The organism is Colwellia sp. M166 (assembly GCF_024585285.1).
In the GTDB taxonomy this organism is placed as follows: Bacteria; Pseudomonadota; Gammaproteobacteria; order Enterobacterales; family Alteromonadaceae; genus Cognaticolwellia.
The window spans coordinates 4,729,058-4,786,728 of record NZ_CP040755.1 but is presented as its reverse complement, the minus strand read 5'-3'; the positions used below and the strand labels follow the sequence as shown (position 1 = coordinate 4,786,728).

48 protein-coding genes and 4 pseudogenes (1 of these 52 cut by a window edge) are annotated in these 57,671 nt (G+C 35.6%); 11 read left to right on the top strand and 41 right to left on the bottom strand.

Annotated elements, in window-relative coordinates; translation table 11 throughout:
• From FGD67_RS21485 to FGD67_RS21455, 7 genes are all read right to left on the bottom strand, one after another.
• Positions 1-2,179, bottom strand: the 5' portion of a protein-coding gene (locus tag FGD67_RS21485) for a hypothetical protein (protein ID WP_257173051.1). The gene continues 707 nt to the left of window position 1, outside the view; 2,179 of the gene's 2,886 nt are visible here — the first part of the coding sequence; its start codon is at positions 2,177-2,179; its stop codon lies off the left edge, out of view.
• Positions 2,172-2,969: a hypothetical protein gene (locus FGD67_RS21480; RefSeq protein WP_257173050.1), complete on the bottom strand. Its 798-nt coding sequence runs from the start codon at positions 2,967-2,969 to the stop codon at positions 2,172-2,174. The genes FGD67_RS21485 and FGD67_RS21480 overlap by 8 nt, the downstream gene beginning before the upstream one ends.
• 68 nt (positions 2,970-3,037) lie before the next feature.
• Positions 3,038-4,624 (bottom strand): SAVED domain-containing protein, encoded by a 1,587-nt coding sequence (locus FGD67_RS21475; RefSeq protein ID WP_257173049.1) that lies wholly within the window; start codon positions 4,622-4,624, stop codon positions 3,038-3,040.
• On the bottom strand, positions 4,617-5,096 hold the full coding sequence (locus FGD67_RS21470; RefSeq protein WP_257173048.1) for a Mov34/MPN/PAD-1 family protein: 480 nt from the start codon (positions 5,094-5,096) through the stop codon (positions 4,617-4,619). The genes FGD67_RS21475 and FGD67_RS21470 overlap by 8 nt, the downstream gene beginning before the upstream one ends.
• Positions 5,089-6,813, bottom strand: coding sequence for a ThiF family adenylyltransferase (locus tag FGD67_RS21465; RefSeq protein WP_257173047.1), 1,725 nt, complete (start codon positions 6,811-6,813; stop codon positions 5,089-5,091). Before FGD67_RS21465 ends, FGD67_RS21470 begins: the two co-directional genes overlap by 8 nt.
• Entirely contained in the window at positions 6,813-7,847 is a 1,035-nt protein-coding gene (locus FGD67_RS21460) for a nucleotidyltransferase (protein WP_257173046.1), read from the bottom strand. Before FGD67_RS21460 ends, FGD67_RS21465 begins: the two co-directional genes overlap by 1 nt.
• 32 nt (positions 7,848-7,879) lie before the next feature.
• Positions 7,880-8,245 carry a metal-dependent hydrolase gene (locus FGD67_RS21455; protein ID WP_257173045.1) on the bottom strand — a complete coding sequence of 122 codons (366 nt, stop codon included), beginning with the start codon at positions 8,243-8,245 and terminating at the stop codon, positions 7,880-7,882.
• Between the two features lie 145 nt (positions 8,246-8,390).
• Between FGD67_RS21455 and FGD67_RS21450 the strand changes: the two genes are divergently transcribed.
• Genes FGD67_RS21450 through FGD67_RS21440 form a run of 3 tightly spaced genes read left to right on the top strand, consistent with a single transcriptional unit; the run spans position 8,391 to position 10,157 of the window.
• Positions 8,391-8,960 (top strand): hypothetical protein, encoded by a 570-nt coding sequence (locus FGD67_RS21450; RefSeq protein WP_257173044.1) that lies wholly within the window; start codon positions 8,391-8,393, stop codon positions 8,958-8,960.
• Positions 8,957-9,367, top strand: a complete 411-nt coding sequence (locus FGD67_RS21445) for a hypothetical protein (RefSeq protein WP_257173043.1) — start codon at positions 8,957-8,959, stop codon at positions 9,365-9,367. The genes FGD67_RS21450 and FGD67_RS21445 overlap by 4 nt, the downstream gene beginning before the upstream one ends.
• A complete protein-coding gene (locus FGD67_RS21440) occupies positions 9,360-10,157 on the top strand; it encodes an ImmA/IrrE family metallo-endopeptidase (protein WP_257173042.1) in 798 nt (265 codons plus the stop codon). Before FGD67_RS21445 ends, FGD67_RS21440 begins: the two co-directional genes overlap by 8 nt.
• A 43-nt stretch (positions 10,158-10,200) precedes the next feature.
• Here the strand turns inward: FGD67_RS21440 and FGD67_RS21435 are convergent, their stop codons facing one another.
• On the bottom strand, positions 10,201-10,959 hold the full coding sequence (locus tag FGD67_RS21435; protein ID WP_257173041.1) for an endonuclease: 759 nt from the start codon (positions 10,957-10,959) through the stop codon (positions 10,201-10,203).
• Between the two features lie 70 nt (positions 10,960-11,029).
• On the opposite strand from FGD67_RS21435, the gene FGD67_RS21430 reads away from it, so the two are divergent.
• Complete coding sequence (locus FGD67_RS21430) at positions 11,030-11,212, top strand: hypothetical protein (protein WP_257173040.1); 183 nt, start codon at positions 11,030-11,032, stop codon at positions 11,210-11,212.
• 28 nt (positions 11,213-11,240) lie between these two features.
• Here the strand turns inward: FGD67_RS21430 and FGD67_RS21965 are convergent.
• From FGD67_RS21965 to FGD67_RS21360, 15 genes and pseudogenes are all read right to left on the bottom strand, one after another.
• Positions 11,241-11,318, bottom strand: a pseudogene (locus tag FGD67_RS21965) (DUF4113 domain-containing protein); the annotation flags it as partial.
• A 206-nt stretch (positions 11,319-11,524) separates the two neighbouring features.
• Positions 11,525-13,138: a PKD domain-containing protein gene (locus FGD67_RS21425; protein WP_257173039.1), complete on the bottom strand. Its 1,614-nt coding sequence runs from the start codon at positions 13,136-13,138 to the stop codon at positions 11,525-11,527.
• A gap of 120 nt (positions 13,139-13,258) precedes the next feature.
• Positions 13,259-13,801 (bottom strand): annotated as a pseudogene (ssb, locus tag FGD67_RS21420) (single-stranded DNA-binding protein).
• A gap of 16 nt (positions 13,802-13,817) precedes the next feature.
• Positions 13,818-14,576: a hypothetical protein gene (locus FGD67_RS21415; protein ID WP_257173038.1), complete on the bottom strand. Its 759-nt coding sequence runs from the start codon at positions 14,574-14,576 to the stop codon at positions 13,818-13,820.
• A gap of 344 nt (positions 14,577-14,920) precedes the next feature.
• Positions 14,921-19,237 (bottom strand): PEGA domain-containing protein, encoded by a 4,317-nt coding sequence (locus FGD67_RS21410; protein ID WP_257173037.1) that lies wholly within the window; start codon positions 19,235-19,237, stop codon positions 14,921-14,923.
• Positions 19,203-19,910 carry a hypothetical protein gene (locus FGD67_RS21405; RefSeq protein ID WP_257173036.1) on the bottom strand — a complete coding sequence of 236 codons (708 nt, stop codon included), beginning with the start codon at positions 19,908-19,910 and terminating at the stop codon, positions 19,203-19,205. Before FGD67_RS21405 ends, FGD67_RS21410 begins: the two co-directional genes overlap by 35 nt.
• A 149-nt stretch (positions 19,911-20,059) precedes the next feature.
• Positions 20,060-20,842 carry a tetratricopeptide repeat protein gene (locus tag FGD67_RS21400; RefSeq protein ID WP_257173035.1) on the bottom strand — a complete coding sequence of 261 codons (783 nt, stop codon included), beginning with the start codon at positions 20,840-20,842 and terminating at the stop codon, positions 20,060-20,062.
• Positions 20,843-20,952: 110 nt separating this feature from the next.
• A complete protein-coding gene (locus tag FGD67_RS21395; protein WP_257173034.1) occupies positions 20,953-21,186 on the bottom strand; it encodes a hypothetical protein in 234 nt (77 codons plus the stop codon).
• Positions 21,187-21,340: 154 nt separating this feature from the next.
• Positions 21,341-23,131: a hypothetical protein gene (locus FGD67_RS21390; protein WP_257173033.1), complete on the bottom strand. Its 1,791-nt coding sequence runs from the start codon at positions 23,129-23,131 to the stop codon at positions 21,341-21,343.
• Between the two features lie 7 nt (positions 23,132-23,138).
• Positions 23,139-24,254 carry a 3'-5' exonuclease gene (locus FGD67_RS21385; protein WP_257173032.1) on the bottom strand — a complete coding sequence of 372 codons (1,116 nt, stop codon included), beginning with the start codon at positions 24,252-24,254 and terminating at the stop codon, positions 23,139-23,141.
• A gap of 2 nt (positions 24,255-24,256) precedes the next feature.
• A complete protein-coding gene (locus tag FGD67_RS21380) occupies positions 24,257-26,629 on the bottom strand; it encodes an Hsp70 family protein (protein WP_257173031.1) in 2,373 nt (790 codons plus the stop codon).
• An 833-nt stretch (positions 26,630-27,462) separates the two neighbouring features.
• Positions 27,463-28,038, bottom strand: coding sequence for a hypothetical protein (locus tag FGD67_RS21375; protein WP_257173030.1), 576 nt, complete (start codon positions 28,036-28,038; stop codon positions 27,463-27,465).
• The gene (locus FGD67_RS21370) at positions 28,035-28,721 is read right to left on the bottom strand and encodes a hypothetical protein (RefSeq protein WP_257173029.1); all 687 of its coding nucleotides are present in this window, start codon (positions 28,719-28,721) and stop codon (positions 28,035-28,037) included. The genes FGD67_RS21375 and FGD67_RS21370 overlap by 4 nt, the downstream gene beginning before the upstream one ends.
• A 58-nt stretch (positions 28,722-28,779) precedes the next feature.
• The gene (locus FGD67_RS21365; protein WP_257173027.1) at positions 28,780-29,010 is read right to left on the bottom strand and encodes a hypothetical protein; all 231 of its coding nucleotides are present in this window, start codon (positions 29,008-29,010) and stop codon (positions 28,780-28,782) included.
• A gap of 156 nt (positions 29,011-29,166) precedes the next feature.
• Positions 29,167-29,391: an ArdC family protein gene (locus tag FGD67_RS21360; RefSeq protein WP_257173026.1), complete on the bottom strand. Its 225-nt coding sequence runs from the start codon at positions 29,389-29,391 to the stop codon at positions 29,167-29,169.
• 282 nt (positions 29,392-29,673) lie between these two features.
• On the opposite strand from FGD67_RS21360, the pseudogene istA reads away from it, so the two are divergent.
• The 4 genes and pseudogenes from istA to FGD67_RS21340 all read left to right on the top strand — a co-directional run bounded on the left by istA (position 29,674) and on the right by FGD67_RS21340 (position 33,422).
• Positions 29,674-31,225, top strand: a pseudogene (gene istA, locus FGD67_RS21355) (IS21 family transposase).
• Between the two features lie 11 nt (positions 31,226-31,236).
• On the top strand, positions 31,237-31,992 hold the full coding sequence (gene istB / locus FGD67_RS21350; protein WP_257172654.1) for an IS21-like element helper ATPase IstB: 756 nt from the start codon (positions 31,237-31,239) through the stop codon (positions 31,990-31,992).
• 173 nt (positions 31,993-32,165) lie between these two features.
• On the top strand, positions 32,166-32,765 hold the full coding sequence (locus FGD67_RS21345; RefSeq protein WP_257173025.1) for a hypothetical protein: 600 nt from the start codon (positions 32,166-32,168) through the stop codon (positions 32,763-32,765).
• A gap of 315 nt (positions 32,766-33,080) precedes the next feature.
• A complete protein-coding gene (locus FGD67_RS21340) occupies positions 33,081-33,422 on the top strand; it encodes a hypothetical protein (protein ID WP_257173024.1) in 342 nt (113 codons plus the stop codon).
• A 210-nt stretch (positions 33,423-33,632) separates the two neighbouring features.
• Here the strand turns inward: FGD67_RS21340 and FGD67_RS21335 are convergent, their stop codons facing one another.
• From FGD67_RS21335 to FGD67_RS21300, 8 genes are all read right to left on the bottom strand, one after another.
• Positions 33,633-33,857 carry a hypothetical protein gene (locus tag FGD67_RS21335; protein ID WP_257173023.1) on the bottom strand — a complete coding sequence of 75 codons (225 nt, stop codon included), beginning with the start codon at positions 33,855-33,857 and terminating at the stop codon, positions 33,633-33,635.
• Between the two features lie 38 nt (positions 33,858-33,895).
• Positions 33,896-34,201 carry a hypothetical protein gene (locus FGD67_RS21330; RefSeq protein ID WP_257173022.1) on the bottom strand — a complete coding sequence of 102 codons (306 nt, stop codon included), beginning with the start codon at positions 34,199-34,201 and terminating at the stop codon, positions 33,896-33,898.
• A gap of 410 nt (positions 34,202-34,611) precedes the next feature.
• The gene (locus FGD67_RS21325; protein ID WP_257173021.1) at positions 34,612-34,953 is read right to left on the bottom strand and encodes a hypothetical protein; all 342 of its coding nucleotides are present in this window, start codon (positions 34,951-34,953) and stop codon (positions 34,612-34,614) included.
• On the bottom strand, positions 34,950-35,972 hold the full coding sequence (locus FGD67_RS21320; RefSeq protein ID WP_257173020.1) for a DUF1648 domain-containing protein: 1,023 nt from the start codon (positions 35,970-35,972) through the stop codon (positions 34,950-34,952). Before FGD67_RS21320 ends, FGD67_RS21325 begins: the two co-directional genes overlap by 4 nt.
• A 223-nt stretch (positions 35,973-36,195) precedes the next feature.
• Positions 36,196-36,594 carry a hypothetical protein gene (locus FGD67_RS21315; protein WP_257173019.1) on the bottom strand — a complete coding sequence of 133 codons (399 nt, stop codon included), beginning with the start codon at positions 36,592-36,594 and terminating at the stop codon, positions 36,196-36,198.
• 203 nt (positions 36,595-36,797) lie between these two features.
• Positions 36,798-37,748 carry a DUF808 domain-containing protein gene (locus tag FGD67_RS21310; protein WP_257173018.1) on the bottom strand — a complete coding sequence of 317 codons (951 nt, stop codon included), beginning with the start codon at positions 37,746-37,748 and terminating at the stop codon, positions 36,798-36,800.
• A gap of 14 nt (positions 37,749-37,762) precedes the next feature.
• Positions 37,763-38,623, bottom strand: coding sequence for a DUF808 domain-containing protein (locus tag FGD67_RS21305; RefSeq protein WP_257173017.1), 861 nt, complete (start codon positions 38,621-38,623; stop codon positions 37,763-37,765).
• 33 nt (positions 38,624-38,656) lie between these two features.
• Complete coding sequence (locus FGD67_RS21300; RefSeq protein WP_257173015.1) at positions 38,657-39,001, bottom strand: YajD family HNH nuclease; 345 nt, start codon at positions 38,999-39,001, stop codon at positions 38,657-38,659.
• 205 nt (positions 39,002-39,206) lie between these two features.
• Here FGD67_RS21300 and FGD67_RS21295 point away from each other — a divergent pair, with 205 nt between their 5' ends.
• Together FGD67_RS21295 and FGD67_RS21290 are read left to right on the top strand one after the other, a co-directional pair.
• Entirely contained in the window at positions 39,207-39,737 is a 531-nt protein-coding gene (locus FGD67_RS21295) for a DUF962 domain-containing protein (RefSeq protein ID WP_257173014.1), read from the top strand.
• A gap of 178 nt (positions 39,738-39,915) precedes the next feature.
• The gene (locus FGD67_RS21290) at positions 39,916-40,800 is read left to right on the top strand and encodes an IS982 family transposase (protein ID WP_257173000.1); all 885 of its coding nucleotides are present in this window, start codon (positions 39,916-39,918) and stop codon (positions 40,798-40,800) included.
• Between the two features lie 57 nt (positions 40,801-40,857).
• Here the strand turns inward: FGD67_RS21290 and FGD67_RS21285 are convergent, their stop codons facing one another.
• From FGD67_RS21285 to FGD67_RS21240, 10 genes and pseudogenes are all read right to left on the bottom strand, one after another.
• Positions 40,858-43,062 (bottom strand): GGDEF domain-containing protein, encoded by a 2,205-nt coding sequence (locus tag FGD67_RS21285; RefSeq protein WP_257173013.1) that lies wholly within the window; start codon positions 43,060-43,062, stop codon positions 40,858-40,860.
• A gap of 2 nt (positions 43,063-43,064) precedes the next feature.
• Positions 43,065-45,044, bottom strand: a complete 1,980-nt coding sequence (locus tag FGD67_RS21280; RefSeq protein WP_257173012.1) for a methyl-accepting chemotaxis protein — start codon at positions 45,042-45,044, stop codon at positions 43,065-43,067.
• A gap of 643 nt (positions 45,045-45,687) precedes the next feature.
• On the bottom strand, positions 45,688-47,127 hold the full coding sequence (locus FGD67_RS21275) for a sodium:alanine symporter family protein (protein ID WP_257175184.1): 1,440 nt from the start codon (positions 47,125-47,127) through the stop codon (positions 45,688-45,690).
• Between the two features lie 95 nt (positions 47,128-47,222).
• Positions 47,223-48,119, bottom strand: coding sequence for a cation diffusion facilitator family transporter (locus FGD67_RS21270; protein WP_257173011.1), 897 nt, complete (start codon positions 48,117-48,119; stop codon positions 47,223-47,225).
• 111 nt (positions 48,120-48,230) lie between these two features.
• Positions 48,231-51,473 (bottom strand): efflux RND transporter permease subunit, encoded by a 3,243-nt coding sequence (locus FGD67_RS21265; protein WP_257173010.1) that lies wholly within the window; start codon positions 51,471-51,473, stop codon positions 48,231-48,233.
• 38 nt (positions 51,474-51,511) lie between these two features.
• On the bottom strand, positions 51,512-52,924 hold the full coding sequence (locus FGD67_RS21260; protein ID WP_257173009.1) for an efflux RND transporter periplasmic adaptor subunit: 1,413 nt from the start codon (positions 52,922-52,924) through the stop codon (positions 51,512-51,514).
• Between the two features lie 2 nt (positions 52,925-52,926).
• Positions 52,927-54,219: a TolC family protein gene (locus FGD67_RS21255; RefSeq protein ID WP_257173008.1), complete on the bottom strand. Its 1,293-nt coding sequence runs from the start codon at positions 54,217-54,219 to the stop codon at positions 52,927-52,929.
• Between the two features lie 119 nt (positions 54,220-54,338).
• A pseudogene (locus tag FGD67_RS21250) lies at positions 54,339-55,224 on the bottom strand (IS982 family transposase).
• Positions 55,225-55,435: 211 nt separating this feature from the next.
• A complete protein-coding gene (locus FGD67_RS21245; protein ID WP_257173007.1) occupies positions 55,436-55,813 on the bottom strand; it encodes a hypothetical protein in 378 nt (125 codons plus the stop codon).
• Between the two features lie 238 nt (positions 55,814-56,051).
• Positions 56,052-56,495 (bottom strand): hypothetical protein, encoded by a 444-nt coding sequence (locus FGD67_RS21240; RefSeq protein ID WP_257173006.1) that lies wholly within the window; start codon positions 56,493-56,495, stop codon positions 56,052-56,054.
• A 276-nt stretch (positions 56,496-56,771) separates the two neighbouring features.
• Here FGD67_RS21240 and FGD67_RS21235 point away from each other — a divergent pair, with 276 nt between their 5' ends.
• Positions 56,772-57,605, top strand: coding sequence for a YkgB family protein (locus tag FGD67_RS21235; protein WP_257173005.1), 834 nt, complete (start codon positions 56,772-56,774; stop codon positions 57,603-57,605).
• Positions 57,606-57,671: the final 66 nt, after the last annotated feature.

The following is a 57,671-nucleotide window of genomic DNA, read 5'->3' as shown; positions in this document are numbered from 1 at the left end:
GTTGTTTTTGAGGGTATTCAAGAAATAACAAATCAAGTTTTGAGATGACTTCTAAATAATCATTTAACGACAAATAATCACCAAATGGATCAATGCCTTCAAGTTTAATATTCACCATTAACTTACGGGCTTTAGTTTTAAATGGTTCATACTTATTTGAGTAATTAAAATAACGATCATTAATATTATTTAAACACTCTTGGCTAATATCTAAATCATCAATCGGTCCATCATAACCATCATTAATATTAAGTGTCTTAGTTAGTGATTGAATGCTTCTATTCCATTGAACGTATTTGTCTTTCTCTTCATTTAATTTAGTTAAGACACTTTCTGCATCCCCCTTTTGAGAAAAGGTTAACTTCCATTTGTCTTGAAGGTTATCGAAATATGTATTTTGGACATCTAATTCTTTTTCTCTAGCCTCAATCTCTGATTTCGTTTTTTCATAATCGATTTTAGTTTTGTTAAATGATTCAAGTAACAAAATATCTCTTTCGAAAGTAGCGATTTCAGTTTCTAACATTTTGACATTTTCTTTGAAACTCTCAGTATTTCTTAAACTAGTCTGAATTTTTGAAACTTCAGTCCGGCTATCGCTAATCAGAGGTTCCATGCGTTCTATAGCCTTTTTCAAATGCTCTAACTGAAGCTGAGATGAATAGGGTTTTACCCCATCAATATCGAATTTTGATTGACCAAATATTAGCTCCTTATTTGGTGATATCGTAAACAAGTCACCAAAGTCATTTATTGTACCTAATGCTGACTCATCATGTTCGAATGGGAACTCAGAAAACTTAGGGTTTAAGGCATTTAAGATCGATGCTGAGTGTGGTTCTAATTTATGAAGCAAGGTATGTTCGAGTGTTTTTTTATTAGTAATTAATTGTTTATGTTGGTTGATATGTTCATTTGATTTTTTAACTGCATCTTCAAGAGCTTTTTCTAAAGTCTCTCGGTTAGTATGCTTAGCTAAAAGAGCTTCTTTTTCTTCCTTTATAGTGGTGAAATCTGCTGCTATTTCTAATGCTGACTTAAGCCCTAAGTACTCATCATTAATTATCTTTAAAGCTTTTTTATGATCTTCAGCAAGTATCTTAAATTGCTTCTTTTGTTCACTAATAGCACCTTTTTCTAGCTGGTTTGCTTCTTTAACAACCTTTGCTGCTGCTTTAGCTTCTTCTTCAGCCTTTTGAGATTTTGATTGATTTTCAGATGCGATCTCAAATTTTTGTTCAAATGAATTTTGTTTTTTCTCCAAACTAGTTTTCAAAGAATAAATGGTTGTGATTATTTCGGCTTGCTCAATTTCTAATCCTTTGTAGTCTTTATCGATTTCTAACCAGAGATCCTGATGGTTAGCTACATTTTGTAAGTAATCTCGTTCTTGAGCCAGTTGATAATAGCTTTCCACTTGATCTGTTACTGTCATATCAAGAGATTCTTGCTTCCTACTACGATTCATTTCAATCAAAGTGGCAATAGCTTTAGGAATTTTATCCCCCTCAGTTTTTCCAATATCAAATGCTAATTGGTAAAGATTCTTAAAAGCGGAAATTGACTTTTTATTAGCGCCATTTTTTAAAGGTATCGCACAGAATTTATTTTGGTCAGCATGGCCTCGATGACCGCCATACAACATGTTTGCGATCTCTTCTTCATCATTAGTCTGGACAGCATTCATCTTTCTTAACTGCTCACCAATTGATTTTAAGGATAAATCCGTAAACATTGGGTTATCATAAAGATCCTTTTCCCAAAATAAATGTCTGATATTGTCATAAGATTCAGGGACAAAAAAACGGCTGTACTCCCAACTTTTACCTTTGTAGAGAACCATTGTATAAACACCTGACATATTTTGGATCTCAGCAATAATGAATGATTTAGCTGACGGAAAATAAAATGGGTATGATTCCTCTTTAGAATACGGCCCATCTTTACCAAGGAAGTGAAATTTTTCTTCACAACTATTAAAATTTGATTCAGGAAATAAAACTAATTTAATACCAGCAAGTGTGGCGGTTTTGCCAACATTATTAACACCGAACAATGCCAAACTTTCATTTACTGGTAACTCAGTGTATGCATGCTTAGCTGAGTTTATATAAACTATTTTTAAAAGTTTATATGGCATAGAGTCCAGCAATGACTCGTTTAATAAATTATCATTCATAAATAAAACTCTGTTGTTCAATGCTTTTATTAGTTTCAAGCATAACGCTGCAAATATCTGCTAAAAAAGGAGTATTATTACCAGTGGCAAAAACGTACTCTCGTTGATTTTCATTTAACCCTACTTCTACTTTTCTTAATTTGTCTTCAATATCCAAAGGGACAATAAATCTAACTGAAGATTCACAAATTGAGGCTATTGTTTTGGCTATTTTCAAACCACCTACATCAACATCAAGAAATAAGTCTACTTGGTGAAATGACTTTAAAAAGGATTTATGTAACTCATTATTTATCTGGTTACCTGCACCAAAGACAATGCAGGTATTAATATCAGGTGAATAATCACAGTTTGATTGTAAAAATTTAATCGATTTTTCAATATTCATAAAACAAGATAAGTTTTCAATAACTAACAGTCTTGAACAAATATCATTTTCAGGAGAATTATATTGTTCATCTTCGTTAAATGTTATTACGTAGGGGTAGTCATTTAGTCTACGTGCTAAGAGAAAAGAACAATCAACACTGTAAGAGTGGCTATTATTTTGTCTCGCTGCACTGATATGTGTTTCTGTTTTATTCAATGCAACTTTATGAAGTTGCTCACAAATAGCAGGATCTTTAAAAGTAACATAATAAAAATCACCTTTAGATCGCTCTAACAATAATGAATTCTTTATTTCTGTTGTATTTAAGCCAGTAGATTCAATTGTATTAAGAAAAGTTTGTAATTTAATAGCTCTCCCATTATTAATTTTATCTAGAATACTTGATAATTTTTTTGACATTACATCCCTATATTTGAATTAATATTAATCCAATAAACTAATTGTTTTATATCATATTATTTTCTTGTTTAAGTTGATATGTGACAAACATGGTTATCACTTCTTAAACGTAATCTTGGCACCATCGTATTGTCACTAAAGTCATAAATAATAACCTCTGGGTGATGGGTATCATATGCTTGCCCAATAAAAACTGATGCTGCATTTGAAGCACAAGCAAATAAATGGATTGTTTTGGCACCAAAATTGGATTGTAATTTGTGTAAAATAGCTTGAAGGTCAGCAGTTAATGCTATTCCATCATCAGGGTGTGGTATTGCTCCATTGCCCATAACTTCTTTATTTGCTCTTATTGTTATTATTTGAGCATTATTTTCAGTGCAAACAGCTTCAGATGCTTTTAATAAATTTTCAGGTTCCGCAGTAAACAGAATATTAATAACAAAATCAGAGCCTTTACCTAGGGTTTCAAGCCCTTCAACTTCATAGAACTTTCCACTAGCGGTATTATTGGGCCATGACCATTGCCCACCTTCTCTATGTCTCAGCATCGGAATTATAGAGCTTTTATTTCCCAACTTAGCACCTAAGCCAATAAGGGCTGACATTGGTCCAAACCCGAAAAGGGCTGCTTTATAACCATGATTTTTAATCTGCTGTAATATTCTATCAGCGGAACTATTAATAATGGCAGGCATCATATTCCACAAGACATCAGGAGTTGAACGTAAAAAGTCTTCATTATCACTTAATGTGTTCAACTGCTCGTGCATTCTAAATTTCATTTTAGATAAGCTATTCGCTATTTGAAGATAAGTCGGTGGAGAAACAGTTTGAGAGTTCACAGGCCAAAGCACCGCATAAACTGGAATTGGTTCATACTTCAAACCATCTAATAAGCTATTGGCAACAATACAAAACTCTTTTCTCATAGCTGATAATGTTGGCGCGGTATAATCACTAGCAGCAACTTTATCAATTAAACGGTGATGCTTATCGCATAGTAATAAGACATTTTCAGGAACATCAGATAATTTTTCAGATAGTAATGTGATACCACGAGGACCTTGTTCTGATGATGCTACGTTATGCGCTAGATATGAATAATTTCCTGTAGTACCAGTAAGATCTTCACAATCAAGATTTTCGCCACAACCAGTAAACATACATCGGCCATGACTATCTCTAAGTACAGTATTTTTTGTTGCAGTTTTAAACCCATCTCCTCGTCCAGCTTTTTTCCTATCGGATTCAAAACATTCGAATAAATTTGTCACTTCATCAAGGTTTAAATAGGCGCTTTGATCTACAACTTTTATCCAAAGACTATTTATAGAGTCAAGTGAAGATAAATCGTTTGCAGTAATTTTATATCCTTGAATATTCCGATAAATGATTATGTTAGCACTTCCCTGCAAATGGGAAATTGCTGTTGTTGCAACAGGGCTAGTTAAGCAAAATCGTAGACTTGCCACTATCAAGTCATCTTGAATGAACAAAATAACCATATTTTTATTGCCATCATCAGTAAAAACACCAACAGTGTCCCACATAACTAATTTGGAAAGATTAGCCTGAAATTCATCTACTTTATCTAATGAATCGAGTGGAAAGTTAGCTGCTTGATTACAAAATTTATCCGTTGCATTAGCCATTATTATCTCTTGATATTATTTCTAAATTATTATTTAAATTGATGTAAATATTTGTCTGCTTTTGTCCAACAATAACAAACAATAGTAATCGATGAGGGTTGCGTTCCATACAAAGAAGCCAGTCATTTATATCTATATTTGAGGGTATGGGGTGGCTTTGCGGATGAGTGTGCCACGTCCCCAAGTATCCCATTTCTCCAGATGATTTTTTAAATGCTTTATCTATTGCCCTTTGATGAAAAGGATCTTGCATCAAAAAACTAGCTCGTTTACTTTTATCTTTAGGTTTAGGAGTTGTACACAAGTCAACCCAAAATGTTTTATCATCTGGTAATCTTGAGCCAATCAACACACCAAACTGCTCTGTATCAGAATTATTAATTTGTCGGTGTTGTAACCAACATTTGTATACTTCTGGGTTAATGTTGATGGTAATTAATTCGTTTTTAAATATGACATTATCTTCAGCCACAAGCATCACAATCCTTATCATGTAGAGACTTAATCTGAAGTGACTCAGAAAATTGATAATATCGGTGAGTTAATTGAATATTATTACCTTTAGCATCATGGTCACTGCCTTTCCAGCTCACTTTTGAGGATGTGGTCAGCTTTTCTTCTAAAAACTTAATCGCTAAATCACTTGCCATTAATGCTGTCTGAGCAGAGCATATCGCTCCATATGAAATAAATTGCTCTCCACAACCAGCAAGGTTTATAGTCACATTTTGATTAGCTTCAATAAAATTAAGGTTTGAATTAAGACCTCTAGCTAAGGTTTCTTGGCAAAGATATGAGCATAACAAACAACCTTTAGCATCAGGAATATCAAGTGTTGCATGACCTCCGACACCAAAGCCTTCTAACCAGGTATTAATGACAGGTACATCAACTTCATTTTCTATTAAGTATTCTTTAAACAATCTTTCATGAGTAGGGCTACCAATAGCAATGATAATTAGATCGTAAGACAGTAACTCCTGCCTTTTACGTAAATCTAGTAGTTTTCTACGCGACCCTTTTGCTTGTGACCAAAGAAATTGACGCTGTAATTGCCAACCTAAACCATGAGCCTTAGTTAATCCTAAAAACTCTTCAGGTAAAATATGTCGGTAAAGGTTATCAATTGAATAAAAATCAGAATCAAATATATCTAAGTGTTGAATACCAGCAGATGAAAGTTTATGGGCTATTTCACCGCCAACAGAACCTGCACCTATTAACGCTACTCGTCTATATGCTAAATCAAGATTAGCACCGCCTCTAGGTAGTACATTTTCTTTATTAAATAGCCTCAGAGGTATAGCTTTAACTTTCCAGTGTTCTAATTGTTTAGCCGTCAATGGTAATTGATGCTTTTGTTTAGCTTGAAAGTGCAGACAAAACCAGGTTTTCCCTGAAGGTACTTCGACATTAAAAATAATCCAATATTCTCTGCTACTCCAGCGTCCATACTGTTCATTAAGAATCTTTTTATCATCATTTTTTACATTTAATAATGCGCTAAGATACCAACATTTAAGATCTTCTTTTTTTAAGGGTGCTGGCTCAACATCAATCAAAGGCAATATAATAGCTTTACCTGCAATTGGTCTATCTGCTTTATTAGTATTCCAATGGAGACGAGCGATGACAGATAAGTCACTATCTTTAGTTTGTGCTAAATGGTATGAGTTAACCCCATAATCACAATTCGCTAATGAACGTAAAACATCAACTTCTTCAAGTTTTCCACTCGCGCTTGTTAACAATATTTGTTTACTTTTAATATCACAAACGCCTAACCAATTTGAAGAAAACTCACGTAACAGTTCTTGGCGATTCCACTCAGGGTCAGTGATAGATTTAGTTAGGATAGCAATATGCCTATTTAACGATTCTTCAATAGCTAACAAAGGCATTGAAAAATTTACCGAAACAGAATCTCGATCATTTACGCAGATTGATCCGAACTCATACCCCATAAATTTATTAATAGATACATGCGCCAACTGACCATATTCAGTGGGCGAGGATAAACTAAAAATAGGTAAGCCAGTTATCTCATCAGTTAAAAAATGAATAAGCTCAACAGGTTTAGAGGATATTGTTAACTTAACCGATATAATTTTAAAAAGATCAATTGGTGACTTTTGACAATTAAAGCCTTTCTCAAGCAAATACTGAACAATACTATCTATATCAGCCATTAAGCCCCCTGAGATGTTCCAGCAGCTCCTGCTGTTACATAGGTTGCTTTAGCAATAGTACTTGCTTTTGATGAACTGCTTGGAATTTCAAAATCATCACCAAATATTGCATTCAAAAGCCTACACTGCTTGATTAAATCTTCTTCCTCTATAACTTTATCAAGCTTACTTTTTAAAGCAGTTAATTTTTTATAAAATTGAGTACCAGTATTAACGCTACTCCCATCAAATATGTCTCTCCAAGGGGATGTTGGAAGATTTACTAATACCTTGTATTGGTCGCTACCTTGATAACCAAAGTAGAAACCATTTAGCATTGCACCAACCGTATCCCTGAATGCTATAAGATCACTTGCTTTACCGTTTTCATCAAAATTAGGCTTGAACTGTTCTTTTGCCATCACAGTCAGAGCAATAGAAAATACCTTTTTCGCAACATCGTTGCTAAATTTTACATCTCTCCACCTTTTAAGATATCTAACTATCCTTTTATACTGTTTTAATTTATCAATAGCAGAACCGATATAATCATCTTTATTATTTATCCAGTCCCTCAGCCCCTTAGGGTCTGAGCTTGACCATATCTTATTTTCATCTTTCGAGTTCTTTTTACCAACAGCTAACTCATACTCACCATTTTGTTCACGATATAGTGGTATATCGATATGTAGACTTAGACTGGCATAATCAGCAGTAACGCAAGGTTTCTTTATCTTAGCGTTTTTAAATCCACGATCTTCTAATACTTTTATTATGATTTTTTTTACTTTAACAGGATCATCAGGTGCATCATCAAAAGCGATAACAACCGATCTATCAATATCAAAGTCATCAACCGGATGTTTAACTGCTGTGGCTGTTGATTGCGATCCTTGTAAAAAGTCTTCAATAACTGGGTAACCTTCTTCTTTTAGTGCTTTTTTAACATCCTTAAGAATACTGTCGTCTTTTTCTCTCGCGTTTTTATACTCAGTATCTTCACGGCCAAGTTTTATTTTGTCATGAAATTTTATAAATTTAGCTTGAATACTCACTGTATCCTCCTGAATTATTATTTTATTAAATATTACAACTTACCAATTAATGGTAAGCCCTTTGGTGTAGTAGAATCACAAACAAGATGGCTTAAATATGAGCAGCCTGCTATCAACATGACACTTCTCAATATTTTTTCAAATCCAGTTTCTGCTTCCCATTGATAAGCTTTGTACACACCAAAACCTATTGCAGAAAATGTCAGTGAGCTATGGAAAAACTGTCGATGGTTAGGATGATATGCAGGCTCGATAATATCAGGTAGCTTTCCAAAGAAGCCTCCTAAAGCAGTTGCAACAACTGGGTTATGTATAAGTTTATGCTTCTTATTATCTACCATTGCAATTGCTAGTCCCGTTGTAGCTCCAACAGCTAAATGTGTTTTTCCACTCGACAAACTTGTTTCTCCTCAAAGATGTTTATGATTTAATATTGTAATGTTAACCAAAGTGATTTGGTCTCTAATATATAAAGGCAGGGAAATTTAATTTTCTGGACATGTCCAGAAAATTAAATATTTGGAGCCTTAAAAGGATAGAAGTATGAAAAAGGAATATTCTTATTATACGGTTGATGAATTTATCATCGCTTTATCAACTTTAAATAAAACTGATAAAAAGAAACTACTATTGTTTGGCATAAAGTATTGTCGTGATTACTCACTTGAATGTGAAGGTATTGATTTATATCAAGAAGCGATAACTAGACTATTATCTGGCTCGCGAAGAGCAGCTAAAGGAGTAGACATAGTGACTTCACTTTTCACTGCAATGAAAAGCGTAGGAAATTCAGTACTTAAGTCCAAAAGTCAACGGTTAAGAGATCTATCTACGAGTATTGAGGATAATGAACACGTTGTTAATAACCAGGTAAACAACGTAGAAATTGACGATGAGGATGATTACTTAATTAAACTTAAGTACCAATTAATTTCTGAACATTTTGGTGATGATAAAGAAATTATTTCTATGATTGAACTTATTGGTGATGGTTTAAAAGCAAAAGAAATTACCAATATAATGTTCAATGGAGATAGAAAAAAATATGACACGACATACAAACGTTTTATGAGAAAGCGAAAGTTAATTCACAAGGAGGCTGAAGGCGTATGAACTATAAAAACGCAATAATCAACATTGAAAAATCTTCATATGATTCCATTTTTTCAATGGAAGAAAGCGAATTAGATAGTGAACTTTCATCATTGAATATCGATGTAAATAAACAATTAAAAGCATTAGATGCTATCACCACCGATGCTGTTCTATTATCAAAGAAGAACAAACTGAAAAATGCTCGCCTTCAACTTGATAAGCAAAATGAGCACCAATCAAAAAAATCACACATTGTAGACTTTCTATCTAAAAAACAACTTGATGCAAAAGACTTCCTTATTAGTCTACTTATACAGGGAAAAACAACGTTGGCATTTAGAGATGGGCAAGAACTGTCTAATGATGAAGCTATTGGCATTATTGATAACTTAATTGAATTAGGTGAAATAAATATCGATGAGTAAAGCCGTTTTGAAAGAAGTTAGCAGCTTATATATCGATGAACTTGGTATTACTTCCCCTTCTGAGATTGATATTGAAGCAATAGCATTTTATAAAGATGCTATTGTAAAAAGTGAACCTTTAACTGGGTGCGAAGCCAGAATTATTGGCGCTGGTGATAGAGCTATCATTACTGTTAATAGTCAATCAGATATGGAAAGACGTAGGTTTTCTATCGGTCATGAACTTGGTCACTGGTTCAAAGACAAAGGGAAAATTGGCAACTTATGCTCACATGATGATATGAACTCAAGATGCAAAGGTTTAGCCCCTAAAGAAAAAATTGCAAATAGTTTTGCATCAGAGCTTTTGATGCCAAATTACCTAGTTAAAGACATCATAAAAGACAGCCCTTTAACTCTTGATACTATCGGCCTAATAAAAGATTCTTTTAAAACAAGTTTCATGGCCTCGCTGAGAAAGACAATTTCTACCAATTATCATATGGGATTTTTTGCTTGTTATGACTCAGAAGGTAAACGTAAGTATTTTTCAAAAAATTCAGACTTACATTACTACTTTTCACCACCACAAACGGCACCTATTGACTCATGTGTTTTCGATTTAATTTTTAATAACACAAAAGAGCAATCTGCAAAGATTTTAGATGGTAGTGTTTGGTGTAGAAATGATAGTGCTTCTCACGTTGTTGTTCATGAACACGCTTTTCATTATCATAATGGCGACTTTATCACGATAGTTTGGTGGGAAGATGAAGAACCTATTTGGAAAGCTATTGAAGCAGAAAATTAGGATCTTTCAAGTACAAAACTTCCTATTAATTAAACAAAAAGTATTACTTACATTCATTGATTAAATTATTACCTGAACCTTGTGCTTTGCATATTCGCTTGTTGCGCTCTACCTCCCAATCGCTGATGGGGTCTTGATCATTCCACTGCTCAAGCATTAGTTTCTTATCGTCACTGAACTTAAAACCAAGTACTTCACCATATTTATCTTCTAAATAAAGCTGAATACGAGCGATATCACCTCTAACTTCTTCTGAAGGCTCAACCACCTTATTTACGGAGTCATATTCAAAATCACATTTCCCATAAGAACGCTTTTCACCAATAATTTCGGTATAAGGTAAATTGCTTCTATCTGCATTAACCTCACCGATAGCTGGTGTTAAATTCACCAAGTCATTATGAGCATTACGAAAATCACTATTAACTTTTTGACAACAATCTCTACCTGATTTGAGTTTTCCATTGGATTTAACGCATTTTGGAAATTGACTTCTTTCACTCCCCCAGCAAGCTAAATGACTTCCCATTTTACTTGCAGGTAATACATGCTCCCACTCAATCCTATTATCACGAATATTCTCTTTGCCTGAGCTAGTTATTGGTGTTTTAGGCTCATAACCACAGCTAGCCTGATCAACTTGTTTCTTATTGTTAAATGCACAACCACAATAGAATGACTTATGGTTATCTCTATAAACTTTAGTTAATGCTAGCTTCTTTGCTTTACTGAATGAGCTTGGTATATCTGCTGAATTACTAACAATAGTTATAAGCAATAAAAGGAATAGGAAAAATTTCATATGGTATTAGCTTGTTAATTAATCTTCGTCTAATGTTATAGAGGAATTTAATGAATTCAAGGATGACATAATGAATCAGCAACTACCACCATGGACCTTAGTAAAAACTTGGCTAGAGATTATTCAACAAGAAGATATTACAGAGCATGTAAAAGGTAAGCGTCATAAGATGTTAACCTATTATTTTGGTTCAATTGAACTTGCAGGTATGTATGTTGAACAGAACCAGCATCATTTTAAAAAAGCATCATAGATAGTTGCTTAGGATAATCAATTCAATATCAACAAATAATTTTAGGGATATCTATCCAGCTATTTATATATCCAGGCGAAAGAAAATTTCGCCTCATTTCCCATCTTTGTGTTCTCCCAACTTATTCTATTTCGATTACTCCATTGCCATATCGGTTATTTATGTGAACATAACACTGCATTAAAGAAAACAGCACTAACTGATTAGTGCTGAATTCAAATTCGCTTTTGTATCAGTACATTTGGCAAGTAGAAAATAACAGTTGGATAGCCAACTGTTATTTTTCCATTCAAACAACTTGTAGACTTTATTTTAATTACTAGTAAATGTATAACTAGAAGAAAATGTATCACCTGTTTCTTGAATTTCAAAACTAAAATTAAGCGTTACTGTCGCCCCTCTAGTTAAAGGTGAAATTAATTCAAATTCAACTTCCGTACCATCAACTAACTCATAATCATCAGATATAACTGTAAAATATGGAGTAACTTGTGTCGTATAATCTGTCACAGCAACATTAATAACCGTAAAGTTTTGCCCTTCAGCTAGCAATTTAAAAGTGCCCAATGAGTACGTTGTCGGGGTTGGAAAGCCTGATACACTGGCAGTTACCGTGCCATTTGATGAATATGGTAATGAAACTTCATTAAAGGTTCCTCCAAAAAAGCTTCCACTATCTTTATATAATCTAACTTTAGGTTGTATTGCTTCAATTGTAACATTATCAGATAAACTATCTTCCAAACCATCATTAACAGTTAAACTAAAAACATAACTTCCATCCAAATCAGGTGTGAAACTTGGAAGTTCGACTTGTTCATTATCAAGTACAGAACTACTTCCTGTTGGTTTTGATACAAAAGACCAAGTATATGATAAAAGATCGCCATCAGCATCTGAACTTCCAGTTGCATCAAGTGACACTATATTCCCAGCGAGTACGTTCTGATCTATGCCTGCATTAGCTACAGGAACAGAATTTTCTGTTGCTGCAATAATAGTTACTGTGTCAGCTACACTATCTTCGGTGCCGTCATTAACAATTAGTTGCGCAACATATGTGCCATCAAGATCAACCGTAAATGTTGCTATAGCACTAGATGAATCACTTAATGATGCACTGCTATTTTCAGGTAAAGTTGTTAATGACCATGTATACATTAATGTATCACCATCAGAATCTGAACTTGCACTAGCATCAAGTGTAACCACTGATGTTGTAACAACATTCTGATCTATGCCTGCATTAGCTACGGGAACAGAGTTTGCTGTTTCTGCGATAATTATTACAGTATCAGCGACACTATCTTCAGTGCCATCATTAACGATAAGTTGCGCGACATATGTACCATCAAGATCAACCGTAAATGTTGGTACAGCACTAAATGAATCACTTAATGATGCACTGCTATTTTCAGGTAATGATGTTAATGACCATGAGTAAGACAGTGTGTCTCCATCAGAGTCAGAACTTGCACTAGCATCTAGTGTCACTATAGTAGTGGTTACAACATTTTGATCTGTACCTGCCTCTGCAACAGGAACAGAGTTTGGGGTTGTTGCAACAATAGTCACAGTGTCAGCAACACTATTTTCTGTACCATCATTAACAATAAGTTGAGCAACATATGCCCCCTCAATATCAATCGTAAAAGTAGGTGAAGCTCCCGTTGAATTAGTTAATGATGCACCACTATTTTCAGGTAATGATGTTAATGACCATGAATAAGATAGGGTGTCTCCATCAAAGTCAGAACTCGCACTAGCATCAAGTGTAACTAATGATGTTGTGACAACATTCTGATCTATGCCTGCATTAGCTACAGGGGCTTGATTTTGTGATGAGTCAGAAACTGAATCAGTCCCTGAACCACCGCAAGCAGTAAGAGTTGACAGTAGCAAAACAGTTACAAATATATTTTTCATTTTTAATACTCTACGTCCTGTGATTATTAAGAGCTAGGCTGGACGATAAAAAGCCTAGATCTATTAAGAAGCTAAAATGTTTAATAAACAAAAAAGCAAACTGGTTTAAATTGTCCAAATTTAGAAAGGTGGTTCATCCCAATCAACATCATCTATCTGAGGAATGCTCTGTGGCTGAACATTTTTTTGCCTCGACATCCCTGAACTATGTGTTGGCAAATGTGAAGGTATGTTCGTTGGATTATTAACAGGTGTTGCATAATTATTGTTGTTATTTTGACTAACATTTGGGTTATTAGCAGCGCCTCTATTTTCAATATTCTTTAAACTCTCAAGCATTTGCATCGTACTTGCATGCACTTCAGTTACATAACGTTCATTACCTGTTTGGTCTTGCCATTTACGCGTTTTTAAGCTGCCTTCAATGTACACTTTGCTACCTTTTTTAAGATACTGCCCTGCTATTTCTGCCAATTTTTTAAACATAGAAACTCTATGCCACTCAGTTTTCTCACGTTGCTCTCCGGTATTTTTATCTTTCTAGGTCTCAGATGTTGCTACGGTGATATTGGCAACCGAATCGCCATTTTGAAATACTCATATTTCAGTTTCTTGACCTAAGTTCCCGACTAAAATCACTTTGTTAATGCCTTTACTAGCCATGATTTTTCCTAATTTATTAATGAAGTGTTTCAAGTGAATTGTTATTAGCACTGTTATCAAATAATGATGCTAAGTTTTGAAAAGGGTTATTGCTTATATGGTCTGTTTCGTCATTCAAAACAGATAGAGGATTTTTATATTCTTCATGAAGTTTTTTCATTTCGGCAACATCAGACTGTGTTAACAATCCCATTTCTATTGCCAGGCTTGATATTTCAATTGAGCTTAACCACAAAGTCCGTTTCTCTAATAGTGGAGATGTTAATGATTTTTCAAGGTCAGCTATTTGACAATAATCATCTTCATTCGCTTCAGTATCTAATCCATACATATGTGACATATCCACGCAAATTGAAAGACCACTAAGCGTGTTAAAATTCTCTTCGGCTATAGATATTGATTTATTAAGTTGTGCCCAACCTGATGCTTTTTTTCCTATTTCAGCATTAAATTTTTCTTTTAATTTTAATTCACAAAATATAAGTTCATTAGCTGTAGGCTCAGCTATAAAATCAATTTCTCTAAACCTTACATTTGATTTTTTATCGGTAAATTTGAGGATTCTATTTTTATTTTCATTTGATATTGAAGAGAGGATACTTTGAACAACGAACTCCCATTTCAATAGGGCTTTGTTATAGCTAGCTGCATAGTGATCAACAGACTTATATTGACGAACCTTGTCAGTTATTCTTTTATATTTTCTGTTATTTCTTTTGTAAGCTGGTGAGGTAGTGCTAATTAATTCAACATTAAAATATTCAGAGTTCGTCATAATTGTTCCGCTTTTATTGGGTTCAATTATATAAACGTACTGAAATAGTAAGAATTAACAAAAGTTTGAAATTAAATATTTAAATGACTCAAAAAGTCAGGGGATTCTAAATTAACTAAAATGAACACCCCTCCGAAATCAGCGATGTGTCCGGGTATTCATAAAATATTGCTAGTTGTGACAATATCAATTCTGATATTTTAGTGGGTAAATAGAAATCAAAGTAAAAATTTGATGTTCAATAGCTTTTCTATGAGTAAGAGAAAACTTTTAAGAGAGGGGAACTCAGGGTTAAGCCTTCCCCTGTGTTCTGATTCAAAGTGTAAATGCTAGCCGAGCTGAGATTATAGTTCAGCGTGTCGAGTCAACCACTCAGTAGCGCGGTTCATTCCCTTGTTATGGGCAATTTTAAATAATTCAACGGCTTTTATGTAATTGACTTCTACACCGTGTCCTTTGAGGTACATATCAGCTAATTCATAACAAGCTCCCTCATTACCTTCTTCAATAGCTATATTAAAAAATGAAACCGCTTTATCAAAGCTATTAGAAGCTTCAGGGCTGTCATACTTATAAATAGTACCTAACGAATATGCTGCACCTGACATTTCATCCTTATCTTCAGATTGTAAGGCTTTCATGTACCAAAAAATGCTTTTTTTGATATCCAGATTAACACCTTCTCCTCTTTCGTAGGCAAGAGCTAGAGGCCTATATGAATTAGTATCCCCCAACTCTGCTCCTAACATATAAAAAGAAAAGGCTTTATCTGGATTAAATACGCCATACTGTTTATCACTATAAATATAACCTAAAAACCAGAAAGCCTTTGCATAACCTCCATTCCCAGCCATTAAGAAGTATTTAATTGCCTTTTTAAGGTCTTTCTCTTGTCCCACGCCATAATGGTATATTTGCCCCAATTTAAAGGAAGCCTTTGCATAACCTCCATTAGCCGCCATTAAGTAATATTTAATAGCCTTTTTGAGGTCTTTCTCTTGTCCCAAGCCATAATGGTATATTTGCCCCAATGCATATTGTGAATATAAATGATTTTGTTTTGCTGCCATTAAGTGATATTTCAAAGCTTGGTCATTGTCGCGTTCAATGTACCATCCAATTGAATACATATTCCCTAAATGTTCTTGAGCAGCGATAAAGCCTAGATTTGCTGACTGTTTTAACCAATAGATACCATCCTGTATTTTTGATTTATCCTTTAAATACAAACGTCCTAACGCAAACATCGCTCCAGCATGCTTATTAGCAGCAGCTTTTCTCAACCAATCAACTTCAACAGAAAGATCAGCCGTCTTTTTATTTAAAGATGAATGATGCCAAGCTAGTTGAAATTGAGATTCTGCATCTCCTGCGGTGGCTTTCTCTTTTAAAGCTTTAACATCAATGACTTCAGGTTTGGCAATAATAGATAAGCTGATGTTTGATGAATGAACTTCACCTTGAGTGATATTGATTGTACTCGTTAATGCTTGATAGCCAGCTTTAACAATTTTTAGCTTATGCTTACCTAAAGGCACATATTTATGAAAAGGTGTGATTCCAGCAAAATTATTATCAATAAAAACTTTAGCGCCTTCAGGTGTTGAGAAAATTTTTGTATTTTTTATTGGAATAACATTCTGCGCCGTTGTTATACTTAAAGGGTTATTATTAAGCTTTCCATTTACATCATAATGATTAATTGATGATATATAATCCCCTTTGTTTGAATATGTGGTTATTAGTTTTTGAAAATCAAAAGCTTTCCAATTGGCTGGTTTATCAAACTCATCAAAAAACGCCACTTCAATATTTCTACCCAAGTTATCATATTTGTACTTAGCCTTTGCAACCCCATTAATTTGGGTACGTTTTTCATCTCCCCAAAAATATGATTCCTCAATTATTTTCCCCCAAGCATTATAACTAACTCCCCTTTTAAGGGGAATATGTTTGTTTGAGTGAGCTAAATCACCATCAGTCCCAAAATACTTTTCTTCAAGTAAATGACCTTTGGAGTCACGCTTATAAGCTACTTTTGCAAAGCCTAACTTACCTAAAACGGGTTTACCATCAACACCATAATATGATAAGGAGTTACGATAACCAAAGGCATCGTATGTTATTTTTACCAATGCAGCTTGCATATCACTCATTGCTGCTAGGTTGTTATTCTGTTCTAAACAGAGGAACTCTTCAATGTCGCTATATTCATTCCACTTTTTGCTTGTAATGGCACAACCTAAATAATTTAAACTCAAATTTCCTCTTGAGTTATAGCAGGTATCTCTAATGCCATTGCCATTATCATCATATTGATGTGAGATTTTTTCGCACTTTTCATCTCCATATATTGGTTGCTCTTTTACATCAAAAAAATCTTCTTCCGCTATACGACCTTTTTCATCATAGGTGAATTTTTTTATTGCTACTCCTTGGTCTAAATAACTTCCAGTTAAATCATCAACATATTCTTTAAGAACATTGCCATCAATATCAACTTCGAAATGTGTTTTTTTATCGCCTATAGAGTCACTCTTGTCTTTGGTTTTTACATTCCCCCATTTATCATAACTCCATATCGTATTACTTACCTTTCCATTTCTATTTGTTTTTTCTTTAACAATTTGACCAAATGAATTATACCGATATTCACTTTGTGAATCGCCAAATTCACCTCCACTCTTGTCTAATAAAAACGAAGATTTGTCTAATCCATTTTCATTAGGGGCATATGAAACTCCATAGTGTTTATTATCCATCGGGGTTGGCGTGCCATAAGGATTTTGGTATTCACGTTTTAACAAATACCCATCTGACGAGTATGTTAACAAGTCCTGGGATATATCATCGGGTGATGAGCTTGAACCTATAGCTTTAGCAAGACTGAGATAGAGTTTGTTTTTTATATTAGCTGTTGCTTGATAAAAGCCTGCTATACCAGGATATTTATTAAACACTGCCACTGCCTGATTGTTCTCACTAAATTGAAAGTTTATTGTTTTAATTTTTTTCGTGGTTTCACTTTTAACTAATACTGATTGAATTCTTCCTTGCTCTGTATATTGATACTCCCATAGCGCATTATTTTCTCTACTCTCATCTTTTGTTAATGTGCCTACACTATTAACATGACTTAAACGCTTTAATACTCCGTCTTGATACTCCATTTTATAACTAAAAGTTCGATGGCTCACTTGCTCATCTGTTAATTCATTGATACCAAAAGGAACACTCCATCTTTCACCTACAGCCGAATAGTAATAGGTTTTAATGCGGTGTTTATCCCATTGATAAAGACCAATGAGGAGCAGTGGAAGAATAATAAAAACAAATAACACGCTAAGTTGTTTTTTACTTTTTTGTTTCAATGAGGTACATAGGTATTCATTCAGTTTTGAGTCACGAATAAGGTTTAACTTAAGGTAGCCTTTACCTTCTTTGAGTAGTTGCTTATCTTTTAATAAATAGTCTTTCTTGTTTGTTGTTGCTTGTTGCCAGCGTGTATATTGACCGTCAATACTATAGCGCCAAAGAAGATATTCTTTAGAATCTACAATCCATTTTTTTAAAGCATCCCAATGTGTGAACAAACTGTCATGAGCTAGTTTAACGGCTGAGCTATCCGCTTCTCCTGCTACGCTTACAATTAAGTTCGCATCGATAAAACCTTTTACAAGGTTATCAAGTGGTTTATTAGAAGCAATATCCTCTAACTCAACACATCTTGCAAAAGGTAGTCCTTCAGGATTCACCCCAACAAAGTAATCAAAGAAGGTTGATGTTGTTTTTTCTGATGCCTCACTTTCTTGTAAAACCGATGATGCGCGATAAGCAATAGCCCCCGTTAATCCACACAGTGCTTGATAATGCTTATGTTGTAATACCGTTGTGTTTTTATCTTCCTCTGTAGCTTTACTATAAAGCTGCTCAAGTAAAAAACTCACCATTGGCAATGCATACGGAGTGTTGATGGCTTCTTCGATGATAATGGTATCTAGTGCGTCATTATTATCACCTTTTTGCTCAAAGGTAATGCCTGAAAACAGTGCTTGCTCATGAACAATGGCTTCCCACTCTTGTGAGGTTAATTGTGAAGCAACATTAGAAATAATGGGTGAGCGAAGTGCTTGGTTATCGAGTAAGCGACCTAAGTATTCATTTCGTATGGCTAAGACGATATTTAATGGGGAGAGCGCTTTGGCTAGGCCATCAATTATGCTTAACTCACTGCCAATACTTTCAATATCTTGCTCGCTTTGACTAAACACTTCCTCGTATTGGTCTAAATACAATAAGCATTGTTTAGTCTCAGGTGTTACTAAAGAAGATAAAGATGTTATTCCTTCTTCAATGGAGTGATTAAGTGTTGAGACTAGCTCATCAATACTATGGTTTTTTATATCCCAGGCAATAAATAGTTGTTTGAGAATAAACCGTAAAATACCTTGTTCTTCTTTTAGAGAATTAGGTGTGCAATACGCCCAATGTAACTCATCATATTCTTGCTCTAGCTTGGGAATTAACCCTGCTTTGATTAAAGAAGATTTACCCGTGCCACTGGCACCTGAAACAATTAATAAGCCACTGTTTTGTTTTATATCACTGTATAAGCGTTCAACATCTTTATCTCGACCAAAAAAAACGTACGCTGTCTTCATAGTCAAAGCTTTTTAACCCTTTAAAAGGCTGCCAGCGACCTAGCGGGTCACCATTGTAGGCATCGCCTAATAATTGACCTAATGTGTGTTGTAATCGCTCAGAAGGAATGAGTATTCCGCCAAGACTCTCTACACGTTTTCGAAGCGGTTCTGGGATGTCTTTGTCGTTATCTTGAGGGTAACAAAGGTAGAATGATGAAATAGTGTCTTTGTTTTGCTCTACATATTTACACGTCGATTCAAGCTTCTCAACGATATGACCTATCGCTTTTATATGACCTGACGTTAAGACTTCACCTGTAGCAAATACAGGATGAGCAAAAGAGCTGTCTTTTTGTAAATTGATTCGCCACCAGGCATCAAAGCAGGCTAACGCATAGCCTAAACCACTACTTGAACTGCCCTGGGTGAAATTATAAGTTTCGTTATTACACGCTAGTAAGTTAACACTGGCGCGAAAACGGTGGCGCTGGTCGAGTTTATTAAAAGACACATAAGCAGCTGTAACTGAAGCAGTTACATAGGCTTGTTGTTCTTTAAAGGATTGAGTCGTTAATGCTTGTTTAAGTTTAAGGTTTAAAACACCTTCTACATTTGAGTCACCAACTCGACTTTCTTGCACTCTAACATCGACGTTAAGAATGGTTTCTGTACTAGTTAGAATGTAGAGCATTGTTAACTTCCGTGTGGTGACATTAAATTTGATTTCAATATAGGTAACATTACCAATAACGAAAGATCTTCTAAACAATTAAAACAGATAAAAAGCGTAAATTCATCCTACTTTTGAATAAAACCAACTGCCCATCAACATAGTTACAATCAAGTATCACCCGAAACTTTGTTTGATTGCCACATTACTTCCAGCACTTTCGCTTCTGCAACTTGTTCTGCTGATATTTTTTCTTCAAGCATATCTCTATAGCGAACTCCCTCACTACATCCTTGTTTAGCTGCTGCATTAAACAAGGAATACGCGAGAGGATAATTCTGTTTAACCCCCAATCCACCTTCATATAATTCACCGAGAGACCATTGAGCTTGATTACACCCTTGTTTTGCAGCTTTCTCATACCACTCAACTGCCTTAGAAAAGTCTTTTTTAAGAGTGCCCCCCCAAGAGTACTCTTCAGCAAGATTTCGCTGTGCGGGCAAATAGCCTTGCTCGGCTGCTTTTTTGCACCATTTTACCGCTTGCTTATGATCTTCGTGAACTCCACGACCATAATAGTAAATAAAGGAAAGTTTATATTGGGCTTTCACATGCCCTTGTTCAGCTGCTTTTTTTATCCACTTAAAACATATTTTTTTGTAATCTTCAATTACATAACAGTGATTATCGTAAAGCTCTCCAAGTAAATATTGTGCTTCAGCTACTTCCAAGTCAGCGGCTTTTGTATACCAATTTATCGCTTTGTGTATATCTCTCAAAACACCTAAGCCATTTTCATACAATAAAGCCATGATCATTTGTACTTCAGGTTGTCTTTCACAATTTCCGTTAGTTGCAATAGATTCAACCTGTATAAAAAATTCTATCCATTCTGCATCTGAATCACCTTCTGGTATTCTGTCAAAAAGTTCTGTGATTATCGATTTAGTCATTTTTCACTCTTTGTCAAAGTTTTTTAATCTGAATTAAGCTAACTTTCTGACCCACTCAATTATACTTTTGAAGCCAAATAAGTAGATTTTTCGATATCCTTAACAAATGTCTAGTGCCAAATAACCTGTCCTCTTTGCCAAATCACATCTCCATTTTTTTTGAAGCCTAACACTTTATACCCGGTAGATTTTTTATCATTATTTAACCAAACAACTTGTCCCTTACTTGGGTTTGGGCAAGCAGCTTCCATCCTTTCAACCCAACTATTTAAATCACCTTTTCTTCCTAATGGTTTAGCAATCCAACCGTCTTTCTTTGAAATTTCATTTTGATAGTTATACATAATAGGCTCTCTTTATATTGTTAACTTAAGTCTTATTACCTAAGTTTGTGACTTCATAAAGAGAAACGATCTATTAAGAGTAAAATTAACAATTTATTTTAAATTTATTGTTATGCTTTTATAAAAACACTTTAATCCCTTGAAAATAAATAAGTTAACTACCAAGTGATAATACCGAATAATCCATCGCATCATCTACTAGCGTATGATCATAGGTAGATTCAACCAACCAATGAGCCTGCTCTATGCCAAAATCAGTATCAATCACTTCAATTTCTTTTAATTTATATTCACCAACGATATGCTTAATAACGCGAATGATCTCTGAGTCATTATGATTATTGACATTCTTAGTGAAAATTTTTACTTTCTGATTAAATAAAACGTCAAGCCTCATGTTTAAAACATTCTTTTCTTGTTCAAAAGCTGCACTGTGTAATTCAGACTTTTCTTTATCTACTAACCAAATAAATAAAATCTCACTAATATCATGGTTAACTGAGTTTTCTAATATGTAAGCATACATATCTATTAGAGCATTAAAGTTTTCACCTGTTATCACTCCAAACAGAACGCGCTTATCAGGATTAATAATTGAATGAATTGGTTTCTTTTTAACTTTTATGGGTAAAGAAGTAACCTGATTTTCATAATACACAACTTGCTCTACTTGATTACTCTGATGAAGAGTGAATGAGTCATCATTTATTTGAATGTAATTAGCTAAAAATGTTTTTAATGTTGGTTGATTAAAAATGAACCCTACATTTTTTCTATTATCACCAAACAGTACCGACTTATTAAATACCTCATGTATTTGCTCCATACTTGCGATATTAACTTCATTGTCATCAATCCCATCTTTTAATGCATGATATGACTTAACAAAAGTGTCTAAAGAATTTTCAGGTAAAGATATAGGATGTAAACCTACTCGTTCGTCTAAATCATTTTTTCCAAAAATAACTTTATAAGCATTCATTTCCATTTTATAAAATTCGTACTGAATGTTTTGTATTGGATATACATAATCAATTTGATCTACAAAAAACGATTGGAAAAAATGCTTCCAAAAGAATATTTCCTCGTTATATTCTGCATTTAATTTCTTTAACTTGCTCTTTGTTGAGTCATGATTATCTTCTGTTAAATCAAGGTTGTTATTTATCGCTAAGTAATAGCCCAAAATAATTGGAAAATCTTGCTCAAATTTAAATGGAACATTTAAGACGACAGAATCAATACCTTTAAAACTGTCTGGGTCAAAATGCTTTAACCAGCTTTTATGCTCCGCTAATTGCATTTCGTTTAGCCCTTCGTTCAATAAGTTATCAACGAGAAACTTCCCCCACCAAACCCACTGGTAAAAAGATGTTGATGAAAAGCTTTTATCCTTTATTGATACAATTTCTTCAGGAAGTTTTTTATGGTTTAAAACTGCAAAGATTAATTTATATTGAAATTTAGATAAATTTTCAAAAGCGTTTAAATAAGTTATATACTTTGTTGCCAAGCATGACTCGCTAATCTGACTATTTATAGCAACATGGAACAACTTAATAAAAGCTCGCCTAATGGCAGCATAACGATTGATTTTATCGCTTAACTCTATGTTATTTATATGGGTTGTACTTTGTGGTCCTAATGAGTTTTCAGCTAAATCTCTAACCTTTCTTTTTTTAAGTAAAAGTAAGCCCAAAGGTAAATGGTAGTGATTTAAAAATAAATTTTTATCTGCTTCAGCAATTTCAAATTTATGAACACTAGACATGAATACTATTACAGTATCATTGTTACAATGAAGGTCTTGTTCATCTGCCATCAAAGCAACACTATATAAACCCTGCGCTCTTTTAATGCCTAGTCTTTGAGTTGATATCCACAACATTTTTTTAAAAATTAACTGCTCTACCTCATCGTGAGATAAATAAATTTTTGTCATCATCAACTCCTTAAAATATATCATCTATAGTAAAATCATTATCACTTGTCTCAACATCTATCTTTTGTAATTCATTAATAGTTTCTGAGTTGCGAATAATATATAAATTAGTATTCGTTCTCGTTAACGAAACATAAATAATATCTTCTAAGACCCCCTGTTTTCTGAGCGCTTTTATGTTTATGTCTTCTTCATTAAAGCCAAACAAAATAACATGTTCAAACTCCAAACCCTTAGCACTGTGACTGGTAACTAACAAAGGTAACTCAGAGCTAAAATCATGTTTTCTTAATGATTTGTTATCTCTAAAATATGCAGATTCAATATTTAAACTTTGAAGCTCGGTTTGTAAGCCCCTGAGATGTTCATGGTTATGGGATATAACACCTATTCGCCCATGTTGATGCTTTAAAGACCTAATAATATCTGCAATTGTTTTAACTTCATCTTTACTATCTACATCGAGTAATTGAACGTCATTTTGCTCAATTCTACTCACCTTATCTTCAAGTGTTTCTTTACTTTTTGAGAATAACTGAGCCGTTTTTGCAATATTTTTATGGAATCTAAAAATATCTGTTAACTCTTCAGTCACCCCACCTTCTACAACGTCAGGTTTAGTTAGATCTGTTTTATAAATACCTTGATTAAAGTCCCCTAAAGACGTAATTCTCTTACTTATTTTTTTAACGAGTTCCCACTCATCTTTTCTCAAATCTTGTACTTCATCTACGACTGTAATATCAAAACTTCCGTTGAAGTCTATAGCTAATAAGGATTTCAAAAGACTTGTATATTTTTCTTCATAATTATTACCAGTAGGAACAATATTTTTGACTTTTGCTAGTTGCCAGAAATACATGTCTTTAGTTGCAATAATAATATTATCGGTTAAATCCATTTCTTCTAATGCGCTACTAAGGTATCCGTATAAACTATGGTTATATATTAGTAACAACGGCTTGATCGCTTGGCTTCTCACCATATCTTTTAGGGTATATAAACTGATCAGCGTTTTTCCTGAACCTGGTGGTCCTTCAACGAACAAGTTTTTATCTTCACGGGATACTTTACGAATGATCAATTTTTGATCGTCTGATAATTTGTTATAAGGTACTAAGAACATAATTATTCCTCCATCTCTTCGGCTTTAAAATGCAAATAACTATTTTCATCTTCTATATGTTTAGTAGAGCTTGGTGTGACATAAGAAAATGCCTCTCCTGCAATTTTAAATACTTTGGGTAATAGGCATTGTTTATCAAATGATGAAAATATATATGGCGTGGATTTATATTCTCCTACTATATTTTTTGCTTCCGTTTTGCTGTGCTCTATCAAGGTGCTTGAAACTTTATTTACATCATATTTAAGTAAAAATATTTTTAACATTACCGTTGTATCACTTTTAACATCTTCAACTTGTTTATCTAAAAACTCTAAAGCTTTGATGCTTGATTCTCGCTCTAGTATTAATGAATAGTTATAAATATATGAGGGTTCATCAGGTGATATTTCTATTGCTTTCTTTAAGCCATTTCTAGCCATAGTATCTCTGCCTAACCCTGAGTTCCCACAGTAGATCATGTTCCAAACAGAAGAATCTTGGTCATCAAAACGCCTTATATATTCTTCAGCGGTTTCCACCATGCCAATATAGTTATCTACAACTGAATGTTTCCATATCAACTGTCTAAGTGACTGCCTTTCTTTGTTTTTATCTCCTTCCTGTTTGGATTTATTGATTTTTAATTTTAATTCGCATATATCTAGTTGGTCTTTTCCGACCATTCCGATGCTATATGGATTATCAATTTGAGCTGAATCTATAAACTCATCATCAATATAAATTGCTATATCAAATAGTTTATCCTGACTAATAGATGCTTTTATTTGTACTTCCGCATTTTTAGGGAAACTCTTTTTAAGCTCACAACGAATTTCTCCGATAGGAAAATCAATTCCATTTATACAAACGGGTACAACTATGCTTTTTTGTGTTTCTGATTGGATTTCAAAATTAGGAAGCTGAACATCAATTGGTAGAGGTTGGCTTTTTTCTATAATTGGATGAAACTCGTCTCCTTTAATACGAATACCTATAGAATCACTTGTAATTGGATTAATTAAAGAAACGCCACGAGCATGATAAAAATATGAATAGATTGCAGCACCTTCTGCAACCAATTTGTCTGGTTCATTTGTTAATAACGCTTCTGCATTTATTAGTTTTTCACTAACATATGACTTCAATAATGGGTTAAAGCTACTACCTCCCACGTAAAGTACATAGCGGATATCATCAAGAGCTAGATCAGATTTTTCAATAACATCAGTTATCGATTGACTAATTGGTGTTAAACTTTTGTCGCAAAGATCAAAGCTATATTTTTTACCCGTGAATATATGACTAAAAATACGATCAAACTCATCACCGTCAATTTCAACATTATCTAAACAATATGTCGCATCATCATAACTCACAACACAGTTAGATAATTGGTACTTGATACTATTTAGCTCAAGAGTTCTAACATCTTCATCAACGGCTTTTAAACTTAACTTTTCACAAATACCTTTTTTGATTTTTTCAGCTACAACCGTTAGTTGAGGAAGTATTTTTGTCTGGATGTTATGTAGAGTAATATTTTTAAATATATCATTTGATTCTTGTAGTTTTGGAAACAAAAATTGTTCCGCGATGAGCAGGTCTAAATCATTGCCACCTAAGTCGTTGTAGCGAGAAATGGCTTTATTGCCAATACAAATCCCTGTTTCCTTATTAAAACTCACATTAAGTATGGATAGATCTAATGTTCCACCACCAAAATCTAAAACAAGGATGTTTTTGTTAGTTACATCTTTTGCCCACGACTGTTTCGAGGTTTCGCTTAATCGATTAAAATAGCCAAGAAACGCTGCGTTTGGCTCATCAATTAACATTCTGTTAGATAACTCTATTCCAGCATCTTTAGCCGCTTTAATCGTATCTCTACGTTGATTAACCTGAAATGATGCGGGGACAGTAATTACTGTGTTTTTTAAGGTTTCATCTTTTGATTTTAAGTGCATAGCCTGCATATATTTCATAATTAGGCTTGCTACTTTGTAGGGCATATTTAATCGTTGATCAATAGCATCTGGGTACATAGGAGTTACGTCTACTCCCATTTCTACTTTCCACTGATAAAATATGTTTTCTTTATAATTAAAGTCGGGATGGCCTTTTAGGTGATATAAGTTATTGCCTACATAGATTTTGTTATCAACCATTGAAACAATTGATGCGACCTTTTCATCTTCTATAGAAGTGTCATATGGGTAAGGAGATTCTTGTTTGATTTTTACAAAATTAACGGGGATTTTATTGCATGATTCAAAATCAACATCTTTAAAGTCTACTTTAGCTAAAAGACTGTATGTCGTACCTAAATCAATACCATAGCAATAATCATTATCTGATATGGCTTCTTCACTTTTTGATATTGGATATATTTTCATTTTTCATCTCGTTTATTTACTGGTTAAGTAAACAAACGAGCTGAAGACTACAGAATTAACAAAAATATTAATATTTTTAAACTTGAAGGTGTAACCTGAATCAGAAAAAGTAAAATGGGCTATTTTATTTTTATTAATCTATAAATGAGTAGTTTATATCCTTTAGTGAACTTTGCTCTAATCTTTAAAAGGCTCCCATCGACTATTTGGATTACCGTCATAATCATCTCCAATTAACTCTTCTAAAATAGTTTGAATGCATTTAGCACTAATTAACCGCCCCCCAATATTTTGAATACGCTCTTTAGTAGAAGATTGAATATCTCTATCATTTGCAAGGGGATAACAGACATAAAAGGGACTGACAACACTGTTTTTTTCTACATAATCACATAATGATTGAAGTTTTTCTTCGATAAACCCTATCTCAAAAACCTCTCCTGTATTACTGACTTCACCAGTAGCAAATATTGGGCAATTATTTACAACGTTCTTTTTTAGAATGTCCTGCCACCAACTAATAAAAAGAGCTAAAGAGTACCCTAAACCACTGCTACTGCTACCGCCAGTAAAGTTGAAAGTATCACTATTTATAGCTTGTAAGTTAATATTACTTTTATACTTACGTTTCTGGTCAATAGGGTTTAATGCTGTGAATGAAGCTATTGCAGCAGAGTCTAAATATGTAGACTGCTCACCAAAAGACTCTGTTGTTAGTGTTTTTTTAGTTTAAGACCAAGACTTGCATGAACAGCCTGCTCTGCTTCTCGTGTTACTTGTGCACGCACTATAATTTTTATAATAGTTTGTGTGCTCGTTAAGATATGCACCATCTATTCTATTACTTCAATATCTATAGATATTTTACCTTGCACAGGCGTACCATCAAGATCAATTAATTGTCCACTTCCTTCAGCCTCTTGACCTGTATCATCAATATATAACTCAGCAGTTAATAAAGGCTTATCGTTATTTGTGATAGTTAATTTTAGAGATTTTCCTTTATAAACATCAAAAGACGCACTCATTCTTTCTGAATCTGTAGGTGAAAGGTACAAATCTATTTCGTCTTTTGTACCGAATACACGACGTATATCAAGAATAAAGCCAACACCAGCAAAATTAATAGGTTGAGAAAACCAATCCGCCAATGATTTACCTGAAGCGGCGAGTAACTCTGTTTCAGCAAAACTAATGATTGATGGTGTACTTTTAGGCTTAAAGGAAAGAACATTACTAGGAGTCACGTCACCTTCATTACTTAGCTTTTGCATACATGCATCTAATGTGGCTTGTATGTCGCTAGGTATAGTGTCTTTTAATTCATTTTTTACTTCTTCTAGCATGTTGTTCATCACTTCGTCTTCATGCATTGCTAAAATTTGTTTAGTAATATCTATTGGTTTCATGAACCGCCCTCAGCATTCTCTATTTGTTCGCGTAAAAATTCTATTTGCTCATTCGCATTATTCAAAGTAACACCATGTGGCTGTGTACACATTGATACCTTTTCGACAAATCGCTTTATTTCTTGGGTTGGGTTACTTGACGAATACCCCAAATGCCCAGCTAATGCTTTTACAGGCATGTTGTAATAACTAAGTTGCCAAAAGGCTGCTTCAAAAAATGTTTTTCTATTCGCGTCATTTACATTAGAAACTAACGAGTTATAACATTGCTTAATCCAATGGTAAGCTTCGGTTACAAAAGTAACTTGCTCAGGTGTTTGAACAGGAGCCAAAGTTATTTCGCTTTCACAAACATCTTCTATCACGCTATTCTGAATATTTTCATACTTGTTACCTGATGATTGCTTTTCTGCTTTTGTTAGCTTTCTATTGATACCCAGTAAGCCTAACTGATCCATATAACAGGTATTAACGGTCAGGTTTATATAGGAGTAAATCTGCTTTTTACTCTCTTCAGAATCAAATGTATTCTTTTCAAAAAAATTTTGTTTATGTAACTTTAAAAACACTTCTTGAATGACATCCTCTATAAAGTTTTCACGGTTAGCATCTTGTATTCTTCTATATGCTGACTTTTTTATTAATAGTGCATAATGTGCAAGTTCTTTGTTGCTTGTGCCCATGTGGTGCCTGTTGTTTTGATACAAATAGATGATTGTATTAATTTACAGGCTATTTACTCTAATGCCAAATAATTTGACCTCTTTGCCAAATGGTAGAGCCATTTTTTTTGAAGCCCAAAACTTTATAACCAATTGAATTTTTATCATTTTCTAACCATACCACTTGCCCCTTTTTTGGGTTTGGGCAAGCTTGCTCCATTCGTTCAATCCAGCTATTTAAATCGCCTTTTCTACCTAATGGTTTTGGCATCCAGTTACTTTTATTGGAATTTGTATTTTGATAATGCATAGTTGTCTCTCTTTTATAAATAACTTAAGTTTAATTACCTAAGTTTGTCTGTTCATAAAGAGAAACATTGTGTTGATAGCAAAGTTAACAATTGATTTAAAATTATTTTTTAATTATGTTTATAATCACAACCACAAGAGTGACAATTAGAACAAATTAACCAATTACATTCATCGCATTGAGCTTCAGATAAGCTATCAACGGCCATTGACAATTGAAACAGTGGTTATGATATTCACTCTCTTCATCATCCTCGTCTACATTTACAACTTGATCACGAGTAAATATGTTATTTCCGTAAAATCGATAAGCCGCTTTCTGACCTTTTTTAACTTGATAGCCTAATTCTTGCCATTTTTCATATGTATGTCCTTTTGCCATTTTGTTGAGCCTCAATAAGTTTTAATATCAGAAGTTCAAACATAATGGGTATCGTAAAATTAACTGCATATTCTCTCCAGCTTTGATCACCCAATGGCATTAACTTTGATCGCTTATTCTCATTAAGCTTTGATCACTAAAATCACTTGTAAATGATCACTTTTGTGCTCTTAATGATTTTGCCGATCAAAGCTTAATACCACTCGTCACTGAGTTCATGTTTTATCAATTTTTGTAGGTATGTTAAACCGTTATCTAAATCGTTTGGTGAGGATAACAATAATGGCAACAAAACCTATATCTATGAGTAAATTACATTCTATTTTACGGCTGAAGTACTCAGCAAAGTTATCTCATCGAGAGATCGCAAGAAGCTTAAATATTTCGCCTGGCACCGTCGCAAATTATGTTAAAAAGGCGAATGAATTAGGCTTTAATCAATGGCCAATTCCAGAGGAGCAGCAACAAAATTCGTTTCTCAATACCAAACTAAGGCGCTTCTCAACACGTAAGAAAAGATACCCAACGCCTGATTGGTTAAGTATCAATAAGGATTTAAAACAACATAAACTCTTAACATTGCAGCTCGTGTTTGATGAGTTACTTGAAAAAGTGGGCGAGCCTTATTACAGCTACAGTCACTTCTGCCGTGCTTATAAGCAGTGGTTAGGTACGCAGCGGCTATCCATGCGTCAGCAGCATAAAGGCGGTGAAAAACTGTTTGTCGATTATTGTGGTCCCACAATTGCCATCACTTGCCCTACGACACAGGAAAAACGTACCGCTCAGGTATTTGTTGCTGTACTAGGCGCATCAAATTATACCTATGCTGAGGCAACCTATAGTCAACAACTTGAAGATTGGGTGATGAGTCATGCCCGTTGCTTTGAGTTTTTAGGTGGTGTTCCTGACGTTGTTATTCCCGACAACCTCAGAAGTGCGGTGAGTAAAACTTGTCGCTACGAGCCTGACCTAAACCCGACATACCACCAGCTAGCAGAGTACTTTAATGTCGCTGTCATACCCGCTAGACCTTATAAACCCAAAGATAAATCCAAAGCTGAGGTCGGTGTACAAATTGTAGAGCGTTGGATCATGGCGCGTTTGCGTCACCAAACCTTTTATAGTTTAGCGCAATTAAATCATGAAATAGCAAAGTTACTTGACGTGATGAACAATAAGGTGATGAAGCAATACCAACAATCACGCAAGCAGCTATTTGATTTAGTCGATAAAAATGCATTAAAACCATTGCCTGAGAACCCTTATCAATACACACAAATCAAAACGGTGCGTGTACACATTGATTATCATGTTGACATAGAAAAACACTACTACAGCGTGCCACATCAATGGGTTAAGAAACAATTGCGTGCACACATCACCAATCAACTCGTACAGCTTTATCATCACGATACCTTGATTGCGCAACATCCAAGGTCGAACCGTTTAGGCGGACATACAACACAGGCACATCATATGCCAAAGGCGCATCAAAAACAGCATGAGCAGTCACCAATAAACTTACGCTCATGGGCATTGAGTATCGGTGATTATACCCATCAGGTTGTTGAATTACTGCTTAATAGAAAACGCCATCCTGAGCAAGCTTACCGCAGCTGTTTAGGCGTGTTGAGTTTAGCTAAAACCTACTCAAAACCACGCCTCGAACAAGCATGTTATCGGGCAATCAGTATGAATACGACCACGCTTAGATCAATTAAACAGATATTAAAAAAAAGGGTTAGATCAGCAACCCTTACCCACACAGCAAACAGAGCCAGAAAAATCAGTCAAACATAGCAACATACGTGGCACAGATTACTACCATTAAGGAATACCAACATGATAGACACCATTAATCAGCAACTTCAACTGCTCAAGTTATCGGGTATAAAGCAAGCACTCAAGCAACAGCTTGAACAGCCAAACCTATATCAAGAGCAAAGCTTTATAGAGCGCATCAGTTTATTGCTCACACATGAAATTGATACACGTGATGAAAGAAAAATCGATCGACTTGTACGACAAGCTAAATTCAGGTTACCGGGTCAATTAAACCAACTCATTTACTCGCCGAAGCGCAACCTAGATAAAACGCAAATACGTAGTCTCAGCCAAAGTACCTGGCTGAGTTTACATCAGAATATATTAATCACGGGCGCAACAGGTTGTGGCAAAACATACCTAGCGTGTGCCTTAGGCCATGAACATTGCCTACAAGGTAAAAGCGTTTTTTATATTCGGCTAAAAGAATTACTTGAAAGTCTATTCCTAGCACAGGCCGATGGCAGTTATCGAAAGTTACTGAGTAAACTCATTAAAGTCGACTTACTTATTTTAGATGATTGGGGGCTTGAGCCACTCAGTGCTCAACAGAGAAGTGACTTACTTGAATTAATTGATGCGAGGTATGGTTATAAATCACACATCATTATTAGTCAGTTACCACAGGAAAACTGGCATGAAATGATCGGAGAATCAACGCACGCTGATGCTATTTTAGACAGGCTTATTCATGGTGCAATCAAGGTGAATTTAAAAGGAGAATCGATACGAAAACAGTTAAATAAATTGACTGATGATGATCAGTTAAGTTAGTTTAAGAATGGCTCTACAAAATGATAAATCAAGTGATCAAAGCTGATGAGAATCGGTGATCAAAGTCATGAGAATACGCAATTAACAATTTTTTATTTATTTTGTTAATTTCATGGTTATAGACGTGTTTATTTAATAGGAGACATTTGAGTTAACACACTGAGGATAAGGTTATGCGACATAGATTTTCATACTTCTCTAATCATGCATTGCAACGAATAAAACAAAGAACTTTATTAGAGCCTAATGAAATAGCGGACATCATAGATTTTGGATTAGCTATAAATACAGGAAAGGAAATTATTTTTGAAAAGACTCACTGGTTAATTTATAGCATCAAAGATGAATGCTATTTTTTTATTATCCAAGATAAGTTCACTGGTTTAGTGATAACCCTTTTACCCACTCAATACCATGACAACCTTGCTTGGTCAGTTGATAATGAAAGTTTTGCACAAGCAAAAAGCAATATTGAACAAAATGATATATCTGAAAAACAACTAGAATTCTCAAAGCAATTTAATATAGAAACAACTCAAAACATTAAAGTAAAAATTCGATATTTAGATTTAAACAATGAAGCTAAAACTAAAACCTTATTTAATTTGCCTGCAATTGAATATAATTATGATTCTTACAATGTGCCAATAGACAATTCTTTTAAAAACAATATAAATCAACATTTAAGAACATACGAAATCAAGGAATCAAGTGTTTTTGCAGTATTACTTAGTTATAAAAAAAATGATCCCCCACGAATACTAACCTGGTAAATGCATAATAATTGTTGTTTCACTAACACTGATTAAATCATCGCAGCGAAATTTTGTGTGGGAGGGACTTTAATCTCTCGTTGTTCAATTATTAGTTTCCCTAGTAATATGTGCTTATTTAATTGTTGATTAGCTTAAAGAACAAAGCGCTAACATATTAATAACAAAGGTTATTCTAATTTCAACGTTGCAGTTCCAATAATTTACTTTCACCAGTATAGTAGGAGAAACAATTCAGGAAGTGCCTAAAATCCAGGCTGTATCATCACTCCAAAGTTTATTTATTCGATTCAATATTTATCAAAAGGGAAATTCATGAGCATATTTCGACCATTACTAGAAGGTTTCAAGTCTCTATCAAAAGCAACTAAAAACTATTATTCCGCTTGGTCTACGCTAGGTAGTGCCTTTAAACTAAAAGCAGAAGCAGAACTCTTGGACGCTGTGTGTAAGAAAATGAAAATCGATGAAAAATATTCACAGTTTTCAGATAAAGAGGTTGAGCAAGCTAAAGAAGTTATAGACGCTCTAAGTGATAAATTAAAGAATGAAAGACATCAAATTATATTGCTTTCTATACCATTGATTTTGTTTTTACTTTTAATGTACACACTTACACAAGTAGTTTTTGAGGTTCTCAGGATAATCTTTTCCTAGTCGAAATATGGAAATAGTGACATTTTTACTTATCTAACCAAAGAAAATATTTAACGAAATACAGCACTGTTACAACAGAAACAGTATCGCTTGGCTGGATGCCTAAAAGCGTCCGTATCTTAGTTGTCTTCAATTAGGTGTTCATTAGAGAGTACGTATGACCACTTCAGGCTCTTAACCAAAAGTTAATCTATTTGGCTATTAGCCCCATCATTTTTCACTACCATTTTCACGCTCAGTCAAAAAATCATCAGATACACAACCCTCTTCATCAATGTATAAATTCCAGCTTTTCCCTTCGTAAATACAAATCAAATCAGCCAAACGATGAAGTTCATTGCCCTCAGCGCTATAATATTGAGCACCCCAAAGTTGTTCTACGCGCTTAAGAGCAATACTAAGCTCACTTTGATTGATTATTTTATTTGCTGACAAAATATCTCTTGCTGCAATTTTTAAATCACTGTCGTGCTTCAAATTTTTAGCTTCTTTTTTGATTGCGTTATAGCATCAAATATATTGTGATATTCAAGTTTGTTACCGTTTTCAGTATCAGGCTCAGTAACAGTCAAGCTATCACCGCACATGTCGCTAAAGCACTTTTGACAGAGGTCAATACTGATTTGGTTACCATCACCGTGAATACTCCCATAACCACACGGATGATTAATACTGATAAACTCATGAAATTCAAAATCATCAGGGGTTGCTTGCTCACCGCATGCATCACAAGTAAGTTTAGAGATAACTTTCACAATTTTGTCTTCAAAATTTCGCATGATTTTTCTCAGCTTCCTGTTGATTCTGTAATAATATTAACTTCTCTGGGTACTTTTTGGCGGACAATAAAACAAAACCATCTTCGTTCAATAAAATGCATCGCTTAAGTGGGTGATTATCATTATCTAACCTTCTTATTATTGAAATCAGATCTCGCTTAAACCGAGAGAACTTTAAAACCTCACAAGTCAGATTAATAATCTTAAAATCATATTTACCTTGTTTTTTGAATTCAATTTCATCACCAACTTCGAAATATTCACCAAGATTATATTTCTGAAATGGAAGTAACACATTACTATCTGAATCGGCTTCAAGTGCTTCTAGGCAATTAGTTCTTTTGACTTCAAAGTTTTATTGAGATGATCAATTGATACTATTATTGCTCTTTTATTTTTCATTAGTTTACTCAATGTAGCTTACGTTCATCATTTCTTTGTGAAGCTTGTCTCATGTGTAATATCTCGTCAGGTGAAAACAAGCAATCGCTCATCAGTACATATTCAGCAAACGTAATATCTAACTTTTCGGCTTCAGCGTTTACGACATAGGTGTTGCCACTTTTCGTTGTATATTTAGATCGCTCTTGAGAATCAATGGATGACGTTATAACTCGAAAATTGTTCTCAAAACGATTAGTTTCATCTTTGATAACAAAACCCAAGAGAAATTTTCCAAAAAGTTTTTTCTCGTCACCTTGAAATTCAAAAACAGATAATATCGTTGCTTTTTTTAAAAATGTTTTTGTCATAATGCATTCTCAAGAAAATCGACATGAGCAAATGGTCTAACCCAAAAAAAACATAAACCTAATTCAAATTTAATTGGAAAAAGACACGCATCTTCATGACTTAGGAGGTTGTTTTTAATTTGATGACAAAGTTTGGGTAATCGAATACGATCTTCCTCAATATCATCTATGATCTGGCATTCTAAAGTTAGTTTTTGCTGGGCAATATTTAAGATAAACGTCTGTTTTTCTGTGGTGCTTTTTATTAAGAAATTTATTTCCGGTAATGGTTCAGTTTTTTTCAATGGAATTGTTGGGCAGAGCGGGAAACCAAATACAGTATATTCATCTCCATCTATATTAAAATGGGTAGGTATCTCATCTGGATTACCATTATCAGCTTTTGTTAAAAGAGCTGTAGAGTGTATGAACCAGTCGATGTGAGGTTCGATGTTTTCATAAGCAACATTGTCAGATTGTTTAATTTCACTTTTTATTTGCTCAACAAAAGTATCAACTGATAATTCAGTTAATTTAAATTTAGTAGCAATTAAGCGAAAAGGTACGCTATTCAGTTGCAAATCAGAGAATAAAACTGATTTGTTATTTGATAATGTTTGAAAATAAGGCTGCCATTTAAAGTTAAGCTCAGTTGCTTCAATTATGTATTTTGACTCATTTTCAAGACCAAAAAGTTTATATAAAATTGATATTAACTGAACTCTTGTGATGTTTATTATTACCTGCTCTTCGATTCGAAGAGCCATTTTTTCTATTTCTTGATGAAGTTCATTAATGAGGTGTTGATCATCGATTTCACAGATGAGTATATATTTAAGCCCATTGTTCTCTAATAAGTAAGAAAGCTTTATCTTTACTCCTTCGTCTGAAATTGTCGAGGATAGATCTTCAAAATTAAAACATTGATAAATCGCTTTCGCCAATAGCTCTTTGCCGAAACCAGGTGGTAAATTAAGATGCTTTTCTAGAAATTTTGTTTGCAGGTTTAATTTATAAATTAATTGAGATGTTGAGATCATATTTTTATCCATGTTTGCGATCAAAATATTGACCTACAACGCCAACTTTGATCTATGAATAAAAGTAAACTTTACGGATGCGCGGCTTCATCGTTCACGCCCAAAAGCTAAATTTGACGTGTGTAGGTATAGGCAGTCCGTACCGCCTTTTTTGCTAATATAATCGAACATTGCTAAGGTGTAAATAGAGCGAATTATACGTATATGTATAATTTAAAAGAAATTATTTTATTTTTCGTTCAAAATCATGTAGTTCAATTCCGAATAAATTTATGATTATTTCTTCATTTCCTTCAAAGTTAGGAAACCTCGCATTAAAGCGAGCAATAATACTAGCTATATTTTTATTGAGTAGTTTAAAAAGGAAAATATCGGCTTTAGGATGAAGAGCCGAAAGGACTAAAAATTCATTATCAAATTTCTTTGATTTTAGAGAAGTTAATAAATGTCCCCAACCATCACAGTCATAAACAATGATAGAGAGAAGTTCTTGGGCTTGCCCAAGGGAAATAGATTGGATTTTTGAAAACCGTTTTGCTTGTCTTTTAATATTTAGAACTAATTCGTCATTTTTCAGTGACATTTTTTCACCAATATAAAAATACAATAACATTGAGTCCACGCACTCTCCGTCATGTAAATTCTTATTGGGTAATATTCGCCAGGCGAACTGTTTTAAAACTCCAGAGTAAATCCATTTCGTCCGCGATATAAGTGGGAACTGGCCTCTCTGAAAGCCTATATTGATATGATAACTGACAAAATTGTTTAAATTCAATATTTAATCGAATAAAACTTTACTTGGATACTTAAAAACAGAAAACTCTAATTAACAAAAATATCTTTAGTTTTTTTAAACATCTTGAGAATAAACAAAACCATTAAACCTGCTATAAAGCCAATAATAGAGTTAAGCAATGCTGCCGAAAATGTAGATAATATAGAGTTTATTGAAGGTAGGATATTTACCCCTTCTACTGCATGCTCAACAAAATGGTGTAAAAAAGGAATTGCATGTACCAATATGCCACCACCAACTAAAAATACAGCAGCAGTACCTATCACAGAAAGACTTTTCATTAGAATCGGAGAAAACCTTAGTAAAAATCTACCAACGGTTCTTTGAATAGTATTGTACCGACCACTGACTGACTTTCTTAAAAGATAAAGTCCCATATCATCAAGTTTAACTATCAGCGCCACAACCCCATAAACCAAAACTGTAAATAGAATTGCCATTAACGACAATACCATAATTTGAGTCTCAATAGGTGAAGCCTGCACTGTTCCTAAGATAATTACTATTATCTCGGCAGACAGGACAAAATCGGTTCTAATAGCTCCTTTAATCTTGTCTTTTTCAACTTCAACTAGGTCTATATCTTTATCCAATAGATCTGATACTTTTTTATCATGCTCTAATTTTAGCTCTTCACTAGAATGCAAAAATTTATGAAGTACCTTTTCAACTCCCTCATAAACCAAAAAGAGTCCACCAAGTATAAGCAAGTAATTGATTAACCAAGGTGCGACTGCGCTAATTGCTAAAGCAGCAGGAACAAGTATTAGCTTATTTAAAAAAGAACCTTTTGTTACCGCCCAAACTACAGGTAACTCACGTTCAGCTTTAACTCCAGAAACTTGTTCTGCATTTAATGCAAGGTCATCACCTAAAACCCCAGCAGTTTTCTTCGCTGCAACTTTTGACAATATAGCAATATCATCAAGCACAGTTGCAATATCATCTATTAATGTAAGTAAACTTGAACCAGCCATCAAAAAATTCCTTTTTAAACCAAAACAAAACCACTATGTAAATTAGGAATGCTAGAATTTTGACACATACCCTTTGATTTTATTGTAAAAAGCAAACTTTTACATGTTATTTTTACATTTTCTATTGAAATATAAACCAAAAACATCGCGATAGTGCCAACAATAGTCAATAGCTTCATTAAAAATGGCGCAAAAATCAATAGGCCACGTCCAATAGACCTTTGCAGCGCATTAAAACCACCTGACACAGACTTTCTCAGTAAATATAGACCTAGGTCGTCCAACTTAACGATCGCTGCCACAAGTCCGTAAACCCCGACCGTAATCGCAATAGCTAAAGCCGAAATAACCATCACTTGCGTTTCAAAAGCCGCTTCTTTAACCGAACCAAGTGCAATAACAACAATCTCTGCAGAAAGAATAAAGTCAGTACGAATAGCGCCTTTAATTTTTTCTTTTTCAAGCGCAATAATATCGACATTTTCTTTATTAACTGCCTCAATCACCGCTTGATGTTCTTGTGCCAATGCTTGTTGGCTATGGACAAACTTATGAAAAACCTTTTCAAAGCCTTCGAAACAAAGAAATAAACCACCAATAACTAATAAAACCGTGATCAAAGGCGGCATAAATGCACTGATCAGTAAAGCAGAAGGCACTAAGATCAATTTATTTAAAAAAGAACCTTTAGCAACCGCCCAAACAACAGGCAACTCTCTATCAGCTTTAACACCCGAGACTTGTTCGGCATTTAACGCTAAATCATCACCGAGCACACCAGCAGTTTTTTTAGCTGCAACTTTCGATAAAATAGCTACATCATCGAGTACCGTTGCTATGTCATCAATTAATGTTAATAAACTCGAACCTGCCACTGTCAATTCCTTTTATCGGGTTAGCCTATAGCATTACTTTTTCAATAATGACTTTAAATCTGCAAATGGATTATATGTTGCGGTATCTTGATTACTATCGCCAGCTTTAACTTCTGTTTGATAATTTGCATGTTCGGTATATTTGGCATGTTCATTATCGTGACAATAGATGCAAAGTAATTCCCAGTTACTACCATCATTAGGATTGTTCGTATGATCATGGTCCATATGATGCACTGTTAACTCTTTAATATTGGAATATTCAAACGCACGCGCACAGCGACCACATACCCATGGATATAATTTTAATGCGCGATCACGGTAACCTTGCTCTTGGCGTTTATAATTAAGGCTAGAGCCTAATTTATCTGAAGACATAATATTAACTTTTTCAATAACTAATGCCGTTATTGTATGAGTAAGATCGTATAACTGCAATACGATAAAGTTAATCAGCTGGCCAACTCAACGTTGCTAATCAAGATCACACAGCACCTTAAGCCGATTTAACACTGGTCAGCTCTCTTTACATATTAACCATTACTTGCCATTATATTTAACAAAATAACAATAAGGCACTGTCATGAAAACAGTCGAAGTACAACTCGCAAACTACAAAAGTGTGCATTTTAATAAACATAATATTAAAACTCATTTTATTGGCATACCACTTATCGTATGGGCTATTACCTTATTACTGAGCTTACAGAGTATCACCATTGCAATCGATGATAATGTACTAACTTTTACCCCTGCGATGGTGCTACTTAGCATCAGCGTAGTTTATTATTTTACCTTACACGCGAAATTAGGCTTTGGCATGCTGATTTATGTGCTCGTTAACATTTACCTTGCTAGCTTAGTGTCGACAATGGAATATGCCTTCTGGCTGGCCATAGCTACCTTTATTATTGGCTGGATAATTCAATTTATTGGCCATATTTACGAAAAAGCTAAACCGGCATTTTTAGATGACATTATGGGCTTGGTTATCGGGCCGCTATTTCTGATGGCTGAAGTATATTTTGCCCTTGGCTTAGAAAAGAAATTGCATAATGAAATTACGCCAATGGCAATAGAAAAACGTCGCTTACTTGAAAGCACTAAATCGTAATTTTTAATATTTTATATTACAGAATATTTGTTTAATAAAACTTATCGAGTGGATTATTTTATTAAGAAAGACTATTTAACCTCAGCTCGGGATAAGAATTAATTAAATTGAACTAAGTGCCCGTTCCACGATCCGATCTTTCGACCAAGAAAAAACAGAAAGATAATAAGGAACGGGCATGAATAAACTAGTTGAAATATTCTGTGATGTCGATGATTTTTGTCGCGTATTTATCCCACAATGGGAGAAACAATTAATTGCTGATGGAAGTATCAAGCGAAATCGTCCATGCCGTATGGCTATGAGTGAGATAATCACTATATTAATTGCTTTTCATACATCAAATCATCGCGACTTTAAAAATTATTATAAAGGTTATATTACTAAGTTTTATCGTTCACATTTCCCTAGCTTATTGAGCTACACTCGATTTTTAGAAGTGATGCCTAAAGCGGTCGTTCCACTTTCTAGCTACTTTTCAATACTTAAAGGTGAGTCTACAGGTATTGAGTTTATTGACTCTACAAGCATAAAAGTATGCCATAACTTAAGAATTCCTAGACATAAAACATTTGACGGTATAGCCGAACGGGGCAAAGGAACAATGGGTTGGTTTTATGGGTTCAAACTACATTTAGTCACTAACTTTAGAGGTGAAATAGTTGAGGCTAAATTAACTACTGGCAATGTTCACGACACAAAGCCCGTATTAGCCTTAGCTAAAAACTTAAAAGGGAAGTTATATGCAGATAAAGGCTATATAAGCAAAAAATTAACAGTTGGTTTGAAGGAAAAAGGAGTTGATTTGATAACAACCGTGCGCCGTAATATGAAAGCCAAAGCTATGTCGTTATGGGATAGAGCAATGTTATCTAGACGGTTTATTATTGAAACGATAAATGATCAATTGAAGAATATATCTCAAATAGAGCATTCGCGTCATCGTAGCCCTAATAGTTTTATGTTGAATTTACTGGCAGGTTTAGTGGCTTATTGCCTTAAAGAAAATAAGCCAACCCTTAATATTAGTGACGTAGAGAAGAATGCTATGGTTAGGGCTTAACCCGATCTGAGGTTATTTAGCATTGCCTAGCATCATTTTACCTTTAAGCGCACTAGCCTAAGTATTTTGTCTTACGGCAATATAAGCAGCTAAATCTATTGCGTTTAAAGGTTTTGAATATAGATAACCTTGAATTTTATCACAACCTAATGCTTGCAAGGTATTAGCTTCAGCTTCATTTTCAACGCCTTCAGCTAGCACTTCGAGGCCGAGATTATTTGCCATGGCAATAATGGTTTTAACTAACACCGCACTTTTCGTTTTCTTATCCAGATCAATAACAAAGCTACGATCTATCTTTAACTTGTGTAACGGCATGGTATTTAAATATTCTAATGATGAATAACCGGTACCAAAATCATCAATGGCAATTGAAAATCCACACTGACTCAGTTTATTTAAGATCTCGATACTGGCATTAGGGTCTTGTAATAATGAAGTTTCAGTGATTTCCAACTCAATTTGACTAGGTAAAACCTGAAATTCATTTATACAGCGCATTAAATTATCATAAAAACGATGAACTAATAGCTGTTGCGGTGAAATATTGATACTCACTTTAGCAATATTTAGCCCCTGTTTATTCCATTGCGCAACTTGGTTAAACACTTGTCGAATAATATTTTCACCTAAAGACACCATCAATCCATTAGATTCAGCAATAGGAATAAACTCGACCGGAGAAACCGTTCTATTCAGCGCTTTAGAGTGCCAACGAACTAAAGCTTCAACCGCAAAAAGTTCTCCAGATAAACGGTTTATTTGGGGCTGATAAACCATGGTGAATTCTTCAGCATGTAGCGCTTTTGTCATGGCATTATGAATTTTCTGCACATCACTAAATTGCTGATTAATTTGGGGGGTAAAAACGGCAAAAGTATTGTTTTGTTGTCGACTAATACTGGACAATGCTGAGAACGCATTATCAATCAAAGTTTCAATATCATTACCGTGTTCAGGAAAGTCACAAACACCGATCCTAAAGTTACAATAAATTTCACCTCCAGCCACCTCGTATAATTTAGACAGTGCTGAGGTCAGTGCCGTTAGCAATTGCTTATTATCATCTTCGCTCAACTGATAATAAGCGATATAACGACTCTCTGAAAAGTTGCCAAGCAAGGAGCGTTCGGTTAACTGCAATTGAATGCGCTCTTTTATTTTATTTTGTAGTAAATTAACTGTTGTTGCCGGATATGCCGCAGTAATACGATTAAAGTTTTCCATATTAATAATTAACAAGCGACCTGGAATATTAAATGGCAGAAAGTCTTGAGTAATTTGTTGTTTAAAGTGCTTTTTACTGGGTAAACGCGTAACACTATCGAGTTCAAGATAGTTAAAAAGCGGAGCGAGTAAATGCCGATTGGATAAATACAAGGCAAACATCACCACAATATAAATCAACAAGAACTTTATCAGTAACGTCAGCGTATCTTGGTAAATTTTTTGTGATATTGCGGCTTTAGGTACGGCAAAAACAATACGGCTAGCGATATGGTCAATTGAATTTGTTATATAGAAAAGCTGCTCTGAAGAGCTTGTTGCTGTTCTTAATCCTGTGGTAATACCCTGCTTAATAATACTTTTGACTTCATCCTGCCAAATTAAGTCAACATTTTGTATTTTCGGTAAATCAACGTTACCGTCCTGATCAACTAAAAATGCCTTACCGGCCATGCCCAGATCAATATCACTTAGTACTGCTAAGACATAATCGAACTTAAGATGAGCGGTGGCTAAACCGACAAACTTGCCGTGTTGTGTTATTGGTGATGTTACAGCTAGCAGTGGTTGCTTATCATTATCAACACTGATGTAAGGTTTACCAAACCGGGCTGTTTTAGCTTTTTTACCTTCAATATACCAAGGACGATTTCTGGGGTCATAGCCAACAGGCACTTGCCAGTTGGCTATGCCATAGTAACCGTCTGAATCCATGACATAGCCTAAATATTCTAAGCCATTATGATTAGGGTGGCGTTTCAAAAAGTATTCAAAGCCCGGATGTTGTTCAAGTTCAACATCTGACAAGTCAAGATGTAAAGCAAAGTGATTGACTTGCTCTATCGTCTTTTGCGTTAAATAATTTAACTTAACCGCGACTAAATTTGCTTTTAGCTGTATTTCTTGTTGAATCGCAACTTCTAAGCGGTTTTTTACATGGAAATAAGCCACCGTTGTTGAAGCTAATAGCCCAACGAGTAACAAGGCAACAAAGCTAACAATGAGTTTATTTTTATTACTGATCCGTAGCATCATATTTATACACGAAACCGGCTTGCTAAATCCTGCATTGAGGTTGCTAGGTAAGCTTGTTCTTTCGCTGTTGCAGCTATCTGCGCAGCCCCAGCAGCTGTCTCAGTTGATTTTTGTTCGATATCAACAATGTTCTGTGCTACATCTTGAGTTACCACTGATTGTTCTTCAATTGCAGTAGCAACTTGCTCTGTCATGGAAAAAATATGACCAATCGCTGCCGTTATCTCTTGCAAGGTACTTTCAACATTTTTTGAATTCTCAACCGCTATAATAGCTTTTTGTTGGCTATTTTCTATCACTTGGTGGGCAGCGCTAGCATCTGCCTGTAAGGAGCCAATAAATGCTTCTATTTCCGAAGTAGATTCTTGGGTTCGTTGAGCCAAGGTTCGAACTTCATCAGCAACAACAGCAAAGCCTCGGCCTTGCTCTCCTGCTCTTGCAGCTTCAATAGCAGCATTAAGCGCTAATAGATTTGTTTGCTCTGCAACCGACTTAATAACGTCAACCACTTTAGTTATATCGCTGCTACTGGCATGTAAGCTATTAATCTTTTGCGCTAAACTGTCAATTTCTGCAGACAATACTTCAATGGAGTCATAAGATATTTTTACCACATCAAGACCACTTTTTGCTTGGCTATCAGCCTCTTTTGTCGAATCTGCTGTAACTTGCGTATTATTGGCAACCTCTTTCACTGTTGCAGACAGTTGCTCGACCGCAGCCGCTATAACGCCTATTCCTTGTTGCTGTTCCATTAATGTCTGAGCATTATATTCACATGTGGTGGAGGTTTCTTCGGCAGCGGCCGATAAAGTTAAACTAGCATTCGAAATTTCATTAATGGTATTTGAAAACTGCTCTAGGGTGAGATTTAGTGCAATAGATATTTGTCCTAGCTCGCTCTTCCCTTGTAGCTTTGTTCGCACTGATAGATCATTTTCATTACGTACCATGCCCAATACATGGGTCAATTCATTTACTCGCGAGGTTAAATCTTTAATTGAGGCTATGGTGATTATTAGCACTAAAAATAAGACAATGACGGTAGTAATCACATCAAAAAGTAGGGCATTAAATGCTCTAGTATGAGCAGTTTCCGCTAAGGTCAGTAAATTATTAGCCACTCTATCTTCAACATCTTTCAACTGCCCTATTCTCAGTGTTGCCTGTTGAAACCAATAGACGGCATCAACAGAAAAGTCAGCCTTGCTATTCTCTGCTATCTTACGTAATTTTATCACTTCCTTGGCGGCCGGATGAGACATTTTTTCTTGATAATAGCGAATATTTTCAGCGTTAGTCGACGCTAGGAAGTTAGCCATATAAGTATTTTGCTCAGTGACTAAGGAGATAAACCGCACAAATATACCGGTTTTAAATTCATCTAAAGCAAAAGTATTACTCATCACCGCCCGTTCAATGCCGGCACGCTCCTTACCTTGCAAAAAGTTATAATATGCCATGGTTTGCTTGGTAAGATTAGCATCAGTACTGAGTTCAGCAATCAGCGTTGAAACAGACAACAACTTGCTATTAAGATTGGTGTAATAGCTAATCGCTTTTGCGCTATCTATATCTAAGCGACTCACTCTTGTTCGTATAGCATCAAGTTTTGCTAGCTCTGTCGCTATATCTTTATTTAATGCAATAATGAGCTCATGTTCAAAGCTGTTAATCGCTAAAAAAGCATTACGCTTAGTTTTTTTAACATCGCTTGCGATACGTTGCTTATTGAGTTCATTGCTGAAGCTTTGCCCTTTCGAGCCTAAATATCCAGCGGTGGCTCCTCGCTCTTTTTGTAATTCGTGAACAAGTTCACTATAAGTGATGGAAAGTCGAGTCAACTGAGCCAAGCTTTCCATCTCATGATTAGCAGTATAGTGTTGTTTGATGGTTAAAGTACTTAACCATATAAAGCCAAGAAGTGGCAATGCCAGCAAGAGAAATATTTTGTTTTTGAAAGAAATATCAGAAAACGTCACAACTTATCCTTTTAATAAGAGTAATTTAAAGTTTTAGGAGTAAGTTACACAAAAGCGAAAGTCAAAGGTAGGTGAAAGAATAAATTTAACGATAAGTTAAAAGTAACTCTATCACTTACTTATGGTTTGATTTTTGATATAAATCAACTATTTTCTTAAAACAAAGGTAAATCATTATTATAGAAAATTATTTAAAACTAGCAATCATTCATTAGTCTAATGTACTCAGGTTAAAGTTCGTTATAGAGCGTAGAGTCTAACTTGTATAGCAAGCTATAATATTAATAAATGCCTAGCAAGACATGATATTAGAAAGCGAATGTTAGCACTAGCTTTAATATATCTAAGCCACCTCAGTATGACTATATAATGTTATACCAAGTTTATTAAGTTTCTTTCCACTCAGCGCTTACCAGCGTTGATTTTAAAAGACTTACAGGCCGTGTTATTGATTTCGATAAGGCTCTCACAGGGATGTGAGTCATTAGAACAACGCAGGAGCAGTTGTCGAGAATAACCATTATCTTCAATCAATGCCTTGCCTACATGGGACGTAGGTACTTAGGTCCAGTCTGGAACTGTGAACCTGTGCCGCTAAACCTTTAAATTTCACTGAGTGGGAACAAACTTAGTAAAATGGGTATTATTTATGCCAAATTCCCGGTTCTACTTTACCTTGAAAAATAATATCCGTGCTTTTAAACTCCATACTAGCGGCACTGACATTTTCAATTTTACGCTTAGCATTATAGTCACGGGTTAATGCAACAATGGTCGGTGTAAGTTGAACAATGGCGACAACATTAACTAAAGTCATAAGCCCTAAGGCAACATCGGCCATACTCCATACTTGTTTCAAACTCGCGCTCGCTCCCCAAAACACCATGGCCAAATACATGACGGTATACAAGCTACGACCAATCTTGTTATCAAGCTTAAAAAAGTGCAAGTTACTTTCGGCATAAGCATAATTTGCAACAACCGAAGTAAAAGCAAATAAACTGATCGCCGCAGAAACGAAATAAACACCATTTTCACCTAAGTGATGAGTAATAGCATTTTGCGTTAAACGAATACCTTCCATTTCGCCACTAATATTGATATCAGCAAGCAAAATAATAACCGCAGTACAAGTACAGAGCACCATAGTATCTAAGAATACCCCTAACATCTGCACATAACCTTGGGTGACGGGATGATTAGGTACTGGCCTAGCACTAGCAGCAGCATGCGGTACACTACCGGCCCCAGCTTCGTTAGAATATAAGCCGCGTTGAATACCATTTTTGATAGCAGCGCCTAACATACCAGCCCCAGCCTCTTGCAAGCCAAAAGCAGAGCTTATAATGTCATATAACATCGCGGGTACTGCCGATATATTCATCAGCGTGATAGTCACGGCGACTAAAATAAAGGCAAGCCCCATAAAAGGGACAATTAGCTCAGCAAAGCGTGCTATACGCTTTAATCCACCCAGTACAATGGCGCCAGCAAGCAGGGTGATCACCGCACCGGAATAGATACTTGGAATATTAAAAGCATGATTTAACGAATCAGCAATGGTATTGGCTTGCATCGCACTAAAGCTAAAACCATAACCTAAGAATAAACAGAGTGAAAATAGAATAGCCAACCAACGTTGGTTAAGGCCTTGTTGAATATAATAGGCGGGGCCACCTCGGTATTCTTTCTGGTCATCACTAACTTTATAAAGCTGACCTAAAATACTTTCAGCAAAGCCTGTCGCCATGCCGAGTAAAGCGATCATCCACATCCAAAAAATTGCACCACTCCCCCCAAGTGATATTGCTACCGCAACACCGGCTAAATTGCCGGTCCCTACGCGAGCTGACAAGCCAATAAATAACGCTTGTAGAGAACTTATTCCTGAATTTTCTGTTTCGTCATCATTTGCTTTTCCGCTGTTTTTCATCACAGAAAACATATGACGGAAGTTAAAAATTTGCACCAATTTTAACTGGTAAGAAAACCAAAATCCGGCAAACAGCAAGACATAAATAAGCAGTTGCCCTTCACCCCACAAAATATTATTGATGCTCGCAACAATCTCTTCAAAACTCATCATAGTTAATTCTCATTCCGTATGTTTTCTTCTCTATGGCTCTAGCGTATTTAACATAGTTAATAGTTACTGCTAATAAGCGAAGAGAAAGCAATTTAATAACAGCTAGCTTCGATACTAGTTCCTTGCGGGCTCACTTCAATGGTCGAATGTTTAATGGCATATTTTTTTTCTAACATGCCCTTAATTTCGGCTAAATTAACTTGCTCAGTATCAGCGGTAAGCTCCAGCTTACACTCTAAAAAAAATTTATGTTCATCGAGTTGCCAAACATGAATATCATACGCATTACTGATAAATAAATTTAATTCAATATCAGCTTTAATCTCATTGATATCACATGCTTCTGGCACGGCTTGCATCAATATTTTAATACTTTCAAGCGCAAGTAAGCCGCCATGATAAAGCACGTAAATAGAAATTAAAATGGTGGCAACAATATCAACAACATACCATTGATAAAGTATAATCAAGATACCGGCAACAATGACCGCAACAGACGCTAAGGCATCAGAAACATTATGAATAAAAGCAGCCCGTAAATTCATACTATCTTTAGCACCAGACATGTAGGTTAATACGGCTGTCACAATATCAATCACCAATGCAATCCCTGCAATATAAATCACTAACCAGCCATTAATTTCAGTCGGACTAAAGTATTTGCTTATGGCTTCATAAATAAGATAAAGGCCGACAATAATAAGCGTAATGCTGTTAATTAATGTCCCGATAATTTCTGCTCTTTGATAACCAAAGGTCATATTTTCATCAGCATTTTTTGCTGAAATTTTTCGAGCGAATATGGCAATAACAATCGCGCCTGCATCACTTAAATTATGCAAAGCATCAGCAATTAACGATAAACTCCCCGAAAGCACGCCGCCCACTATTTGTACAATCGTCAATAAAACATTAATAAAAACCGCTAATGTCAGTTTACCGTTAGCAGTATGAGAATGACCATAAGAATGGCGGTGAGAATGAGACATACTGACCTCTTAAATGATACTAACGCTTATATTAAAAATAAAGTCATAACATGAACCCAGCTTAACAAGCTCATGTTATAACAATAATTCTTTATCTTTAATCGGTAAAGTCTAGCGTTGTAAACTGGCTATTTTTGTTTTTGAAAACCAACTAAAAAGCACAGGTAAAACAAATAAAGTCAGCAAGGTTGCTGTCACTAAACCGCCAACAATAACGCTAGCTAATGGTCGTTGAATTTCAGCACCGACCCCATTTGACATTAGCATAGGAATTAAGCCCAACGCAGAGGTTATAGCCGTCATTAATACCGGACGCAGGCGTGAAGTGGCACCTTCAAAAACAGCGATTGGTGTTGCCAAACCATCTCGAATTCGCTGATTAATACTCTCCACCATCACCACGCCATTTAACACCGCAACACCAAATAAGGTAATAAAACCAACAGAGCTAGGCACTGACAAATACTGACCTGAAATGTATAACGAAAATACACCACCGATAATCGCTAAGGGCACATTAACCAGGATTAACATGGCTTGGCCTGTCGAGCCAAAGGCAAAATATAATAATAATGCAATTAACCCTAATGACACAGGTAAAACAATCGCTAAACGCGCTTGGGCTCGCTGCTGATTTTCAAATTGACCGCCAATAGCCACCGAGTAACCTGCAGGTAATGCAACATTCTCCTCAATAACAGCGCGGATGTCAGCAACCACACTGCCCATATCTCGGCCTTGTACATTAGCTTGAATGACCACACGACGTTGAACATCATCACGACGTACTTGCGGTGGCCCTGATTCTAGAGAAATATTAGCAATATCGCCTAAACGTACCCAAGCCCCCGTAGGTGACTGCAAGCGTAACTCCGCAATAGCATCACGACTATTTCGGCTTTTTTCTTGCAAACGCACATAAATATCATAACGTTCATTGCCATTAATGACTTGTCCTGCTGTGGTGCCACCAATACCATTTTTAACCACTGACATAACGTCGCTAACAGAAAATCCAAACCGAGACAATTGCTGCCTATTCGGTTTAATCACCAACTGCGCCTCGCCAATAATTTGCTCCATAGCGACATCACGAGCTCCGTCAACCGTTTTCATTACCGCCGCTATTTCTTGACCTTTTGCGGCAAGAACAGCTAAATCAGCACCAAAGAGTTTAATCGCTAACTGTGCTTTAACGCCTGAAAGCAGCTCATCAACTCGGGTAGCAATAGGTTGTGAGAAGTTCAGTAACAAGCCCGGAAATTGTTCTAATTCAATTTCCATCAAACGCTGTAATTCATAACGATCTTTGGCGCTGGTCCATTCACTAACCGGCTTTAAGCCAATATAAATTTCAATATTATTAACTGGCTCTGGATCACCACCGATTTCGGCACGCCCCATACGACTTAACGTATAGTCAACTTCAGGAAATTTCATTAGTTTCTTTTCTAAAATTGGTGCTACTTTTAAGGCCGTCTCTAAACTAGACGACGGCGCTAGTGTTGCCCTTAAGTTAATGGTGCCTTCTTCTAGCTCTGGCACAAACTCGGTGCCAATTTGTGGTACTAAAGCAATAGCACTGAGCAGTAATACCATAGATGACACTATCACCACTGTAGTATGTTGCATCGCTACAGCTAAGCTTTTGCGATACCAACGCTCTAGCGGGCGTAAAATTATACTCTGACGTTCCTGAATACCATTTTTGAACAGGTAAGTCGCCATTGCAGGTACAATAATTAAAGCAACAAAAATGGCCGATATAACCGCTAAAATAATACTAATCGCCATAGGTTGAAATAATTTAGCTTCAACCCCTTCAAAGCTGAATAACGGCATAAAGACCACCAAAATAATCGATGCAGCAAAAAATATCGGTCGCGCAACCTCTTTACCTGCCTGCTTTAACCGCAATGGCATACCATGACGGTCATGTGCAACATCATGAGGGTCGCTAGTTTTACATTCACCCAGCGCAAACGAGCGAGCATTTGAGCCTTCAGTACTTTCATTACGCGCTATTGCATCAGCTAGATGTGAATCATCAGGTCTATTCAGATGCTTAAACATATTTTCAACCATCACCACCGAGCCATCCACCAACATACCAATAGCAACGGCAATACCACCAAGTGACATCAAATTAGCTGATAAACCTAAATATGACATGATCATTAAAGTAATAGCGATTGAAATTGGAATTGAAATTAACACTAAGAATGTTGCACGTAAATTCATTAAAAATAATGCTAAAACAATAGCAATAAAGATAAATGCAAGAATAAGTGAGTCAACCACGGTACTAACCGCTTTAACAATTAAGTCTGATTGGTCATAAAAAGGCTCAAAGCGCACGCCTTTAGGTAACGCTTGCTCAATAAGAGGTAAGCGCGCGTTAATACCGTCAATAGTCGCCTTGGTATTCGCCCCCATACGTTTAAGTACAATGCCTGAGACCACTTCCCCTAAACTTTCACTTTCGCCGTTTTCTGTACGTCGAGTCATGGTTACCGCGCCTTGGCGAATTTCACTACCTAATTCAACAGTTGCAACATCAGCGACAGTAATAACCGTACCAGCAACTGTTTTCACTGGAACTTGCTGAATATCCCTCAGACCTGCTTCACCACCACTGAACCAACCCGTGCCACGAATCACTAATTGTTCTTGGCCTCGATTCATATACCAGCCGCCAACATTACTATTATTATTGTCTAATGCGCGCACAATATCGTCTTGCGTAAGCTCATAAGAAAGTAACTTACTGGGCTCAACATTGACTTGATATTGGCGAACATTACCGCCAAAAGACAAAACATCGGTCACACCATCAACAGGCATCACTAATAGTTTCACTATCCAGTCATTTAGACTACGCAGCGCCATAGCATCATAGCCAGCATCTTTATCGGCAATAAGTAGATATTGAAATACTTGTCCTAAACCCGAAGTATTTGGCCCCATTTCTGGTGTCCCGACCCCTATGGGGATCAATTCTTTAGCTGCCTGTAAGCGCTCAAAAACTAATTGTCGGGCAAAGTAAATATCTGTGCCCTCTTTAAAAACAACCGTAACGCCAGACAAACCCGTTTTTGAAATTGAACGCACTTGTTCAACATCCGGCATAGCGTACATTACCGCTTCAATGGGATAGGTAATAAGTTGCTCGACTTCTTCGGCTGCTAAACCTGGTGCTTCAGTATTCACGGCTACCTGCACGTTAGTAACATCAGGAAAAGCATCCAGATTTAGTTGCGGAATGATAAACACCGAAGCTATCAAGGTCGCTATTAACATCAACATCACCAACAAGCGATTATTGACCGAAAAGTCGATCATTTTATTAAACATAATATTCTGCTCCTTTTTTATTCGCTATTGATAAATGTTTAGTGGCCATGAGGGTCAAACCCAGCTTTTGCTATTTCTGAAGCGACAAAAAACGCTCCGCTTGTAACAATACGCGTTTGGGGAGCAATTCCTGTAATTTCACGATAACGCCCTAACGAACGACCTAGCTCGACTTCAACAGCAGTGAACTCGCCAGGATGATCTTCAACAAAGACGGTCCAATCACCATCACTTGAGCGCATCAATGCAGATTCAGGTACCGCGATAACTTTTTCAACGGTTTTAAAACTAAAACTGACATTAACAAACATACCGGGATGCAAACGGTCATCGATATTTTTTACCGATAAACGTACGATACGCGTGCGTGTTTTAGGATCTATGGTGTGGGCTTCTTGAATAACCGTTGCAACAAATGATTGCTCTGCCATATCAACAATCGCTTGTGTGCCTTTAGGTAAATTCAGCTGTTTGTTTGGCGATACACGTGCTTCAACCCATAACTCACTCTCATCGGCTAACACCATAATGGCATCACCTGCAGAAACACGTTGACCTTGAGAGAAATCATCACTAAGTACCGCACCTGCGCGCTGTGCAATTAAGGTGTATTGACCCAGCTCACCTAAATCAGTGCTTGCAGCGGTATCTTTTATCACTTGTGCAATAGCATTTTCAGTCAAGCCAAAGGCTTTCAAACGACTATAAGCTGAAATGTAATCAGTTTGAGAGCTCAATAAACGGCTTTCACTGACGGTTGCTTTACCCAATTTCTTATTTCGTTGCCAGTCATTATAAGCAACACGATAAGTCGCTTGCGCTTCAGCAACAGACTCACTAAATAAAGTCACCAAGGCATCGCCTTTTTCAACATGCTGCCCTAAGGTGGCATGGCGAGAAATAACCACTGATTCAGTACGTGGTGAAACGATATAACTTTTATATCCATTGGCTTTAATTTCGCCTGGCGCATAAACATTTTCAGTAAATACCTGAGCAGAAATTGCGCTAACGCTAATACCGGCAATTGCCATTTTTTCAGGGCTAAAACTGCTCCCTTGCTCATGAGCTTCACTACCGCTACCATTAACGGGTATAACATTTTGCGCAGAGTTTTCTGCACTATGTTGATGTGACTCTTCATCTGCCTCATTGTTATGTTTACTATCTAAGGTATCTATTTGATGCTCTGCGCCAATAACTTGGTTATTTTTTTGCTGTGCTGATATTGATGATGTTTTCTTGATTGCCTTACTTTCATCATGTTTATGGCCAACATAAGACTCAGCTACTGCGCTTTCAAATGCAGCAGCGGATGCACTCAGCACTGTACTTAATAAGATACTCGCACTTAAGGTAATGATTAAAACAGTTTCAAAGCTGATTTTTAATGTCAACTGCTCAACATCTAAGGTGTTAATCTTGGTTATATTTTCAATACGTCTTTTCATGTTCATTGAGTCCTAAAATTTTTTGCTGGAGGCGAGATAAAGTCAATAAGTTGCCCTGATTGTGTCAGCGCATCGATAAGGGCCAATTGATAAGCCTCTTGCATATCAATACCGGCTAACTTTCCATCCGATATTTGTTGTATTGACATTAAGTAGTCGTTGGTATTAATTTCACCACTACGCCATAACTTTGCGATAAGCATATCTGACGAAGTTTGTTCATCAGCCATCAGCTGCTGCCAGCTTTCAAACCTTTTTTTGTACTCACGCACCGTGCTGATTGAAGCTTTAAGCTGATATTTTTTCGCCTGCAGCAATGCTTTAAGCTCTGACTCTATCGCGAGCGCCGATTGACTTGCAGCTCTTGCCTCATTGCTATAATCGTTACGAATATTTAAAGGAATAGAAACATTTAAACCCACCGTACTTTCACCTGCAGATTTACCCGCACTAACACCAAAAGTAGGCTCAGCTTTAGTATCTAAATTAACTAATCGAGCATTTTGTTTGGCAATTTGCCTGCGAGCATGTTGTGCTAAAACTAAGGGATGTCTTTGAACACTATCTAAGGGGAATACAGTAGGTAAACTTTGCCAAAACTGATCAGGAATACTTATTTCTTGGTCATTTAAGCTCGGTATAAACTGCTGCGCCATTATTTTTATCTGCTCAAATTCTGCGACCAATTTAGCGGTATCACTGTACTTCTGCCCAAGTGAATATAAAGCTAACTGGCTATCAAGCGGTCCCAAGTCACCTACAGCTTGGCGCTCTTTTACTTGTGCAATCAATATATATATACCTTGCTCTTGTGCTAAAGCCAGCTCACTACGTTTTGCAGAACTCGCGTATTGCACAAGTGCCTTTAACGTTTCAGCTATGATTGATTGCCATTTAGCCCGATAAGACTGCAATGCTGACTTTACTTGAAAGTCAGCAGTTTTAGCCCGAACGTTAGCCTTATCCCACCAATCAAATGTTTGATTAATCGCAAGACTATAATTGGTAAAGTCACCCTCTTTTTCGACACTACTGGCTAATTCAGGATTATAAAGTGCTTGTCTAAGCCCGTTGGCTTGTGAATATTTACTTGCCATTATCTGTCGTTGAGCCACTAACGTTGGGTGTTGTGATATCTGTGCTATTAACGTTTTACGCCAATGCTGACCTTGCGCTAATATGTTTCTATTCATTGAAATACTAGGTAAAGCAGAAGCTTGCTCTGCAAAAGTTACATTTGAAGAACCGCTAAAAATTACAGCCATAGCGAGGCTGCTGATATTAAACTTACTCATTTTAATACTCTTAATTTTATTTTTTAAGATCGTAAATCGAGCAACTCAGTTTGTTCTTTGTCGGCAGCGGTTAAATTTATAACCATACTTTCTCGCAGGTTAATTAACCTCAGATCGGGTTAAGCCCTAACCATAGCATTCTTCTCTACGTCACTAATATTAAGGGTTGGCTTATTTTCTTTAAGGCAATAAGCCACTAAACCTGCCAGTAAATTCAACATAAAACTATTAGGGCTACGATGACGCGAATGCTCTATTTGAGATATATTCTTCAATTGATCATTTATCGTTTCAATAATAAACCGTCTAGATAACATTGCTCTATCCCATAACGACATAGCTTTGGCTTTCATATTACGGCGCACGGTTGTTATCAAATCAACTCCTTTTTCCTTCAAACCAACTGTTAATTTTTTTGCTTATATAGCCTTTATCTGCATATAACTTCCCTTTTAAGTTTTTAGCTAAGGCTAATACGGGCTTTGTGTCGTGAACATTGCCAGTAGTTAATTTAGCCTCAACTATTTCACCTCTAAAGTTAGTGACTAAATGTAGTTTGAACCCATAAAACCAACCCATTGTTCCTTTGCCCCGTTCGGCTATACCGTCAAATGTTTTATGTCTAGGAATTCTTAAGTTATGGCATACTTTTATGCTTGTAGAGTCAATAAACTCAATACCTGTAGACTCACCTTTAAGTATTGAAAAGTAGCTAGAAAGTGGAACGACCGCTTTAGGCATCACTTCTAAAAATCGAGTGTAGCTCAATAAGCTAGGGAAATGTGAACGATAAAACTTAGCAATATAACCTTTATAATAATTTTTAAAGTCGCGATGATTTGATGTATGAAAAGCAATTAATATAGTGATTATCTCACTCATAGCCATACGGCATGGACGATTTCGCTTGATACTTCCATCAGCAATTAATTGTTTCTCCCATTGTGGGATAAATACGCGACAAAAATCATCGACATCACAGAATATTTCAACTAGTTTATTCATGCCCGTTCCTTATTATCTTTCTGTTTTTTCTTGGTCGAAAGATCGGATCGTGGAACGGGCACTTAGTTCAATTTAATTAATTCTTATCCCGAGCTGAGGTTAATTAACATGGTAGTCAACGTAGCGATTCATAGCGCGGAAAAACGCACATACAAATCATATCGAGACAAACTAATATCTTGATTTACAATAGGTATAAATTAACGGTAAGTTAAACTATTGGGGGGCGATGTTCGGGTGATATTAAAAATGAAAATAACGCAGTTTTACCAGCGATGACATTGTCGTTGCCTTTGTATAACTGACTTGATGCTTCGCTACAGGCAATATAAACACCTGATAGTGCGTGGCAATGGCAGCAATGATGACAATCAAACTTTTCTTGTCCATCATTATCAACACTCGTTTGATTATAAGCCGTATTTAATGTGCCTTCAGGATGGGATTTATGTGAAGCATCCAAACTACGGTGGGATAATATTTGCTTAGAATTCGTTTTTTGATGAAGACTATGAGCATCAAAGGCAGCAGCAATCGTTTGACTAGCAAACAATAATAACAACATTATGATTAATATGCGATTAAACACAGCTATAGCTCTCTTAAAAACGAAGTAATAGTTTAAGTTAATTACTCGCTGGCTTCAACCACACTAAATTTCGTACTTAATAGACCTATTGAGCTAAGCAGTAAATTTACCTTGTTAACAACAAATAAACGTACCGATAAAAATCAAAAAAAATACAAACAATTATGAGTTTTCGTTTTGTGTTTTTATAAAAACTGTCGATGCTATTACTGTACAGTTCTTAACAATTAAGCGCTATTTAAGCTAATTTATTGTGAACTTCATCAATGTATTCATTTAACCATAGCTGTGCATCAGCTTCATTGTCAAAATACTGAATATTTTGTTGAGCTTTTGATTTTACCAATGTCCGCTCGATAGCAATAAGCGCCGGAGAAGTAAATATTAAGGCCTTGGCAACCATATTGGTATTATTGAGCCAAGCATTAAAGTTATCTGACTCTGCAAATACTTCAGGGGTACCACCATCAAACGCCAGCAAATTCATCATAATCGTAAATGGCGCTTGTTCATAAGCCAGCACGCAATTTTTCAATTCAACCACGACTGCTTTTGCGCCTATATCATTAAAAGCGCCGCGTAAGACCAATTTAATAATGCTGCCATTAACTTCAATATCGAACTCACCATGCATTGCGTGCAATTTTATTTTCCAAGCAAAATTAAATATGAATTTCATCATTGCATTGAGCCAAACTATTTTCAATAAATTTAATTTAATATCGAGCTTATTTTTTTTAACTTATGATCAAGAACAACTGGCTACTTTGATTAAATTAGCATTTTTACTCATAGGCCATTAAGACAACCGGTTAAATTTGTAACAAGCACAGAAACAAAGTTTCTAAGTATTTTTCATGATTGAAATATTTTCAACACTAACGAGGTCTTTCGCTAAGTTATAGCAAGCTCGCATTATTCAAATTCGCAATTTACTTTACATAGAAAAGATATTTAAATGAAAAAATTACACTTTACAGCCCTGTTAACTTTACTCGCAATATCGCTAGGATTATTAGGCTGCAGTATTTTATTAATGGGTCATCACCGTCAAATTGCTTTAGCAACTGACTTTTTCGCTATCAGCAACTTGCTACCAGATGTTGTATTCAATCAACTCGCTGGTTTAGCTTTTATAGCGGCAGCAGCACTCTCAGTACTAGCAATCAAGCATATTGAATTAAGAGCAAAACTTGGCGCTCTCATTATTGGCATAAGCATCATTGCATTATTACCACTTTTAGGTAGCAGTATGTGGATTGAATCTTTAGGCGGATTTCCAGCTATTGGCTCAGGTCAAGGGGTAATTAAATATTTTGCCTTACTCTCGATCGGCATCTTTCTGACTAAACCTTACTTGAAAAGTCATAAAGCCATTTGGTTAAATGCTTTTCCTGTGGTATTGGTATTGCTGTGGATAGGTGGTATGAAGTTTACCTTACTTGAAGCGAAAGGCATTGAAGGTTTAGTGAGTAGTTCGCCTTTAATGGCATGGATGTATAGTTTTTGGGACATTCAAACCACATCAAACCTTATCGGTGTATACGATATGCTAGCGCTATCACTAGTAATATTAGCCATTTTTCAGCAAAAATTATTAATACCTGCTGTGCTCATGTCAGGTGCAGTGTTCGCAGTAACGCAAACCTTTTTCTTAAGTTTCTCAGGGGCATTATCAAGCGAAACATTGCTGACAACTACCGGGCACTTCCTGATTAAAGATTTATGGTTTATTGCCAATTTGCTTATTTTTACCACGTTAATTCGCAACAAATCAGCAAACTTAGCTTAGCATTCACAAACGCTCATTGTCGCCAACAGCTTTAAAAGTTGTTGTCGATATCGAGTATCTACAATA

Excerpts from the sequence above, each read along its gene's own strand:
- FGD67_RS21480 (WP_257173050.1), bottom strand. The coding sequence starts at position 2,969 with ATGTCAAAAAAATTATCAAGTATTCTAGATAAAATTAATAATGGGAGA.
- FGD67_RS21475 (WP_257173049.1), bottom strand. The coding sequence starts at position 4,624 with ATGGCTAATGCAACGGATAAATTTTGTAATCAAGCAGCTAACTTTCCA.
- FGD67_RS21465 (WP_257173047.1), bottom strand. The coding sequence starts at position 6,813 with ATGGCTGATATAGATAGTATTGTTCAGTATTTGCTTGAGAAAGGCTTT.
- FGD67_RS21450 (WP_257173044.1), top strand. The coding sequence starts at position 8,391 with ATGAAAAAGGAATATTCTTATTATACGGTTGATGAATTTATCATCGCT.
- FGD67_RS21445 (WP_257173043.1), top strand. The coding sequence starts at position 8,957 with ATGAACTATAAAAACGCAATAATCAACATTGAAAAATCTTCATATGAT.
- FGD67_RS21440 (WP_257173042.1), top strand. The coding sequence starts at position 9,360 with ATGAGTAAAGCCGTTTTGAAAGAAGTTAGCAGCTTATATATCGATGAA.
- FGD67_RS21435 (WP_257173041.1), bottom strand. The coding sequence starts at position 10,959 with ATGAAATTTTTCCTATTCCTTTTATTGCTTATAACTATTGTTAGTAAT.
- FGD67_RS21430 (WP_257173040.1), top strand. The coding sequence starts at position 11,030 with ATGAATCAGCAACTACCACCATGGACCTTAGTAAAAACTTGGCTAGAG.
- FGD67_RS21425 (WP_257173039.1), bottom strand. The coding sequence starts at position 13,138 with ATGAAAAATATATTTGTAACTGTTTTGCTACTGTCAACTCTTACTGCT.
- FGD67_RS21415 (WP_257173038.1), bottom strand. The coding sequence starts at position 14,576 with ATGACGAACTCTGAATATTTTAATGTTGAATTAATTAGCACTACCTCA.
- FGD67_RS21410 (WP_257173037.1), bottom strand. The coding sequence starts at position 19,237 with ATGAAGACAGCGTACGTTTTTTTTGGTCGAGATAAAGATGTTGAACGC.
- FGD67_RS21405 (WP_257173036.1), bottom strand. The coding sequence starts at position 19,910 with ATGCTCTACATTCTAACTAGTACAGAAACCATTCTTAACGTCGATGTT.
- FGD67_RS21400 (WP_257173035.1), bottom strand. The coding sequence starts at position 20,842 with ATGACTAAATCGATAATCACAGAACTTTTTGACAGAATACCAGAAGGT.
- FGD67_RS21395 (WP_257173034.1), bottom strand. The coding sequence starts at position 21,186 with ATGTATAACTATCAAAATGAAATTTCAAAGAAAGACGGTTGGATTGCT.
- FGD67_RS21390 (WP_257173033.1), bottom strand. The coding sequence starts at position 23,131 with ATGATGACAAAAATTTATTTATCTCACGATGAGGTAGAGCAGTTAATT.
- FGD67_RS21385 (WP_257173032.1), bottom strand. The coding sequence starts at position 24,254 with ATGTTCTTAGTACCTTATAACAAATTATCAGACGATCAAAAATTGATC.
- FGD67_RS21380 (WP_257173031.1), bottom strand. The coding sequence starts at position 26,629 with ATGAAAATATATCCAATATCAAAAAGTGAAGAAGCCATATCAGATAAT.
- FGD67_RS21375 (WP_257173030.1), bottom strand. The coding sequence starts at position 28,038 with ATGAAACCAATAGATATTACTAAACAAATTTTAGCAATGCATGAAGAC.
- FGD67_RS21370 (WP_257173029.1), bottom strand. The coding sequence starts at position 28,721 with ATGGGCACAAGCAACAAAGAACTTGCACATTATGCACTATTAATAAAA.
- FGD67_RS21365 (WP_257173027.1), bottom strand. The coding sequence starts at position 29,010 with ATGCATTATCAAAATACAAATTCCAATAAAAGTAACTGGATGCCAAAA.
- FGD67_RS21360 (WP_257173026.1), bottom strand. The coding sequence starts at position 29,391 with ATGGCAAAAGGACATACATATGAAAAATGGCAAGAATTAGGCTATCAA.
- istB (WP_257172654.1), top strand. The coding sequence starts at position 31,237 with ATGATAGACACCATTAATCAGCAACTTCAACTGCTCAAGTTATCGGGT.
- FGD67_RS21345 (WP_257173025.1), top strand. The coding sequence starts at position 32,166 with ATGCGACATAGATTTTCATACTTCTCTAATCATGCATTGCAACGAATA.
- FGD67_RS21340 (WP_257173024.1), top strand. The coding sequence starts at position 33,081 with ATGAGCATATTTCGACCATTACTAGAAGGTTTCAAGTCTCTATCAAAA.
- FGD67_RS21330 (WP_257173022.1), bottom strand. The coding sequence starts at position 34,201 with ATGCGAAATTTTGAAGACAAAATTGTGAAAGTTATCTCTAAACTTACT.
- FGD67_RS21325 (WP_257173021.1), bottom strand. The coding sequence starts at position 34,953 with ATGACAAAAACATTTTTAAAAAAAGCAACGATATTATCTGTTTTTGAA.
- FGD67_RS21320 (WP_257173020.1), bottom strand. The coding sequence starts at position 35,972 with ATGATCTCAACATCTCAATTAATTTATAAATTAAACCTGCAAACAAAA.
- FGD67_RS21310 (WP_257173018.1), bottom strand. The coding sequence starts at position 37,748 with ATGGCTGGTTCAAGTTTACTTACATTAATAGATGATATTGCAACTGTG.
- FGD67_RS21300 (WP_257173015.1), bottom strand. The coding sequence starts at position 39,001 with ATGTCTTCAGATAAATTAGGCTCTAGCCTTAATTATAAACGCCAAGAG.
- FGD67_RS21295 (WP_257173014.1), top strand. The coding sequence starts at position 39,207 with ATGAAAACAGTCGAAGTACAACTCGCAAACTACAAAAGTGTGCATTTT.
- FGD67_RS21290 (WP_257173000.1), top strand. The coding sequence starts at position 39,916 with ATGAATAAACTAGTTGAAATATTCTGTGATGTCGATGATTTTTGTCGC.
- FGD67_RS21285 (WP_257173013.1), bottom strand. The coding sequence starts at position 43,062 with ATGATGCTACGGATCAGTAATAAAAATAAACTCATTGTTAGCTTTGTT.
- FGD67_RS21275 (WP_257175184.1), bottom strand. The coding sequence starts at position 47,127 with ATGAGTTTTGAAGAGATTGTTGCGAGCATCAATAATATTTTGTGGGGT.
- FGD67_RS21270 (WP_257173011.1), bottom strand. The coding sequence starts at position 48,119 with ATGTCTCATTCTCACCGCCATTCTTATGGTCATTCTCATACTGCTAAC.
- FGD67_RS21265 (WP_257173010.1), bottom strand. The coding sequence starts at position 51,473 with ATGTTTAATAAAATGATCGACTTTTCGGTCAATAATCGCTTGTTGGTG.
- FGD67_RS21260 (WP_257173009.1), bottom strand. The coding sequence starts at position 52,924 with ATGAAAAGACGTATTGAAAATATAACCAAGATTAACACCTTAGATGTT.
- FGD67_RS21255 (WP_257173008.1), bottom strand. The coding sequence starts at position 54,219 with ATGAGTAAGTTTAATATCAGCAGCCTCGCTATGGCTGTAATTTTTAGC.
- FGD67_RS21240 (WP_257173006.1), bottom strand. The coding sequence starts at position 56,495 with ATGATGAAATTCATATTTAATTTTGCTTGGAAAATAAAATTGCACGCA.
- FGD67_RS21235 (WP_257173005.1), top strand. The coding sequence starts at position 56,772 with ATGAAAAAATTACACTTTACAGCCCTGTTAACTTTACTCGCAATATCG.